Genomic DNA, 56,744 nt, shown 5'->3' on the forward strand with positions numbered 1-56,744 from the left:
GGCCGCATCCTCGCCGAGGACTTCGCAGCGCATCGCGACGAACTCATCGTCTCGACAAAGGCCGGGTACCACATGCACGCGGGACCCTATGGAGAGTGGGGTTCGCGCAAGTACATGCTGTCGTCGCTGGATGCCTCGCTGCAGCGACTCGGACTCGATTACGTCGACATCTACTACTCGCACCGGCCGGGCCCGGACACGCCTATCGAGGAGACCATGGGCGCGCTCGCCACGGCGGTTCGGCAGGGCAAGGCTCTGTACGTCGGCGTGTCGAACTACAGCCCGGAGCAGACCCGCGCGGCCGCGGCGGCGCTGGAGGCCGAGGGTGTTCGGCTACTGATCCACCAGCCCAGCTACTCGATGTTCAACCGCCACGTGGAGCATGGCCTGCTCGAGGCGCTCGACGACCTCGGCGTCGGGTCGATCGTGTTCTCGCCTCTGCAGCAGGGGCTGCTCACGGATCGCTACCTGGGTGGCGAGGTACCGGATGACTCGCGTGCGGCCACCAGCGTGTTCCTACGACCCGAGAACATCACGGACGAATACCTCGGCCGCGCTCGCGCCCTCAACGAGATCGCGGCGGGCCGCGGGCAGTCGCTCGCGCAACTCGCACTGACCTGGGTGCTCAGGCATCCTCAGGTCACGAGCGCGCTGATCGGCGCATCGAGCGTCGCCCAGCTCGAGCAGAACGTGGCCGCAGTGCACGCTGCTCCACTCACCCCAGATGAGCTGGCGGCGATCGAGCCCTTCGCCGTGGACGGTACGGGCAGGCGGTAGCAGCCCCTTTGGGGGGTGAACGGCGCTTTGCGACGACGCCCGGCACGCCTGCGCCGAGATCCGTTCGGCCGCAGGTAGTCTCCGCAGCATGCAGTGGTGGAATGACTTCTGGGAATGGCTCACGTCGCAGGACGCGCAGCCGGTGATCTTCGCCGCGGTCGTGTTGCTCGTGTCCATCATCGTCTCCGGGCTCCTGTCGGCATGGATCGCGCGTGGCGCGGTTCGCGGGCTTCTCTTGCGTGCAGAGCGCGAGCAGAAGGCCGGTGCCGTCGCGGCCCTCGTGGATGCCGCAGTCGAGGCATCCGTCTGGAATTCGCTGACGCCTGGAGAGCAGGTGTTGTCGGATCGCTCGGTCGGCCAGGCCGACATCCTCGTTCGGCTTCTGCCCGTAAAGGGCGCTGCGATCACGGCCGACTGGGCCGCTCACCAGCTCGGTGAGCTCAAGCGAAACTCGGCTACCTACGGCTACAGCCTCGAGCCGGCGATCATCGAGTTCCGCGACCGTCTCGTCGAATGGCAGAACAAGCCCCGCCGTGCGCGCCGGCTGTTCCTCGAAGACCTCGAGCGGTGGCGTTTCGAACGCACCTCGAGCGAGGAGACGGCGAACTCGGATCAGGATGCCTGGGTCGCCCGGCGCCATCACGAGCGTCATACCTCGGCTGCGAGCACCGAATCGGGTGCGTCGACGGTCGCTGACACCGCAAGCCAGGGGCCCGCATCCGAACCGTCCGCTTTGGATGACACGGCGGCGCTCGACGACTACGTCGCGGCGCCCGTGGGAGCCTATGCCGCGCGCAAACCGACGGGACTAGAACAAGACTGATCGCCCGACCGCGATGCGAGAGTGAGGGGGCCGCCACACCACGTGGCGGCCCCCTCACTCTTCGTCATCGGTCGGTGCAGTACTCCGGCTACACACGCTCGCCCGCGCGCTGCCACCACATGTCGAACGGTGTCGCCGGCGTGTGGCGCTTGTGCTCGGTCGCCAGGTACTTCGCCTCGATACCGCTGGCAACGGCATCCTCGACGTCCTGCCCTTGCAGGTAGGCGTCGATGTCGCGATAGCTGATGCCCAGATTGTCTTCGTCGGTCTGCCCTGGCGTGTCGTCGAGAAGGTCGGCGGTCGGCGACTTCTCGTACAGCCGCGCAGGGGACCCCAAGTGCTCGAGCAGCTGTCGCCCCTGGCTCTTCGTCAGACCCGTCAGCGGTGTCAGATCCACTCCCCCGTCGCCATACTTGGTGAAGAAGCCCGTCACCGCCTCGGCGGCATGGTCGGTGCCCACCACGATCAGTCCGCGTTGCCCCGCTATGGCGTATTGGGCGACCATGCGCATCCTCGCCTTGACGTTGCCCTTCGTGAAGTCGAGGATGCGCTCGCTCACCGCGTCGCCGAACTCGTCCGCAACACCGTCGACACCGCGCTGCACGTTGAACGTGAGCACCTCGTCTGGACCGATGAACTCGAGCGCGAGTCGGGCGTCGTCTTCGTCGGCCTGCACCGCGTAGGGAAGCCGCACTGCGACGAATCGGGCATCGGCCCCTGATGCGCTCAGCCGCTCCGCCGCGAGCTGACACAGCTTGCCTGCGAGCGACGAGTCCTGTCCTCCGCTGATGCCAAGAACAAAGCCCCGAGCCTTCGAGGTACGGGCGTAGTCGACGAGGAACGAGACCCGCGCCTCGACCTCCGCGTCCGGATCGATCGACGGTTTCACATTGAGCTCGCGGATGATCTCCGCCTGAAGTTCACGCATACTTTGCACTTTATGCCCGACGTGTTTCGGGCACGCAACGGGTGGACACGGCCATCACCTGTATGCGGAGTCGTCGATCTGAACGGGGTAACCGGCCCTCAAGACGGCGAGCGTCGAAGGAGGCGTGATGACGTCGGCCGTTCCGTCACTAGGACGCGGAACCGCGCCGCCGTATCCTCTCGGTGTCCACGCCACGAGCGAGTCGCCGAGCACCAACCGTTGCCGGCCATCGTAGAGAACGTACCCGCCGTCGGGGAGCTGCCGATAAGGCAGCTCATGCATCCGCCTGCGATGGCTTCGCGGATACAAGCGTTCCGAGTGGAGCTCCGAGTTCACGACGGATGCCGTGGGCCGCCCGCCGCCGGCAGCTTCAGCCCACGCATCCACGTAGGCCAGATAGGCGCCATGGCGGCACTCCGAACACGGCCGGTGACCGGCGGCGAACGCGACCGCCTCGTCGTGGAAGAACAGGAAGGTGTAGTGATTCGGCTGCCAAAGCGGATGCCAGCGCTCGCGGAATCGGAGAGCGCATATGATCCACAGCTTGCCGGAATGGAAGCGGACGATCTCGTGGCCCTCGTGCACCTTGCCCCGGTTGCCCGTCCAGGCGCCACGCAACGGTGCCGCGACGATGTCGCCCATGGGCGTGACCCGGTTGCGCGCGGGCATCCGTACCGCCTCTCCTCGATGGGCAGATACTCACCCATGCCACCGACATATTGGCGGCAGACGCGGATCGCACGATGCGGTCAGGCGTAGAAGCCCTGACGCAGCAACGACCGCCATCGCGCGCGCGGCGGCGAAAGCGAGGCCGAGACCACGAGCCGAGAAGGCTCGGAGCCCTGGCGGTCGACGCCTGTCATGCCGATCCTTCCGAGTGCGCATGAGAATTCGGCACTGTCGCCGGACGGCGCGACGCCTCAGCGACAGCGAGTGCGAGGGCGGCCGCCAAGACGACGATCGCTGCCGGTATCGGCAGCATCATCGGTCCACCGGCGCCGACCAAGCCGGAGGCTGCACCGGCGCCGAGCGCGATGCCCGCGTTGAACAGCACCGGGATGAGTGCTCCGGCGAAGTCGCGATGTTCAGGGCCGGCGACGCGAAGGATCAGGGTCTGTGCCAGAGGCGGGAAGGCACCGGAGCCCAGGCCCCAGACCGCGACGCCGAGAACCGAGAAGGTGGGGACGGATGCCAGGCCGAGAGCCGCCAGGGCCAGTGACGTCACCTGATGTCCCAGGGCGGAGTGCGCTTGTGCGTTGGTGCCCCCGGCAGGAATCGAACCTGCGACCAAGAGATTAGAAGGCTCCTGCTCTATCCGCTGAGCTACGGGGGCTCCGGTCTTGCCTTGAGGCGGCGCGACCGTCTCTCAGGCTACCGCAGGGCGCGGATTAGACCGCCTTGGCCGCCGCCACGAGCACCTGGGCGATGCTCGGAACGCCCTCGGCTCGGAACACCTCGGCGCCCTCGGCGTTCAGCACGATGACTGTGGGCGTGGAACGGATGCCCGCAGCCTGCGCGCGCTCCTCGTGGGCCACGACGTCGAACTCTCTCACCCGCGCATCGGGTATCAGCCGTTCGGCCTCATGGAGCACGCCCCGCGTCTGCAGGCATGGTTCGCAGAACGCCGACGTATACAGGTGCAATTCCACGTCGAAGAGTCTAGGTGGGACGCCGGGAGTCGGAGCGGCAGCTCTCGAAACGAGGGTCGCGGGCCGCCGATAGACTTCACCGCATGCCGACAGCGAACGACGCCCTCGTGTGGATCGACTGCGAAATGACGGGGCTCGACCTCGAGAAGGACGAACTCGTCGAGATCGCGGTGGTGATCACGGACTTCGACCTGGTGCCGCTCGACCCCGGAATCGACATCGTCATCAAGCCCGATCAGAGCGCTCTGGACGGCATGGGCGAGTTCGTGCGCCAGATGCACACGACAAGCGGGCTCATCGAGGAGATCCCGAACGGCAAGAGCCTCGCCGAGGCCGAGTACGAGGTGATGGAGTACATCCTCGGCTTCGTGCCGAACGAGCAGAAGGCGCCGCTGGCCGGCAATTCGATCGGCACCGACCGGATGTTCCTGGCCAAGTTCATGCCCCGGCTCGACGCCCATCTGCACTACCGCAACGTCGACGTGTCGTCCGTCAAGGAGTTAGCCAGACGGTGGTTCCCCCGCGTCTACTACAACGCTCCGGAGAAGAACGGGGGCCACCGTGCGCTTGCCGACATCCGCGAGTCCATCAGGGAGCTCGAATACTACCGGCGTGCGGTCTTCACCCCTGAGCCTGGCCTGTCCTCGGACGAGTGCCAGAAGATCGCGCAGGACGTGGTGAAAATCTGGGCCCCGCGCATGTAATACAATCGTCTGGTTGCCCGCACGCGGGCGGCATGGTGGGTGTAGCTCAGTTGGTAGAGCGCCTGGTTGTGGTCCAGGAGGTCGCGGGTTCAAAACCCGTCACTCACCCCAAAGAGAGCGAGGTCGAGAATGCTTGCATTCTCGGGCCGAGCGAACAAGGGTTGAGGCGCGCAGCGCCGAGCATCCGTAGAGAAGGCCCGAAAACGTTCCGGCGTTTCGGGCCTTCGCCATGCACGGGCGGGTTGCGGTCGCAGATCGAAGGGCGCGCTCAGGCGAGTGCGGGGATCCGTTGCGCTTCGGCGTCCCAGCCCAGCACGAGGGCGGCGAGGCCGACCAGATCGTGCAGCGTGTCCACCTGGTCGCTGCTGATCGAGCGCACGATCGAATCGGCTACGCACAGCGTGCCGACCACGGATCCCTGGGCCGAGCGGATGGGCACGCCCGCGTAGAAGCGCAGCCCCGCCTCTCCTGTCACGAGTTCGTGGTTCCTCAAGCGCTCGTCGGCCGCGGCGTCTTCGACGAGTAGCGGGCCGGCTATGGATGGCTCCGCCGAGCAGACCTGCTCCCACCTGCTCGCGTTCTCCCGGCTCACACCTCGGTGCGAGAGGAATCGCACGGACTCGTCGACTGTCACGCTGAGCACCGACACCCTCGCCCCGAACGTGCGGGCCGCGATGCTCGTGATGCGATCGAAAGCGTGCTCGAGCGACAGTTCGGGAATGGTGTCCACCGGCTTCGCCCTGTGCCTGCTGCTCTCCCCCAGCTGCAGTTGCCTCATCGACTCCACGAGCTCGCGGCCAACCGGCCGCTCCTGTGGCTCACGTGCCGTCATGGCACGGAGGAGCACGCGCCATTCCTCGGGCAGATCGTCAGGAATCGGCGGGTCGGAGGTCAGTCGTGCCAGAGCCGACTGCACGGGCGTGCCGGGGAACGTGAGCGTACGGGTGTGGCACTCCAGCAACACGAGGCCGAGCGCATAGACATCGCTCGCTGCCGTCAGTGTGTCGCCTCGTGCCTGCTCGGGGCTCAGATAGGCGGCGGTGCCCGTCGTGACGCCTTCCATCGTGGCGCGCTCGGCGCCCGTTGCCAACGCGATGCCGAAGTCGGTGAGGCGCGCGCGCAGGTGACCGCTGTCATCCGTCACGACGAGCACGTTGCCCGGCGTGAGGTCGCGGTGGATGACCCCGCGAGCGTGCACGTACTCGAGCGCCTCTGCCAGGTCTGCGCCGATTTCGGCGATGTGCCGCAGGGACGGCTGCGCGGTCTCGAGATGGCGGCGGAGGTCGGTGCCCTCCACGCGTTCCAGCACGAGGTAGCGGTGCGGAACGCCCTGTGGGTCCGGTGCTATCCCTGCGTCGATGAGCGTGACGATCGCATGATGGCTCAGCCCGGCGAGCACGTCGATCTCCGCTTCCTGGCGGGCGGAGTCGTCCCCCGAGATAGCGTGCTTGAAGACCTTCACGGCCACCTCGCGGCCGAGGTGTTCGTCGATCGCCGAGTAGACGACCGACATTCCGCCCTCGCCGAGGGTTCCCATGATCGTGTACCGCGAAGGAGGCCTGCCACGCGTGGCTCCGGGCACCGCGTCGAGGCCACCGTCGGTCGATGGATCCGTGATCGCCGACATTTTGGCCGCGCCGGTGCGGAGATCCCCTGTTCCTCGAGGATCGGCGAAGGTCATCCGGTCCGCCGTGTGGCGTCCGTCGGTGTGTCGCGGCGGGCTGGGCTCTCGCGCAGGCGCACCGGCCGACACCGCAACGCCGGAAGGCGCCGCGGATTGCGGGTCGATCATCAGGTCCTCGAGTCGGGCTGGTCCGAGGGCGAGTCGGACACGGTCAGTCGGAGTCGTTGGGGAAGGGACGGTCGGGGCGGTGCAACCGGTCAGGCAAGCGTACCCCGTTCGGGGCACGAGTTCCTGAGCAGAAGCCGGACGGTTGCCACGGCTGAGTGCGCCATGGTATGCGCCGTGGTTCGCCGCCGAGCACGGATGCGTGGCGTTGCCGTGCGACGCTGGCATCGTGATGAACATGGATGCGGATGCCTTCGAGCGTCTGGTCGTCGACGAACTCGACGCGCTCCCCGACGACATGGTCGACGGTCTCGAGAACGTGGCGTTCGTCGTCGAAGACCGGCCTGCCGACGGGTCGCTCGACCTCCTGGGCGAGTACGACGGCGTCTCGCTCACCGAACGCGACAGGTACGGATTCGGCGAGCTGCCTGACCGCATCGTGGTCTACCGGGAACCGCTCCTGAATATCTGTTCCGACGAAGGCGGCCTACGCGACGAGGTGCACATCACCCTCGTTCACGAGATCGCGCACTACTACGGCATCGACGATGCGCAACTGCACGAACTCGGCTGGGCGTGACCTCCTGCGGCTTAGCCCACCGTCAGACCGGCTCTGCGAGCCCCTCTCACAGAGCGGGGTCGTCCTCCGGGTCGCTCTGGTAGGGGTCGCTGTCGGGCGCATCGAACGCGTAGCGCACGTGTAATTGCCCGTGAACTTCGCGGCTCTCGAGAGCCTTGTATTCGAACTGGGACTCGATTCCGTCGATCGCGGCATACGCGCTCACCGTCTCGTCGTACCGGCCGCCCACGAGGTAGCGGCGGTCCGCGGTACCGGCAAGCGGCCCGTCGACGTACTCGACGATGTACTCAGTAGGCGTATCGCTCATCCCCCAACGTTACCGCGAGCCCGTCCCCGCATCGCAGCCGCCTGCTCTGTCATGCGGTCGTGTCCACGATGATGTCGGCCAGCTCTTCAGGAGTCTCTTGCGCGATGAATCGCTCCCACTGACGTTGCCAGCCATCCCAGTGCGCGTCGAACGTGCCGCCGTCACGAGCGAGGGCTCTGACCTTTCGCACGTCGTCGGATGCCGTGAGCCACACCCGCAGGTCGGCCAGCGGCGCGCTCTGCCGAGTGAGGCATCCGCATCCCTCGATGATGAGCGGATGGCCGCCGACGACCCGATTCCAGCCGGCCGGGCGCGAACTCGTCCAGTCCCAACGCTGCCAACTACCCGATCCAGAGGATCTCAGCGGGGCGAGCAGGTTCTCGTACACGTGGCTGGATGCCCGCAGGAGTCCCTCCCAGCCCGGATACACGTCATCCATTCGCACGATGTTCGGAGCGCCGCCGGGCCACGCTGCGACGAGCCCATCGGCGAACGTGGACTTTCCGGCCCCACTCGGGCCGTCGATGAGCACGACGGGAGACCTCGAGCTCCGCATGGCACGCCTGAGTACCTCCATGACCGATGCCGCGGTGGCCGCGCCGTCAGGCGATGACAAAGCGCCAGCTTCCAGCAGCGATCGACACCCCGACCGCGAGCGCCGCGACCAGCACGCCTAAGGCCAGCACAACCCAGTCGCGCGAGCGGAAACGGGAGGGTCTCGCCCAGGTGCGCGTCGTGGTTCCGCCAAATCCGCGTGCCTCCATGGCAGTGGCCAGCGAACTGGCTCGCCTGATGGAGAGCACGAACAGAGTGAAAGCCTGGCCAAGGGCACGCCGAGCGGCGCCGCGACCGGCTATCCCACGCGCACGCCTGGCATAGCCGAGCGCAGACCAGTCTTCGGCGAAGAGGCCGAGCAACCGGAATGCCGCGAGGGCGCCGAGCACGAACCGGGCGGGCAGTCGGAGCACCTGGGCAAGGCTGTCGGCAAGGTCGGTGGGATCCACGGTGAGGAACAGCAGCACCGCGGGGATGCCTACCGCCAGGATGCGCAGTGCGGTCGCGAGGGCGAGCGACGCCGATCCGTCGCTGACCTCGATCAGCCACCACCGCGCGTACACATGGCCCGACGACTGTCCGTAGAGCAACGTGGTGACGCCTGCCAGTGCCGCCGTGACGAGGATCGGGGAGATGCGCAGCATGGTGGCTCGCGCCGGGAATCGCATGGGCGCCAAGATGGCGCATTCCGCGACCAGTGCCACGGCGGCCGAGACCCAGTCGATGCTCGCCAACAGCGCGACAGCGACGATGAAGGCCGCGCCCAGCTTCGCGGCCGGGTTGACGCCCGACAGGCGGGTTGCGCGAAGTGGTTCGGCGAATGTCATGCTGCGTCCACCAGCTGCGTGGCCAGTTCGTGACGATCGGCAGCGAGCGCCCGGATCAGCTCCGCATCGTGCGTCGCGAACACGAGCGCGCTTCCCCCGTCCCTGACCGCTGCGAGCAGGGCGACGAGTTCGCGCCACGTTGCGGCATCCTGTCCGAACGTCGGCTCGTCGAGCACAAGCACCCGGGGGGCGGTGACGATGGCCGTGGCGACGGAAAGACGCCGCTTCTGCCCACCGGAGAGCGTGAACGGGTTCGCTGCGGCAAGTGCATCCAACCGGAGCCTTTCCATCACGTCATCGATGCTCGCCTCGACCGCCGGCCCACGCATGCCGGCAGCTCTCGGCCCGATGGCGAGTTCTTCACGCACGGTGGGCGCAAGGAACTGGTGCTCCGGATTCTGGAATACCGAGCCGATGCGGGTGACGAGTGCCGACGACCGCCATGCGATAGGTGCCGGGCCCAACCCGGCGCGCAACTCGTCTGAGGCGACGACGCTTCCCGCCGAGGGTGGAACCAGCCCGCCGAGGGTCAGCGCGAGGGTGCTCTTGCCCGATCCGTTCGCCCCGGTGAGCGCAAGCGACGCACCCGCTCTCAGGGCCAACTCGCCGATCGGGATGCCTGCGCCTCGTCGCCGGGCGACCACGAGATCCCGCGCGGTCAGCATCTCAGAACCAGGATCGCCCGGCGTGTGCGCGGCCGCAGGCTGGGCATCCGGCAGCCACACTCCGGCCTCGGCCAGTTGTTCCCGCTTCTGCTCGAACACCTGCGCCGGAACACCGTCGGCGAGGACACCGCCGGCTCCGTCGAGCACAACCACCCGGTCGACGACGTCGATCCACACGTCGACCCGGTGCTCCACCACGAGGAGCGTCGCCCCTGTGCGCTCCAGGACGGCCGCGACCGCGTCACGCACCTCGGTCACGCCCTCCGGATCGAGATTCGCGGTCGGTTCGTCGAGCAGCAGGATCCCGGGCTGCATGGCAAGGAGGCCCGCCAGTGCAAGGCGCTGCTTCTGCCCCCCGCTCAGTGCAGACGTGGGATGACGGATGCCGACATGCAGGCCGACCGCATCAAGCGACTGTTGAACCCTCGGCCAGATGGCTTCCCGCGGCACCGCCAGGTTTTCGCAGGCGAAAGCCACGTCGTCTCCGACTCGCGCGAGCACGGTCTGCGACTCGGGGTCTTGCAGCAAGAGACCCGCACGTCCCCTGTTCGAGGCGGGCTCGGCTCCGTCGATGAAGAGCCGCCCTTCGCTCTCGCCGTCGTCGTCACCGCCGAGCACGCCTGCGATGCCCGCCAGCAACGTGCTCTTGCCCGAGCCGGAAGCGCCGAGCAGCAGGATGCGCTCCCCCGCGTTCACGTGCAGGTCCAGGCCGCGTACGGCCCAGGCGTTGCGACCCGCGTGCCGCCAACCCCACTGATCGGCGCGCACCGCGGCCGGCCCGCCGGCCGGACCGCGAGGACGCGACGACTTCATACCCTTCCCGTCGCCTCACGGCCGGCGCCGAACCTGCTCAGAGCACCCGTGCGGGCCAGGCCCTTGACGATCGCCCACGAGCCGAGCCCACCGATGACGGCGCCGGAGATCACGGTGGTCACCGCATACAGCACGGCGAACGATGTCTTCGCTCCCGGGTACCACACGAGTAGGTCGAGTACCGACTCGCCCACGCCGGCGCCCGCGCCCGCCAGCAGCGCCACCAGCCAATTCCATCTGGCGTACAGCACGATCAGGAACACCAGTTCGGCGCCGGCGCCCTGCACCACCCCGGAGAGCAGGGTGAGCGGCCCCCACTGCGTTCCGATCAGCGCTGAGACGCTCGCAGCGACGATCTCGGTGAACAGCGCAGCCCCCGGCTTGCGCACGACGAGGCCGCCGAGCACGCCAGCGAACAGCCACGGACCGTTGATGATGCCCTGAAGTCCGGGGAGAGCCGCGGTGATCGGCGCTCCGACCGGGTTGGATGCCTGGTCCCATACCCAGAAGACGAGTCCCGCTACGACGGCGATGACTGCTGCGACGACGATGTCGACGACCCGCCAGCGGGCGACGCGGCGAGCGGTGCCGGTTGCTGTGATGGTTGCGTGCACGATTCGTGCCCTTTCGTTCCATGAAACGTGGGCACGGGTGGAGCTCCGCACGGTGCGGAGCCTCCCAGAGACGGCCTCCCTGCGCTGGCATGATCCAGATCAGGTTCGACGGTCGAAGGTTTGAGAACCTTCCTCTCAGCCCGGCTCACCGGACTCCCGTGTTCGACGACGATTATAGCCAGCGGCGTGCACTCCATCGATGAAAGGTGCGCAGCAGGATGAAGCCGCATCCGCGTAGTCTGGCCTTCTGCCTGCAGGGAGCTTCTCCGTCGGGCCGGCGCAGCGAGGAGGCGACTGATGGTCATCATGTGGGTTCTGCTCGTCGTCGCCCTGGCATTCGTCGTGATGCTGCGACTGCTCGTGATGCGTCAACGCAAGTTCGAGCGCATCCTCGCCGAACGCAGGGCGGAGGCGGCCAAGCTGACCGCGGCCCGCGCGGCGCGCGAGTCGGCCGCCCGCAGAGCACGCGAACTCGACGCTGCCGACGACATCGAAGCCGGCTGAGCCGGCTTCAGAGCCAGCGGCGGCGCCTGCGCAGGGACTTGAAGATCAGCCCGAGTCCACGCGTCGTCACCCACACGAACGGGATGGCCACCGCGAGCAGCGCTATCGGATTCGGTTCGAACCGCACTCCGCTCTCGTCCCTGATGTGAACGCCGATGGGGATGCTCGCGCCTCCGCCTCCCCCACCCCCGCCGAGCCGGGTGTCGTCCGGCGCCTCGCCGGCGCCGAACCCGAACCACGCGAGCGCGACGGGAATCACCGTGACTCCGTCTAGCGTCACGGGCTCGCCATATGCAGTGCGAACGCCGGCGGTCGATTTCACGGATTCGGCGAGTTTCAGTACGAGGTCAGCCATGGCCCAACGCTAGCGGCGGGGATGCCCGCCCGAGAAGGTGTCGAGACAACTCACACGTTGCGCCTCCCACGTCAGGCCATAATCGACGGGTGCCGAATCCCCGACGCCGTTCCCGAGGCGGCGGTCTGGCGGTCGGAGTGCTCGGTGTGCTGACAACCGCCGTTCTGATCTGGCACTCGGCCATTCCGGACGTCGGAGGCTACGTCTCTCTACTCGAGACCTTCCTCCCCTGGCTGTGGGTTGCGATCGCAATGCTCGTCCTCGCGGCTCTGATCGTGCGCCGATCCGCCTTCGCGTGGCTCGGTGCCATCGCCGCGGCGGCGGCATGGCTCGTGATCTTCGTTCCCGCGTTGCTGCCTCACCCAAGCACGGGACAGACCTCGCTGCGTGTCGTGAGCGAGAACATCGACGCCGACAATCGCAGCCCCGCAACCACGATCGAAACCCTCATGCAGCGCGGCGCCGACCTGGTCGCACTTCAGGAGCTCGACGCCGACTCTCGACCGATCGCGGAACGGGTGCTCGCAAGCGAATACCCGCACAGCTACGTGGTCGGCACGATCGGGTTGTGGAGCAAGACGCCGCTCAGCGCGGCAAAGCCCTTGGATCTCGGCCTCGGCTGGAACCGTGCTCTGAGCATCCAGGTGTCCACGCAGCAGGGACCTGTGCGCGTTTTCGAAGTGCACATGGCATCCGTGCGTCCCGGCGAGTACGAGCAACGGGACGGCATGCTCACGTCATTGGCCACCCAGCTGAAGCAGGCGACCGATCAGCGGGTGATCGTGGTGGGAGACTTCAACTCGGCGTCCTCCGACAGGGAGTTCCGTCAGCTGGAGAGCACCGTGGAGGAATCCCCTACCTCGACCTTCGGTTTCGGGTACACATGGCCGGCGTCGTTTCCGTTCGCGCGCGTCGACCACGTGCTCACGAGAGGATTCTCGACGGTGTCCAGCACGGTGTTGCCGGCCAACGGCAGCGACCACCTCGCGCTCGACATTGGCCTGCGCTGAGACTCAGCCTTCCTGGTCGTCGCGTTCTCGCAGCACGCGTGCGTTCCCCGTGTCTCCGACGCGCCGCGGTTGAGTGCCGACGAGCGCCGCAGAGGTGACAGCGCCTGCACCGAATCTGGCTGCGACCCGATCGATCGCGCTCTCGGCGTCGCGCCACTCCTCGTCCGGATCCCAGAGCACCGTCGGAGCGCTGCCGTCGGCGATGAGCTGTTCGCAGCGCACGCCCAGCAGACGGATGGCGTCGCCAGGACGCAGCGTCGCATCCAAGAGTGCTACCGCCTCCTCGAACACGCGGCGCCCGACATTCGACGGATCGCCGAGGGTTCGCGAGCGGGAGACGGTACGGAAGTCGGCGTACCTCAGCTTCAGGGAGACGGTGCGTGCCGCGAGCGCGTGCGAACGCAGCCTTGCCGCTACCTGGGTGGAGAGCCTGAGCAGTTCCCGGCGCAGCACCTCGGCGTCGGTGACGTCGTGTTCGAACGTCTGCTCGTGGCCGATGCTCTTCTCGTACGACTCCGGCTCGACGGCACGAACATCGATGCCGTTCGCCAGCTGATGCAGCTTTGTCCCCGCCGCGTCTCCCACCCACCCCCGCAGCACGTCGATGGGCGTCGCAGCGACATCGCCCACGGTTCGCAAGCCGTAGCGGTGCAGCGTCTCCTGCGTCGACGGCCCGACCCCCCACAGGGCCCCGATCGGCAGCGGATGCAGGAACGCAATCGTCTCTGCGACCGGGACCACGAGCATTCCGTCCGGCTTCGCACGCGTTGAAGCGAGCTTCGCCATGAACTTCGTTCCCGCCACACCGACCGAGCAGGTCAGCCCGGTCTCCTGGTAGACGCGTCTGCGGATGTTTGCGCCGATGGTCGAGGGAGCACCGAGCAGTCGCACCGCACCCGCCACGTCAAGGAAGGCCTCGTCGATGCTCACCTGCTCGACCAGGGGCGTGACGTCGCCGAAGATGCGCAGAACCTGCTGCGAGTAGTGCGTGTACTTCTCGAAATGCGGCTCGAGGACGACCGCGTCCGGACACAGGCGAAGCGCCTGACTCACCGGCATGGCACTGCGCACACCCATGCGACGAGCCTCGTACGTGGCGCTGGAGACCACGGAACGACCGGATGCGTGACCCACGATGGCGGGACGGCCGCGCAGCTCGGGACGATCGAGCAGCTCGACCGAGGCGTAGAAGGCATCCATGTCGACGTGCAGCTTCGTGGCGCCTACGTCGTCGACGGGTCCGACGGTGACCTGCCGTTCCCTTCCGTCGCCACGTCCCACGCAGCAAGTGTCGCACCGGGGACCGACAACGGGAGCGGCCGTGCCGGACGCCCCGACGATCTCGTGACACTGCCGATAACGTGGATGCCATGCATTTCAGGTACCTGGGCAACAGCGGACTCAAGATCTCCGAGATCATCTACGGCAACTGGCTCACCCACGGCTCGCAGGTGGAGAACGAGACGGCGACGGCATCCGTTCGCGCCGCGCTCGATGCTGGGATCACCACGTTCGACACGGCGGATGCCTACGCGAACACGGCTGCGGAGACCGTGCTCGGCGAAGCGTTGAAGGATCAGCGCCGCCAGTCGCTGGAGATCTTCACGAAGGTGTACTGGCCGACCGGACCTGGTGGTCACAACGACACCGGGCTCAGCCGCAAGCACATCATGGAGTCGATCGAAGGCTCGCTCACCCGTCTGGGCACGGACTATGTCGACCTGTACCAGGCGCACCGCTACGACTACGAGACGCCGCTTGAAGAGACCATGCAGGCGTTCGCCGATCTCGTTCGTGCCGGCAAGGTGCTGTACGTGGGCGTCAGCGAGTGGACGGCCGACCAGTTGCGCGCTGGGCATGCACTCGCGAAGGAGCTCGGTTTCCAGCTCATCTCCAACCAGCCGCAGTATTCGATGCTGTGGCGAGTGATCGAGGCCGAGGTCGTTCCCGCCTCGCAAGACCTCGGTATCTCCCAGATCGTCTGGTCCCCCGTCGCCCAGGGTGTGCTGACCGGAAAGTACAAGCCGGGCGCCGAGCTTCCGCCGGGAAGCCGGGCCACCGACGACAAGGGTGGGGCGAGCGCCATCAAGCGCTTCCTGAACGACGACGTGCTCACCGCCGTGCAGCGCCTGCAGCCCATCGCCGACGAGGCCGGACTCACTCTCGCCCAGCTCGCCGTCGCCTGGGTGCTCCAGAACCCCAACGTGGCGGGGGCGATCGTCGGCGCCTCGCGCCCCGAGCAGGTGGAGTCGAACGCGCAAGCGGCGGGCGTGAAGCTCGACTCCGAGGTGCTCGCGCGCATCGACGAGGTCATCCTGCCCGTCGCAGAGACGGACCCTTCGCACACCAAGTCGCCCGAAACGCGCGTCGTCTAGGAGACGCGCGGCAGTCAGACGACGGCTGCGGCAATCACACGAGTGCCGCGACCAACGGCTGGAACCAGCGGCGAAAGGCCGCGTGATCCTCGCGCAGACTCCAGCTGATCACTACCGTGTCGGGTGCGACGACCCAGGCGCCCTTCTCAGCGAGCGGCAGCGCCTCGATGTCGAGCCGGAACGATCCGGCCTGCCTGCGGAGTTCGTGCTCGCGTCCCCGCACGATGTCGACGATGTCGGCCGCGTGCGCTGCACGATGCACCCGATCGTCGGCCACGTACTCCGCGCGGCGTTCCAGTGCCCAGGCGGCGGCATCCTCGAAGCGCTCGATCACCAGGTCTTGCAGCGCCAATTCACGATCGAAGGCGGCGAAATGCGGCGGGACGAAAGCTGTACGCCAGGATGCCATCGCGTTGGCTCGCACCACGGCACGCCGCCACCACTGCTCCCACTCCTCCGCCAGTTGCGCGGACGACTCTCCCCGCGACGCATCCCATGCCGCTGACGCCGTCGACGGGGCGCTCGCGAGGATCCGGCCCGACACCGGCTGCCGCTGTACTGCAGGGACAACACTCGGCAGCACCGGATCGCCTACATGTTGCAGCCCTGCAATATCTCTCAAGCACAGACCGATCAGCAGGTCGAACGGGCAGTCTTCCGTGACCCGCCATCGAAGTGTGCCCTCGACGAGCATGCTGCAAGCCTAATTTCAGCTCCCCGATCCGGCGCACGAATTCCGGGCGATCACGCTTCGGGTTCGCCTGCGGCGTCTGGGAGGCTCGAGCGGTCGACATACAGCCACGCCGTCTCGCCGCTGGACAGCGCGACGGCCACGCGCGCGTAGTCATCCACTTCGTACTCGTCGGCCGCGGTGAGATCGTCGTCGCTCAGCTCCAGCACCACGCCCTCCACCACGTCGGCTGGGTCTCCGGTCGCGCGCGCGAAGGGGTGCTCGGCGCTTCCACTCACCTGGACGACGTGCTCGTCGGCGATCGCGACCGTGTCGAGCACGTAACCGGGAAGCGTTGCCGCTCGCATGGGCATCCGTCTACCGAACGTCGCCTCCTGCACGGCCGGCAACTGCAGAGTTCCGTAGGAGAACAAGAGGTGCACGCGTCGTCAGCCTTCCTGGTCGTCCCGGCCACCAGAGTCCGGCCGAGCAGCCGGATCGCTGTCGTCGCTCTGATCGCCCGCCTCCTCGGCAGCCGGTGCCGTGATCAGCAGGTATTCGGGGATGTTGGCGTGCGAGACCGGCCCGGTCCCGTCCGCCCGGTACTGGGGCTCGTCGAACGCAACGGTCCACATGCGGCCGGAGAGCGCCTCCACCTCGAACGCGCCGTGCGCCAGCGTCGACGCGCTCGCGACGATGACGCCCGTCGGGTCGCCGACCCAGCCCTTCGAGCCCTGCCGCTCATCGTCGACGACGTGCACCTGCACGCCGACGCCGAAGGATTCCTCGGTCCGTGCCGGCTCGCTCTTCTGACGTCGCCACCACACGAAGGCCATTGTCCCATCACTACGCGTCCACGCCCGGCCGCCAGGGCGAGCATGATGGAACACATGACACGCGTGGCGATCATCGGTGCACATGGCAAGGTCGCACAGCAGCTCATGCGGGTGCTGTACGACGACGGGGACGATTTCATCGGAATCGTGCGGAACGAGGATCATGCCGACGACATCTATCGCTTCGGCGGCGAAGGCGTTCTGCTCGACATCGAAAGGTCCGACTCGGATGCCATCGCGCACGCCATCGAAGGAGCGGACGCTGTGGTCTTCGCCGCCGGCGCTGGGCCTGGGTCGGGCGCCGAGCGGAAGAGGACCGTGGACTTCGAGGGCTCGGTGAAGTCGCAGCGCGCGGCCCAGACGGCAGGCATCCGGAGGTTCGTGCAGGTCTCCGCGATCGGAGTCGATGATCCGGTCGAGACTGGAGACGACACCTGGCGTGCCTACGTCGCAGCCAAGCGGGACGCGGATGCCGAGCTGCGGAGCAGCTCGCTCGACTGGACCATCGTGCGCCCGGGCGGCCTCACTCTCGACGACGGCACGGGGCTGGTGGAGATAGCCCATCGGGTGCAGCGGGGGCCGGTCCCGCGTGAAGACGTTGCTCGGGTGATCGCCGAAGCGCTGCGCAACCCTGGCACGATCCACACCCAGTTCGAAGTCGTCGCAGGCTCCACACCGGTGCCCGAGGCCGTCGCGAGCATCGCCTCGACGAGGAACGGCTGAACACGATGTCGGACGCAGGAATGAACGAACGCGACCCCAGGTTCTGGAATACACACGACGATGCCGACACGGGCAAGAAGGGTCACCACCACATGTCATTTGCCGACTGGCTCAACGTGCAGCAGCAGGCGCACCTCTCGTTCGGGGAGCGGCTCTCGCTTGTGACGGACTGGCACGCGCCCACCCCAGACGTCGAGTGGGATGTCACGGCGCTTGTGATGCACGTGATCGAGGAGCAGCAGTGGGTGCCGCTCCTCTTGGCCGGTCGCACCGTCGGGGAGGCCCGGTCGCGTCTGGAACCCATCGGAGACGACCTCGTCTCGGAGTGGCAGCGATACTCGCGGGCGGCGACGAATGCGTGGGCGTCCGTCGACCCGGATGCGATGGTGAACCTCTCGTACGACACGGTGCGGGCCAGCGCATATCTGCGGGAACAGGCATCCGACGTCATCGTGCACACGTGGGATCTGGCAAGGGCGGTTGGTGCCGACGAGGAACTCGGCGAGGCGCTCGTCGAGGCCGCCTGGACGGTCTTCGAGCCGCAGAAGGACACGCTGGAGGCAAGTGGCCTGTTCGCCTCTCCCGTGCCGATCGACGAGAACGCGTCGCTTCAGTCCCGGCTGCTCGCGCTCACCGGGAGAGACGACAGAATCGCCGCCTGACGCACCCGCCGACACGGCGGCGGTCGTCAATAGGCTGCAATCATGACTGATCCACGCGAGCGACCCTGGCTGTCGAGCTACGCGGAGGGGGTTCCCGCAGAGATCGATCCGGTCGAGGGATCGCTGCCGCATCTCATCGAGGACTCGGTCGCGGCCTACGCCGACCACGTCGCCCTGGAGTTCTTCGGCGTCACGACCACGTACCGACATCTCGGTGAGGCGATCGATCGCGTGGCAGGCGGTCTCGCCCTGCTCGGAGTCGCGGCCGGGGACCGTGTGGCGCTCGTGCTGCCGAACTGCCCGCAGCACGTCGTCGCCTTCTACGCCGTGTTACGCCTCGGGGCCGTCGTCGTCGAGCACAACCCGCTGTACACGCCTCGCGAGATGCGTCACCAGTTCGAGGATCACGGCGCAACCGTGGCGATCGCGTGGACCAACGTCGTCGGCACCCTGCAAGGCATGCCGGACGACATCGGGCTGAAGCACATCGTGGCCGTCGACATCGTCGAGGCCATGCCTGCCAGGATGCGCTTGGCGCTTCGCCTGCCCGTCAAGAAGGCCAGGGAGTCGCGCGAGCGGCTCACGACCAGGGTCACGGGCGTGACCAGTTGGAGGTCGCTATCGAAGGCCGATCCGGTATCGGCAACGGTTCCGCGTCCGCAGGTCGACGATCTCGCCATCATCCAGTACACGAGCGGCACGACCGGCACACCTAAGGGCGTCATGCTCACCCACGGCAACCTGGTGGCCAACGCCGCGCAGGCTCGCGCGTGGGTCCCCGGCGTGCCGCGCGGAACATCCGTCGTCTACGCGGTGCTGCCGCTGTTCCACGCCTACGGGCTAACGCTGTGCCTGACGTTCGCGATGAGCATGGGCGCACGGCTGGTGCTGTTCCCCTCGTTCGATCCCGACATGGTGTTGCAGGTCGTGCGCAAGAGGCCCCCGACGTTCTTGCCGGCCGTGCCACCCATCTACGAGCGACTCGTCGCCGCTGCGAAGACGCGAGGTGTGTCGCTGGCCGGAATCGACATCGCCATCTCGGGCGCGATGAGCCTGCCGTGGAGCATCGTCGAGCTGTGGGAGAAGGAGACCGGCGGCTACCTGGTCGAGGGCTACGGCCTGACCGAGGCGTCCCCCGTGCTCATGGCGAATCCGGTGGGAACGACCCGCAAGGCCGGAACGGTCGGGCTGCCACTGCCGAGCACCGACCTCAGGGTCGTGGACCCCGACGATCCAGCGCGGGTGCTCCCGATCGGCGAAGCCGGCGAACTCGAAGCCCGCGGGCCACAGGTGTTCGCCGGCTACTGGCGCAAGCCGGAGGAGACGGCCGCCGTGCTGGATGCCGACGGCTGGCTTCGCACCGGAGATGTCGTGACCATGGACGAGCAGGGATTCGTGCGCATCATCGACCGCATCAAAGAGCTCATCATCACCGGCGGCTTCAACGTCTCCCCCACCGAGGTGGAGGACGAGTTGCGGGCATGCGAGGGCGTGGCGGATGTCTCTGTCGTCGGTCTGCCGCACTCGCGCGGTGGGGAAGACGTGATCGCCGCCGTGATCATGAATCCGGGAGCCACGTTCGACGAGGAAGCCATCCGCGCCTTCGCACGTTCTGCGATGACGCCGTACAAGGTTCCGCGGCGGGTGTTCCAGGTGGACGAGCTGCCGAGGTCGATCGTGGGCAAGGTGCTGCGCAGGCAGGTCGTCGAAGAGTTGACGAAGCGGTCGGCGGAAGACTGAGCGTCGCAACGGTGACTGCTCGTCGTCTGGGCGCGATCCCGCTCTGTGGTGCCGCGGCGGGCTGGCGCGGCCTACGGCGAGTCCGGCGAGCACGGGCATCCGTGCGTGTCAGCATCGAGCCGTGAAGATCGCATTGACTCCCGACGGTCGCAACCGCTCGCGACTGCGGCTCATCGCGATGCTCGTCATCGGGGTTCTCGTGGGGGTTGCGATCGGCATCACGGGATCGTGGTGGTACGCGGCGGTCGGCGGGTGGGCGGCTGCCTGCGCCGTCTACATCGCCTGGGTGTGGTTCGTGGTCGGCCGGTTCGACGGCGCGAGCACCCGTCTGCACGCCACGAGGGAGGACCCCGGACGCACGACCATCGAGGTGCTCATCGTGTTCATCACGGTGGCGAGCCTCGGTGCCGTGGCCATCCTGCTGCTGCACACAAGTCATGCCCACGGGGCAGCACAGGGCGTCGGCGCCGCCACGGCCCTGCTCAGCGTCGCGCTGTCGTGGACCCTTTTGCACACCCTGTACACACTCCGCTACGCCCGCATCTACTACCAAGAACCCGTGGGCGGGATCGACTTCAACGACGACGAGGATCCGCGTTACGTCGACTTCGCGTACCTGGCCTTCGACCTCGGCATGACGTTCCAGGTCTCCGACACGAATGTGCGCACGTCGCAGCTGCGAGCGGTCATCCTCAGACACACCCTGTTGTCGTACGTCTTCAGCACGGTGATCCTCGCAACGACGGTCAACCTCGTTGCGGGGCTGGCCTGAGGCAGGACCCGACCAACCCTGCCGTCGCACGTGCACGCATCCTGAATCCTGCGTTCAAGGCGCCCTGACGATGGCCGCAACCGTCGAGGGGACCCAGGTTGTGGCGTCCGCCTCGCTCAGCCGGCCGTTGCGCAGTTCGTCCGCTGCGCCGTGCACCACGAAGAGGTAGCACGAGGTGAGCCAGCTCGCCGACTGATCGGTGCGGAAGACGCCGGATGCCTGCCCGCGCTCGATGACGCCGCGCACGCGGCCGAGAGGGTGCTCCATGTGCTCGCGCACGGCATCCTCACCCAGCTCGTCTCGAGCAGTGCCGAGCAGCGAATGGAGCCCGGCGACTACGCGCCAGGAAGACCGCGTGAGGTGGTCGAGCACCTCGGCAGGGTCACCGTCGAGCGGCAGCGAGCCGAGAGATTCGTGAGAGGCCTGCACGGCGCGTTCGAACAGCGCCTCGACCAGGGCACGACGCGTGTCGAAGTGCGCGTACAGCGTCACCCGCCCGACGCCCGCCGCCTCGGCGATCGTCGCCATCGACGCCCCCTGGTCGGCAGCGAGGCACTCCCACGCGGCCTGCAGGATGCGCTCCCGATTCCGTGCCGAGTCAGACCGCACTGCGCGCTGCCGTGTCACGCCATCGCCGTTTCTCGTTGCACGTCACTCCTTTAATGCTTGTTTTTCCCGTACAGCAGTGTTTAGTTTAACTGATCTACATCGAACACCATTGTACAAGCTAGGAGAAGCCATGTCCCATCATTCCTCAGCCGGGCCGCTGTCCGACCGTGCGTTGCCCGATCCCGGCACGTCCTCGTCGGGTCGCGCCCGCTGGTGGCTGCTCGCCCTTGTCTGCGTGGCGCAACTGATGCTCATCCTCGACGTCACAGTGGTCAACGTGGCGTTGCCAACGATCGACCGCGACCTCGGGCGCGGCGGGGCACTCGGCTGGGTCATCGCCGCGTACTCCGTGACGTTCGGCCTGCTTCTGATCGCCGGAGGCATCCTCGGGGACAGGATCGGGCTGCGCCTCGCCTTCCTGATCGGACTGCTTGTCTTCACCGCGGCATCGCTCGGTGCTTCTGCGGCCACCACCCCGGCATCACTCATCGTCTTCCGCGTCGCCCAGGGCATCGGAGCGGCCGTGCTCTCCCCTGCTGCGCTCGGTCTGGTGCTTGCGACGTTCACGGGCCGAGATCGCACGAAGGCGCTTGCCGTGTGGGCGGGAATAGGAGGTGCCGGCTCCGCGATCGGTGCCGTGCTGGGCGGCGTGCTCACTCAGGCCGGTGGTTGGCGCATGGTGTTCCTCGTCAACGTTCCCGTTGGCGTCATCGTCGGGGTCCTCATGATGATCACCGCATACCGAGCGGTTCCCTCCATGGCGCGGAACGCGGCGCGGGTGACGGTCAGGCGGCCGGCGGCAACGGCGCGCGCACTGAGCACGCGCACCGTGAGCAGCGGCGCGATCACCTTGGTGCTGGCCAGCCTGCTGCTGGTGGGTTCATTCTTCGCCCTGACGATCTCGTTGCAGGACGCCGCAGGACTCGACCCGCTCGCCGCGGGACTCGCGTTCCTTCCGGCAGCGATCGCGGTCGTGATCGGCGCCCAGCTCGGCGCCCATCTTCTCGGCAGGATGCCCGCGCGAACAGTAGGCGGCGCGGCTTTCGTCATCGTCGTGGCCGGCTTCGGCACAGCGTGGCTCGTGCCGCACAGCGTGCCGGCCATGATCGCCGGTGTCGCCGTGGCCGCATTCGGCCTCGGGCCGGCCTTGGTGACGGCCACGGCTACCGCCACCTCGGAGGTGTCGCCTGGCGACTCGGGTGCGGCATCGGGTTTGGTGAACACGGTGCACGAAGTCGGCGGCGGTCTGGGCGTGCTCCTTGCCTCGGTTCCGGCGTTCATGTCCCTGACGGCTTCCGGATCCACGCTGATCTTCGGAGCGGCGGCCGGATGCGCCGTCGTCGCCGGAGCGATCGCCGCGCTGGTGCTGCCGCGCCGGCCCCTGGCCGCATCCGGCGGATTTCACCACTGATCATGAGGCGACCGCACCGCGGGAGCAGTCACGCTCCGAGGGTCTGCAGACGCGCCCTTGCCGCCTTCTCTCCCGCGGTCTGCGGGCCGAGGAGCGCACCGGCGCCGCGGAGCATCACGCCGGTCGTGGACCGCACGGGGAGGGGAACCGGGCCGAGGTGCGGCATCTCGAGGCCGAGCATCCGGCGGAACCGAGGCTCGAGCGATGCCACGGCTCCACCGAACAGCACGGCGTACGACGGCCGCAGCAGTCGACGCACCGGCGCCCGGCGCACGAACCGCACCACCTCGCTCGTGCGGTCGTCGCAGCGCAGCTCGCCGGCATCCGCGTAGGCGTTCAGCGACGACTTCAGCTCCGCCCGTGAACGCGGCGGCCGAGGAACGCCCATCAGTTCGCCGGCGATCGCCCACTGCGCGACGTAGGCGTCCGCGCCGCCGGGTATGGGGCCGCCCCAGTACTCGTGCGCGGTCAGGAATGCGTCGGTGAAGGCGAGATGCACCCAACTTGCGAGTTCCGGGTCGTTGGCGGCGTACCTGCGCGCCCGTCCGTGACCGTCCACGTAGTCGCCGACCACGCGCTCGTGCAGGCGCTTGACCCACTCCGATCCGCCGACGGCTTGTGCCGTGTCGCCGTAGCTCACCGTGAAGATCCACCTGATCGTGCCATTCAGCCTGCCAAGGGGATCGTCGCGGAACCGCGACCAGTCGTAGACACCGGCCAACGCCCCCGGATGCAGTGCCTGCATGAGCAGGGCGCGGATGCCTGCGACGAGCGTGGGCATGCCGCCGTGCACCGCCCATACCGCGGACTCCGGGCCGAAGAAGCCGCCGTCGGTTCCCGACTCGAACTCTCTCACCCAGGCCGGCACGCCCGTCGGCTGGCCGCTCAGCGTCTCCTGCAAGCGGGCGCGAAAGGGTTCAGACAAGCGGGACACGGGTCTATGAGACAAGACGTGCTCAGCGGGACGACAGCTGACGATCGTCGACGTCGCTTGCGCCTCGTGCACCGCGGCGTCGCGCACGAATGGATGCCGCACCACGAGCGATTGCACGCCATCCGATCAGGAAGACCGCGAGGACGACGGCCGCGACGATCACGAACGAGACGGCCACTCCCTGCGAGCTCACCACGCGCAAGAGCATGCCGACCACCAGGGTGGCCGCCCACACAATCACGCCGGTTGGCCAGACGGCCGAGGGACGGCGCCAGGCCAGCGATGCCAGCCAGCCGACGACAAGGCCCACCAGGAACGGCCAGAACGTGACGACTGCTCCGGCGACCACGTTCTCGCCGTGGCTGCCACGTCCGATCAGCACGAAGCCGAGCACGAGCACGACATCGAGCACCGCCGCCAGCCAGATGGGCACGCCTGCCTGCTGTTGGCGATGGTCTGTGGAGGCGGAAGCGCGTGAAGAAGGCACGATTCCGAGTGTAGGCGCGGGTTTACAAGCGCAGGCCGCGCTCAGTCCACGCCGAGGGGTTCGAGCACACCCACAAAGACCAGTTCGCGCACGCGCGGCAGCAGGTCCGCGGCAAGCGCAACAGCATCCACGTCGAGCAGGTCGGCAAGCGCGCCGACGATCACGCCGACCGGTAGGTCGCCATCGCAGGCGCCGACGAACGCCGCAAGCGCGGTGTCCATGGCGATGCGCCTGCCGAAGCCGCCGCCTTGTGCCAGGGCGAGCATGGTGGGGTCGTCGTCACCCGGCCAGAAATGCCGCTCCTCTGTGACATCGGGAGAGGTGGTCAGGGTCGCGAGCCTCAGCTGCTCGTCATCGACGGACTTCAACCACTGCGCGATGCGCAGCCCACGAGCCAGGTGCGGGCCGAGACCACCCTCCGCGCCGCCCATCGATTCGATGCACTCCAGTCGGCGCAGAGTGACTTCGCCCAGTCGGTGCCGACGCAACGTGACGTAGCCGAAGCCCACATAGCGCACGTCGCGGGCGGCGAAGTCGTCGAGCCAGGCATCCGTGAGCCGTTCGAACTCGTCTGTGCCGGCTCGGGTGCCGCCGTCGCGGATCCAGGTCTCGGCGTACTGCGGCGCATCCTGTACTTCGCGTTCGACTATCCACGCATCGAGCGCTTCCTGTTCGTTCGTGTCGCCGAGCCAGGCACGCACCCGGTCGAAGGCTTCGCCTTCACCGTGGTACTCCCAGTTGCCCAGGAACTGCGCGATGCCACCGGGGTTGAGGTGCTCGCGCACCCCTCGGAACACCGCTTCGACGATGGCGTCGCCCGCAAGGCCACCATCGCGGTACTCGTACTCCGGAACGCCTGCGACGCGGGGCGTGATGACGAACGGAGGGTTGGAGACGATCTGATCGAAGCGCTCCCCCGCCACAGGCTCGAACATGCTGCCGAGGCGGAACTCGATGTTTTGCACCTCGTTGAGCACGGCGTTGAACTCGGCGAACAGCAGTGCTCGGCGGGAGATGTCCGTCGCGATCACGCGGTCGGCGTGACGGGACGCGTGCAACGCCTGGATGCCGCATCCGGTTCCCAGGTCGAGCGCTGTGCCCACGTGGTCCCGGATCATGATGGCGCTGAGCGTGTTGGATGCTCCACCGACGCCGAGCACGTGATCCTCCCGCAGCGCGCGCCCGAGCGCGAGTTCGCCGAGGTCGGAGCAGATCCACCATGAACCCGAGGCTTCGCCGTCCGAGAACGAGTACGGCCGCAGATCGACGAGCGGCCGCGCTGCCGAGCGGGTTTCGGATCGCCCTTCGACCGTGATCAGGCCCAGACACTCAGCTCCGGTGACGCCGAGCGACGGGAGCGCCGCGGCCATGGCGTCCTCGGCCACCGGCAGGCCCAATACGAACGCCGTCGCCAGTACGGCAAGCGGCTCGTGTTTCGCGACACCGGGTGCAGCGGCCCGCCTGGCCGCGACGCGTTGCCCTCGAAACAGAGCCGCCGACGCCTCATCGCCCCACAGCTCGTCAAGCGCTCGCACTCCGAAGCCTGCGGCTGACAGGTCGTCGCGGAGTCGCGAGATGAGTCCGGCATCGATGCATACCGGCTGCGAAGAGTCGACGGCGACCGTGACGGAGAGGCTGGCAGCTTCTTCCGGCATCCCGCCATTCAATCACGCGCGCGCCGCGCGAAGGAGCGGAGACGGTTTCATCGCCTCCGCTCCTTCGCGCGCCACGCGCGGCGGCACGCCTACTCGGTATAGAACTGCCGCACCTCGACCAGGCCACCACGGGCCATCGGATGCCTCGCCGCGATCTCGAGCGCACGGTCGAGCGACTCCGCCTCGATCAGGTCGAATCCGGCGATCTGCTCCTTCGACTCGGCGAACGGGCCATCGGTGATCAGCACGCGATCACCGCGACGGCGCACGACCTTCGCCGTCTCCGCGGGAAGCCGCTCCCCCATGATGCGTTCGCCCGAGCCGTCGGTCTCTGCCACCCAGTCGTCGATGGGCAGGTCGCCTGGCGCTTCGGGCTCGGCGGTCGGGTCGGTGCAGATCAACAGCATGTATCGCATGAGCGTTCCTTTCGTCGTTCACTCATACACACGTCGCACGCCCATGGGGCAATCCGACATTTCGCGCGTGGACGTTTTTCGACGCCTACTGCGCGGCGCGCTCCAGCACGAGTTCACGCACGCGTGCCGCATCCGCCTGGCCCTTCATCGCCTTCATGACGGCGCCGATAACGGCTCCTGCTGCCTGCACCTTGCCGTCGCGGATCTTCTGCAGCACGTCGGGCTGCGCAGCGAGCGCGTCGTCGATGGCCGCGATGAGCGGGCCGTCGTCGGAGACGACCTTGAGGCCGCGCGCCTCGACCACGTCGGTGGGCGAGCCTTCACCGTCGATGACGCCTTCGAGTACCTGGCGAGCGAGACGGTCTGTCAGATCACCGTTCTCGACGAGCGCGACGAGCTCGGACACGTGCAACGGAGACACCAGGGTCGGTGCCGACGCTCCTCGTGCGTTCGCGATGCGGCTGATCTCGCCGGTCCACCACTTGCGGGCGGCAGCGGGCGCCGCTCCCTCCGTCACGGTCGCTTCGACGACGTCGAGCAGGTCGCCATTGACGACGTCTTGGAACTCGAGCGCGGTGAAGCCCCATGCCTCCCGCAGCCTTGCGCGGCGCTCCGACGGCGGCTCAGGCAGGGTGGTACGCAACTCCTCCACCCATGCCCTGCTGGGCGCGACGGGAACCAGGTCGGGCTCCGGGAAGTACCGGTAGTCGTCGGCGTCGCTCTTCGGACGGCCCGCCGACGTCGTGCCGGTGTCTTCGTGCCAGTGCCGCGTCTCCTGCGTGATGGTGCCGCCGGCATCCAGGATGGCGGCCTGCCGCTGGATCTCGTACCGAACCGCCCGCTCGACCGAACGCAGCGAGTTGACGTTCTTGGTCTCGGTGCGCGTGCCGAGCCGGCTCGAGCCGCGGGGGCGCAGCGACACGTTGGCGTCGCAGCGCACGTTGCCCTCCTCCATGCGCGCGTTCGAGACGCCGAGCGCCTTCACGAGCTCACGGATGTGCGCGACGTACGCCCGCCCGACCTCCGGCGCATCGGCGTCGACGCCCTCGATGATCTTCGTGACGATCTCGACGAGCGGGACTCCGCCGCGGTTGTAGTCGACGAGCGAGTACTCCGCGCCCTGGATGCGCCCCGAGATACCGGCATGCGTGAGCTTGCCTGCATCCTCTTCCATGTGCGCTCGCTCGATGAGCACGGTCACCTGACGACCGCTCTCCAGCTCGATCGTCACCTGCCCGTCGTGCGCGATGGGCTCGTCGTACTGAGACGTCTGGAAGTTCTTCGAGGTATCTGGGTAGAAGTAGTTCTTGCGCGCGAACCTCGAGCTTTCCGCGATGTCGCAGCCCAGCGCGAGGCCCAGCCGGATGCTCGATTCGACCGCCTTGTGGTTCACCTGCGGCAGTCCTCCCGGGAGTCCGAGGCAGGTCGGGCAGGTGTTTGCGTTGGGGCCCGAGCCGAACTCGTTGGCGCATCCGCAGAACATCTTCGTCTTCGTGTTCAACTCGACGTGCACCTCGAAGCCGAGCACGGGTTCGAACAGTTCGAGAGCCTTCTCGTAGTCCATCAGAGCGTCTTTCGCCATCAGACAGCTCCCTCCTCGCTCGCGAACATCTCGGTCTCGGCAAGTTGCGGGGCCTGAGCGAGCAACGGATGCCCCCAACCGGCCTCGAGCAGCTGCTCGAGTGCGGCGCCCACCGTGTACAGCCTGGCGTCCTGCCGTGCGGGTGCCATGATCTGCAGGCCGACGGGCAACCCGTCTTCAGGGGCGAGCCCGACCGGAAGAGACAGGCCGGGAACGCCTGCGAGGTTCGCCGGGATCGTCGTGATGTCGTTGAGGTACATCGCCAGCGGATCGTCGATCTTCTCCCCGAGCTTGAACGCGGTGGTCGGAGCGGCGGGACTGATCAGCACGTCCGCCTTCTGGAAGGCCGAGGAGAAGTCGCGCTGGATGAGCGTGCGCACCTTCTGAGCGCTGCCGTAGTACGCGTCGTAGTAGCCGGCGCTCAGTGCGTAGGTTCCGAGGATGATGCGGCGCTTCACCTCCGCGCCGAAACCAGCGTCGCGCGTGGCCGACATCACGCGTTCGGTCGTCACCGGCGCGCCATCTGGCGTCACCCGGAGGCCGAAGCGCACCGAGTCGAAGCGCGCCAGGTTGCTGGATGCCTCGGCGGGCAGGATCAGGTAGTACGCGGCCACCGCGTACTCGAAACTCGGCGCCGAAACCTCGACGACCTCGGCGCCCGCAGCGGTCAGGAGCTGCACCGTCTCGTCGAAGCGCTGCTTGACACCTGGCTGGAAGCCCTCGCCGCTGCCGGCGATCTGCTTGACGACGCCGACGCGCAGGCCCTTGAGCGCGTTGCCGCGCAGCCCGGCCCGCGCCGCCTCCGCCATCGAGGGCCACTCCTCCTCGAGCGAGGTGGAGTCCAGCGGGTCGTGGCCGGCGATCACGTCGTGCAGCAGGGCTGCATCCAGCACGCTTCGCGACACCGGACCCACCTGATCGAGCGAACTGGCGAGCGCGATGGCGCCGTAACGACTCACCCCGCCGTACGTGGGCTTCACCCCGACGGAACCCGTCACGGCAGCCGGCTGGCGGATCGAGCCGCCGGTGTCGCTCCCCAACGCGAGTGGCGCCTCGAAAGCAGCGACCGCCGCGGCGGAACCGCCGCCCGAGCCTCCCGGGATCCGCTCCAGGTCCCAGGGGTTGCGGGTCGGGCCGAACGCGGAGTGCTCGGTCGATGAGCCCATCGCGAACTCGTCCATATTGGTCTTGCCGAGCGGCACGAGGTCCGCCTCGCGCAGCTTGCGCACCACGGTGGCGTCGTACGGCGGAACCCAGCCCTCAAGAATCTTCGAACCAGACGTCGAAGGCATGTCGTATGTGCACAGCACGTCTTTGATCGCGATCGGCACGCCCGCGAGCGGGCCGAGCCTCTCACCTGCCGCGCGCCGGGCATCCACCGCATCGGCCGTCGCGAGAGCCCGCTCGGACGCCACGTGCAAGAACGCATGCACGTCGGGGTCGACAGCCTCGATGCGCTCGAGGTGCGCACGCGTGGCCTCGACACTTGAGATCTCGGATGCCTGCAGCTTGCTCGCGAGTTCGGCCGCACTGAGCCTGGTCAGGTCGCTCATCAGGCCTCCTCGTCCAGGATCGGCGGCACGCGGAAGTAGTCGCCCTCGCGGTCCGGCGCGCCGGACAATGCCTGCTCGACGCTCAGCCCAGGCCGCACCTCGTCTTCGCGGAACACATTCGTCATCGGGATGGGATGGCTCGTGGCCGGCACATCGGGCGTCGCCACCTCGCTCACCTTCGCCACGGATTCGACGATGTGGCCGAGCTCGGCCGTGAGGCTCCTCAACTCGGCTTCGCTCAGGTCGATGCGGGCCAGTTCGGCCAGATGCCTGACCTGGTCGGCAGTGATCTGAACAGCACTGATGTCGGGCATGCGTCTCCGTCGCTTGATTTCGGTTCGAGGGATGGCATCCAGTCTATTCGGCACGCATGCCCGCCTCGGCGTGCGGGAAGGTCACCCTTGCGTCGGCCGGGGTCCGGTTGGCGCGGCACTGGGTGACGACGGCGTGGACCGGGCGTCCGTTCCGAACAGCCCCTTCCCTGAGACGCCGATGAGCTCGTAGGCCTCCCGGTAGGTACGCGGAACTTTGGTCTCGTCGCCTCCGTAGTGCGCGATGAGCATGCCGAGCAGCCCGACGCCAGGGGGCCCGAGCGGGCGGTCGCCGTCCGGTCCCTCCACCGGTGGGCCGGCCTCCGGGTTGGGTGGAATCCACTGCGGATGGGTCTGGGGCCAGGTGCCGGGTTGACGCGGCGTGCCGAGCGTGACGGCGTTGTCGATGGTCGGCGCACCCGCATCGCGCCTGGTCATCGCCTTGAGGTCGTACTTCTTCTCCAGGGTCGCCGCAACACTGGAGTGGTGCATGGTCTCGCCTATGACGTGGCCCTTAGCTGTCCAGGCCGAGATCGCCAAAGCGGGCACTCGCACGCCGAGCCGATCGAAGCCGAAGCCCATCTCGGTCTCGCCAATGCGCGCCGAGGGAGGCGTGGCCGCCGGCGGTGGCACGTGGTCGTAGAGGCCGCCGTGCTCGTCGAAGGTGACGAACAGCATTGTGTTCATGGCGTTCGAGCCCTTCACCGAAGCGCTCTCTCTGATTGACGAGTAGACGTGGTGCAGAAGTGCCTCCCCGGCGCGCACGTCGGAGATGGCGCCGCTCTCGATCAGGTGGCCGTCGACATCCGTCGCCGTCAGGGGCCCGACGGGCGGATGCATGTCATTGTGGTCGTACGTCATGCGCGGCTCCACGAATGAATACGCAGGCAGCATGCCGTGCTTCACGTCGTCGTAGAACCGGGTCATGGTGCGGAAGTGCTCGGTCTTCCAGAAGGGCTGCAGAGCTGGCGCGTGGATGAAGCCGGTCAACGACAGGAACTGGTTGTCGTCGAAGTACACCGCCCAGTCGACGCCCGCGTCCTCAAGCCGATTGAAGATGGTGGGTGCGTCGCGCGGCACCTCGAACCATTTGCGGAAGCCTCCGCTGCCGTTGTTGGTCACGAACCCGTGCGAGGTAGCAGCGTGGAAGAACGAGCGGTTGCAGAACGTCTGCGACGGTACGGCGCAGTGCCAGTGGTCGTAGACGGCGAACTCGCGTGCCAGCGTGGAGAACACGGGAAGCATCGTCGGATCGAACGCGCCCATGATGTGCCGGTATTCGTCGATCGTCGGCGTCGCCCCGCCCCGATCGATGCGCAGATGGTTGATGTAGTCGGCGAGGAAGCCGCTCATGTCGGCGCGCCGGCCGTCCGGCGGTGCATTGAACGGCGGCTTCATCTCCCAGAAGAACTTGCCCTCGTTGTCGGGTGGGTCGACGGTGCCGAAGAGCTGCTGGTTGACGAAGGGATATTCCTCACCCGGGTCGGGGTGCGGCTGACTCATGACGAAGTCAGTGGTGCCGTTGTACACATGCACCGGGATGTCCTGCCCTGTGAGGGGATCGCGGTTGCTGTCCCGTCGCACATCGAGGCCCTCGAAGCGCTGGCCTCGTGCCGGGCGTTCGTCTGCGTACAGGAACCCCAGAATGTTGTCGAACGACCGGTTCTCGAACATGATCACGACCAGATGGTCGAACCCCGCCTTGGACGGAACGGGAAGCGCAGCGAGTTCCGGCCCCACCTCCGAGCGCACGCTGGCACGCCCAACGGATGCTCCGACGACGCCGCCCACCACCCCGCCTACGATGCCTCCCGCTGCCGCCCCGGCAGCCGCAATGCCGGCGCCACGCAGGAACGAGCGACGAGAAGTAGCTGATGCGTCTTCCGAGCGCTCCGGTTCCCCCTCCGATTCGTTCGGCGCGTTCACGGGCCCATCTGAGCGTTCCGCAACACCCTCGGGCTCCTCAGTTGCGCCCCGCGACCGGGCTTCGTCGCCCGTCAACTATTCGCGGCCTCATCCGCGGAGCCTGTACGCGTCGTGCCGGCAAGCGCGGCAGGACCCCCTTCGAGCAGCAGCCTGAACTGCTCGGCGTCGATGATCGGGATCCCCAGCTCTTCCGCCTTCGCCAGCTTCGAGCCGGCACCCGGCCCCGCGGCAACGTAGTCGGTCTTCTTGGAGACGCTCGAGGCCGCCTTGCCGCCAGCGGCGATGATCGCCTCGGTGGCACCCTCCCTGCTGAAGCCCTCGAGTGAACCGGTCGCCACCACGGTCAGGCCGGCGAGCGGGCCGGATGCCTCGCCTGCTCTGCCCGGCCCTGGATGCCCAGGCACTGCGAACGGCACGCCCGATGCCGTCCATTGCTCGACGATCTCCCGGTGCCAGTCGGCCTCGAACCAGTCCAGCACGGCATCCGCGATGATGCCCCCTACGCCGTCGACGGCTGCCAGCTCGTCCCTGCTCGCCGAGCGGATGGCGTCGAGGGACCCGAACCACGACGCGAGGGCACGCGCCGCGACCGGTCCGACGTGCCGGATGTTGAGTGCGACCAGAAAGCGCCACAGCTCGCGCTGCTTCGCCGCCTCGATGTTCGCCAGCATCTCGTGGGCGAGCTTTGACGGCACGTATCGCTCGTCGCCCCTGAACCCCATTGAGCTCGGATCGAAGGGACCGTCGGCATCCCTTCCCGTCGCCCGGCGCTGCCGCCTGAACGGCGTGTCAGTGCGCACCCTGATGGTGACTCCGTCGGCCGTCACCAGCTCGCGACCCGGCTCGTCGTCGTCGACCTGCCGCGGCAGCCCGGTCTCCGGGTCGCGCACGATCACCTCGATGGGGAAGATGCGCTCGAGCGTGAGGTCGAAGAGACCGGCCTCGGTCGGCAGCGGCGGAATCGGCGGATGCAGCGGCTGAGTCAGCGCGGCAGCCGCAACCTCGCCCAACGCCTCGATGTCGAGAGCTCCCCTGCCCCCGATGTGCTCGACCCGTCCTCGCACCTGCGCAGGACAGGCGCGCGCGTTCGGGCACCGCAGGTCGATGTCGCCCTCTTTCGCGGGCCTGAGCTCGGTTCCGCACTCCGGGCAGTTGCGGGGCATCGCGAACTCGCGCTCGGAGCCGTCGCGCCGTTCCAGAACCGGACCGAGCACCTCAGGGATGACGTCGCCCGCCTTGCGCAGAACCACGGTGTCCCCGATGAGCACGCCCTTGGCCTTCACGACCTGTTGATTGTGCAGCGTTGCCTGCCGAACCGTGCTGCCTGCCACCTTGACCGGCTCCATGACCGCATACGGCGTGGCCCGGCCCGTTCGGCCGATGCCCACAAGGATGTCCACCAGTTTCGTGAAGACCTCCTCCGGCGGGTACTTGTACGCGATCGCCCACCTCGGCGCCCGGCTTGTTGCGCCCAACTCATCGTGCGTGGCCAGGTCGTCGACCTTGATCACGACACCGTCGATCTCGTGCTCGAGCGAGTGCCGCTTCTCCCCCATCTCGCCGATATAGGCGGCGACCTCGTCGACATCGTCGAGAACCCGGTTGTGCGGCGACACGGGCAATCCCCATGCGCGCAGCAGGTCGTAGATCTCCGACTGCGTCGTCACCGGAGGGTTGTCCCATGCCCCGATGCCGTGCAGATAGAGCGACAGGCGGCCCTGGCGTTCCTGCATGAGCGCGATCTCCTGCTGCGACTTGTTCTCCCGTCGCTGCCTGAGGCTTCCGGCCGCCGTGTTGCGCGCATTCGCGAACTCCGGGTAGCGGGTCTTGATCTCCTCGTCCGACCTGCCCTTGGCCCGCTGCTCGGCGGCGTACTGCTCCTGCAACTGATGCTGACGTTCGTTCAGGTACTCGAAGTCAGCGGTCTTCAGGAAGACCTCTCCACGCACCTCGAAGAAGGCCGGCCATCCACTGCCCTGCAGCCGCGGCGGGATGACAGGTATCCAGTCCACGTTCTCGGTGATGTCCTCGCCCACCGTGCCGTCGCCACGCGTGGTCGCGGTTTCGAGCACCCCGTCCCGGTACGCAAGGCTTATCGCGAGACCGTCGATCTTCACCTCGGTGAGCCAGCGGACCGGGTGACCCGCGGCATCCTGCGTCTTCGTCGCCCAGTCCCGCAACTCGTCGACGCTGAAGACGTTGTCGAGGCTGAGCATGCGCTCGGCGTGCTGGTGCGGGGGGAAACCGGCCGATGCGATGTCGGCCCCCACCGTCTGGGTCGGGCTGTCTTGCCCAGCAAGCTCGGGATATTCGCGCTCGACGGCCTCGAGCCGATGGATGTCGGCGTCGTACTCGGCGTCGCTGACCAGGCTCCCACCCTCGTAGTACGCAACCCTGTTGCGCTCGATGCGTTCGCGGAGCGTCTCGGATTCGGCGCGGGCGGAGTCGAAGTCTGCGGGGATGTCCGTCACGTCGCCATACTAGGAGCCGCCGCCGACGCTGCCGAGTAATCCGGCAGAATGCGTTATGGCCGGTCTGCCTGTGAGGAGAGTGTCATGCGCATCGTGATCGTGCCGGGCATCGACGACTCTCCGCATGATCACTGGCAGTCCATCTGGCAGCACTCTCTGGGCAGTACCGCGGTGCGGATCGCCCCCGCCTCGTTCACCGAGCCGGGGAGCGAAGACTGGATGGCGGCGATCGAACGCATCACGCGTCACGACGACGTGCTCGTCGCTCACAGCCTCGGATGCCTCGCGGTCGCGTCGTGGATCGTCGGCGGCGGGCGCGCAGCCGGTGCGTTCCTCGTGGCCCCTCCCGACGAGGAGGCGCCCGCGTTCCCGTCGGCAGCCACAGGTTTCAGCGCCCCACGAACGAGGCTCGGTGTGCCCTCCGTCATCGTCGCGTCGGAGGACGACCCGTACTCCTCGCTCGAACACCTCGCTCAGCTGAGCTCGTGGTGGGGGTCACCCGTCGTGAACGTGGGTCCGCACGGGCATCTCAACAGAGCAAGCCGCCTTGGCGAGTGGGACGAGGGACGCAGGCTGCTGACGGCCTTCGTCGCGGGAATGGGCTCAGCCCTGCCGATCTGAGCGAGAACGTACCCATCACGTCGCGCGATGCTCGATGCGAGGACGAGCACGACGGACGATCGGTTCTGGACGGCTACGCGTTCACCGGAACCGCACTGACGGTGCGGTCGATGGTGCACTGCCCGAGCACACGGGTTCCGACGTACACCACGGCGCTCTGGCCCGTCGCCACGCCGTTGATCGGGGTCTGCGGTCTGATGACGAGCTCACCGTCGCGCAGGAAGGCGGTGGCGGGAACCGGGTCGGCGTGGGCGCGGATCTGCACCTCGCACGCGAACGGAGTGCCGGCATCCTCGGGAGCGAGCCCGGCCCACGTGATGCGGGCGCCGGCGAGTTCGGCGATGTCGAGAGCTTCCTTCGGTCCGACGACCACCGTGTTCTCCTTCGGCCGGACCTCGAGCACGAACCGGGGACGCCCGTCCGGCGCTGGAACGGTGATGCCGAGGCCCCGCCGCTGACCGACGGTGTACGCGGTCGCCCCTTCGTGATTGCCGACGACCGCGCCCTCGCGATCGACGATGTTCCCCGGCGCCGCTCCCACGTGCTCCGCGAGCCAGCCCCTGGTGTCGCCGTCCGGGATGAAGCAGATGTCGTGCGAATCCGGCTTCGAGGCGACCGTGAAGCCGCGCTCGGCGGCCTCTGCGCGAACAAGATCCTTCGAGGGCGTCGCGCCGAGCGGGAACATGGCGTGCGCCAGCTGGTCGGCCGTCAGGACGCCGAGAACGTACGACTGGTCCTTCGCCCACGCTGCCGCACGGTGCAGCTCGCGGTTTCCGTGGGCATCCGTCACGACACTGGCGTAGTGGCCCGTGCACACGGCGTCGAAGCCGAGCGCGAGCGCCTTTTCGAGCAGCGCGGCGAACTTGATCTTCTCGTTGCAGCGCAAGCACGGGTTGGGAGTTCGCCCCGCGGAGTACTCGGCGATGAAGTCGTCGACCACGTCGAGCTTGAACCGCTCGGAGAAATCCCACACGTAGTAGGGGATGCCGATCAGGTTCGCCACCCGCTGCGCGTCCATCGAATCCTCGATGGTGCAGCATCCACGGCTACCGGTGCGCAGAGTGCCAGGCATTCGGCTCAGCGCCAGGTGCACCCCGACCACGTCATGTCCGGCGTCCACAGCACGGGCAGCCGCCACCGCGGAGTCGACTCCCCCGCTCATCGCCGCAAGAACACGCATGCGCCTCAGTCTACGAAACCGCGCCTGAGTGCCGAGTGGCGCCCGTCAACGCGCTCCGAAGGACGATTCCCTGGCTGCCAGGCCGGCGAGGGATGCCTGCGCGTACGCCCCAGGGAGTGCCGCGAGCAGTGCGTCCACGTCGGCATCGGTCGAGGTGCGTCCGAGGGTGATGCGCAGAGCCCCTCGGGCCTCGTCCTCGCTTCGCCCCATGGCACGCAGCACGTGCGACGGCTCCGGGATGCCCGCCTGGCACGCCGAACCTGTGGACACTTCGACGCCCGCTGCATCGAGCAGGAACAGCAGGGAGTCTCCCTCGCAACCCGGGAACGTGAAGTGCGCGTTGGACACGAGCCGGGCATCCGAGCCCCCCTCGTGGGCGGAGAGCGGATCCGGACCGCTGAGCACAGCACCAGGAACAAGGGTGCGCACGCCGCGGATGAGCCTGTCGCGAAGCGCCGCCAGACGCCGCGTCTCCGCCGGCCGGTTCTCCTCTGCGGCCGCTGCTGCAACGGCGAAGGCCGCGGCAGCAGCCACGTCCTGTGTACCGCTGCGCACCTGCCTCTGCTGCCCGCCCCCGTGGATGAGCGGGACGATGCTGGCGTCCCTCGAGAGCACGAGCGCCCCAGCACCCACGGGGCCACCGACCTTGTGCGCCGACACGCTGAGGGCCACGAGCCCGGCGTTGCCCTTGGAACCCGTGCGGGAACGCATCGTGGCGAAATCGATGGGGAGATGGCCGAACGCCGACACGGCATCCACATGCACCGGAACACCTGCGGATGCCGCTGCTGCGATCAACTGCTCGGCCGGCTGCACGGTGCCGACTTCGTTGTTCGCCCAGAGGAAGGTGAGCAGCGCGATGGTCTCCGGGTCGCGCGCGAGGGCATCCTCGAGCGCGTCCAGACGAACGAAGCCCTGTTCGTCGAGCGGGATCCACTCAACCTCGGCGCCCTCGTAAGCGTGAAGCCACTCCACGGTGTCTAGGGTGGCGTGATGCTCGCCCTCCGGCACCAGGATGCGCATGGCACGGCGCGCCTCTCCCGCCCAGTACAGCCCCTTCACAGCGGAGTTGATCGCCTCCGTGCCGCCTGAGGTGAACACCACCTCGATGCTCTCGGATCCGAGGGCGTGGGCGACGCGCTCACGGGCATCCTCGAGCGTGCGTTTGGCCGTCTGACCGGCCGTGTGGATGCTCGACGGGTTGCCGACCTCCTTCAGCGCGCGTGTGTACGCCTCGATCGCCTCTGGCAGAACGGGGGTGGTGGCGGCGTGGTCAAGGTAGACCGGCATACGAATTACTGTAGGACGCATGCCCAGCGACGATCCCCTGTCAGAGCTCGGTGTGCGCGCCACCGGGGAAGGCGGGCGCATCGGGGTGTACTCGAAGAACGCGACGGCGATCGAACTGCTCATCTTCGATGACTCGGATCAGCATTGGATGGTCGAGAGCGTGCCGTTCGAACGGGGCAACGGTGACGTGTGGACCACCCAGTCCCCGCATCTGAAGCCGGGTACGCGGTACAACATCAGATGTTCCGGCCCCCGCGGGCCCGAGCACCACTTCAATGAACGCAAGGTGCTCATCGACCCGTACTCACGCGGTCTGCTGCGTTCTGGGACCAAGGAGTGGCGCTCGGTCGTCGTCGACGGAACGTTCGACTGGGCAGGAACGTCGAAGCCTCGCGTCCCTCGTGACCACACCGTGGTCTACGAGGCGCACGTCAAGGGCCTCACCGCCCTGAATGAAGCAGTGCCTGTCGAGCTGCGCGGCACGTATGCAGGCCTCGCGCACCCGTCGACCATCGAGCACCTGACGCGTCTGGGTGTGACGAGCGTTGAGCTCCTGCCGGTTCACGCATTCGTGACGGAGCAGCGGTTGGCGCGACTGGGTCTCACCAACTACTGGGGCTACAACACTCTTGGCTTCTTCGCGCCGCACGCGCCCTACGCGACGAGGCAGGCGCAGGCATCCGGTGCCGAGGCCGTGCTGCGCGAGTTCAAGGGCATGGTCCGGCTGCTGCACGAGGCGGGCCTCGAGGTCATTCTCGACGTCGTCTACAACCACACCGCAGAAGAGGGCCTGGGCGGGCCCACCACGAGCCTGCGCGGCATCGACAACGCCACGTACTACCGGCAGAACGCCGACGGCTCCTACATCGACACGACCGGTGTCGGCAACACCATCGACTACGGCAACACCATCGCGCGGCGACTCGTGCTCGACTCGCTGCGGTACTGGGCCGACGACGTGCAGATCGACGGGTTCCGATTCGATCTCGCCGCCACGCTAGGACGTGACGAGACCGGTGAGTTCGACAACGACCATTCACTCCTCAACGCGATCGTCGACGACCCCTACCTCGAGGGCGTCAAGCTCATCGCGGAGCCGTGGGATGTCGGTCCAGGCGGCTGGCAGACCGGCGGGTTCCCGAACGGCTGGCACGAGTGGAACGATCGCTATCGGAACCGGGTGCGCTCGTTCTGGCTGCCCGACATCGCCGATGCACGAGCCCAGGGTGCGGCACCGACGGGTATCGGTTCGTTCGCCACCCGTCTCGCCGGCTCGTCCAACCTGTTCAGTCCCGAACGGGGTCCGCTGGCGTCGGTGAACTTCGTCACCGCCCACGACGGATTCACGCTCGCCGACCTCGTCTCCTACGACGAGAAGCACAACCTCGGCAACGGGGAGAACAACAGGGACGGCACCGACGACAACCGTTCGTTCAACCACGGGGTGGAGGGGCCGACCGACGACGAGACAATCCTCTCGGTGCGGCGCAAGGCGGCTCGCAATCTGATGGGAACGCTGCTGCTGTCGGCAGGCATCCCGATGCTCACGGCCGGCGACGAGTACGGCAGGACGCAGTCGGGGAACAACAACGCGTACTGCCACGACGACGAGCTCACCTGGTTCCGATGGGACTGGGACGAGCGCCAGCGTGATTTCGCGGCGATCACGGCCGAGTTGATCCGGCTCCGCCGTGAGAACCCCGCACTCCGGCCCGTGCGATTCGGCAAATTCGGCGAGACCGTGCCGAGCGCGAGCCAGCTGGACTGGTACGACGCGGCGGGAAGCACCATGGCCCAAGAGGACTGGGACTCGCCGGAGAACCGCACTCTGCAGTACCTCGCGGCCTCGACGCCGGAGTTCGAAGAGTTCAACCGCATTCTCCTGGTCGTGCACGGCCTTGAGACGGAGACGACGGTCACGCTTCCCGCGCACGAAGGCGTCGCCTGCTACACGCTGTTGTGGGACAGCGCCGAAGAGACGGTGTCGGATATGGGGGCCGAGTTCGCCCCGGGCCAGACGGTGCGGCTGGAACCGACCTCGATGAAGCTGTTCCGGGCTCACGACTGATCGCGCTGTGGCGAGACGGTCGGCCGGGTCGAAGCAGTCGGCGGGAACTCCCGCGACCGTCGCTCTGACGCGCGCAGGCATCCCCTTCGCCTCGCACACGTACGAGCACGATCCGCTGGTCACGTCGTTCGGCGTCGAAGCCGCCCGCGAGCTGGGTGTGGAAGCCGACCGCGTCTTCAAGACCCTTCTGGCGGATGCCGATTCTCGCCTGGTCGTGGGAATCCTGCCGGTCACCCGGCAGCTCGACCTGAAGGCCCTCGCATCGGCGGTCGGCGCCAAGCGAGCCTCGCTCGCCGACCCGGCGCTGGCCGAACGCAAGACCGGCTATGTCGTGGGCGGCATCTCTCCGATCGGAGCGAAGACACGGCTCACAACGGTGCTCGACGCCTCGGCCACCGCCTTCGAGACGATCTACGTCTCGGGCGGTCGCCGCGGTTTCGACGTCGAGTTGACGCCGGCCGACCTGCTCCTCGTCACGCAGGGTCGGTCGGCAGCCATCGCGCGGTGAGCCATGCCCTCGGCGTCACTCCGCCGTCGCGATCAAACCCAATTCGGCGGGATTCGCCATCGCCGGGTGGTTCGGCACGACCCGGACCGTATACCCGAAAGAGCCTGAGCGGTCCAGCGGCACGACACCAACGAACGCAACAGTCGATCCGGAGCCGCCGTCGTTCGGCTCCAGTCGCTCCCGTCGTGCATCCGCGAGCTGCTCGTCCTCGCCTGTTCGGCCATAGACGACCTCGACAGTGACGTCGGAAGGCGTCAGAGTCCCAAGCTCCACATGGGCGCGCAGGCGCAGCAGATCACCCACCTGCGGCACGGCGTCGACTCCGCCCGACTCCACGTGCACGACAGCGACGCCGGGCCACGCCTTGACCACCCGTTCCTTCCAGGAGGCGAAGTCGCGGGCGCCCTGGTACCGATCGGCCACGAGCGCGGTCGCCTCCCTGAACGCCGGAACGTACAGCTCGTCGACGTACTGACCCACCATGCGGTCGGCGCTGAGCTCGGGAGACAGCGTCTTCAGTGTGTGCCGCACCTGCTGCATCCAGGTGATGGGCACCCCCTCGTCGTTGCGGTCGTAGAAGCGCGGCGCGATCTGATTCTCGATCAGGTCGTAGAGCGCATTCGCCTCGAGGGCGTCGCGCTCCGCAGCATCGCCCGCCGCGTCTGCGGAGGGTATGGCCCAGCCGTTCTCACCGTCGAAGTACTCCGCCCACCATCCGTCGAGGATGGAGAGGTTGAGCGTGCCGTTGAGCGCTGCCTTCATGCCGCTGGTGCCGCACGCCTCGAGCGGACGCAACGGGTTGTTGAGCCAGATGTCGCAACCGGGGTAGAGCGTCTGCGCCATGTTGATGTCGTAGTCGGGCAGGAAGACGAGGCGCTTGCGCACCTCGGGTGCCGACGCAAACTCGACGAGCTCCTGGATGAGGCGCTTGCCTCCGTCGTCCGCCGGATGCGCCTTGCCCGCGATGACGAGCTGCACCGGATGGTCCGGGTCGTTCAGCAGGCGTGTGAGGCGCGCCTTGTCGTGCAGCATGAGCGTCAGACGCTTGTAGGTGGCCACGCGTCTCGCGAAGCCGATGGTGAGCACGCTCGGGTCGAGCACCTGCGAAACCCAGGCTGGTGCCATCGCGCTGCGGCTCGCGCGGCGCCACTCGGAGTCGAGCCGCGCACGGGCATCCTTCACGAGGTTCTCGCGCATCCTGCCCCGCACGCTCCACAGCTCGTGGTCGCTCAACCCGGGCGAGAGCCAGTCAGCATGCGTGGTGTCGGATGTACCCAGCCTGTTCTGCGCCAGTTCCAGCAGGAGGGGGTCGGTCCAGGTGGGCGCGTGCACTCCGTTCGTCACCGAACCGATGGGCACATCGTCGTAGTCGAAACCCGGCCAGAGGCCCGAGAACATGTGCCTCGAGACGTTGCCGTGCAGCTTCGACACGCCGTTCGCACGCTGTCCCAGGCGCAGTCCCATGACCGCCATGTTGAAGACGTCCGTCGAGCCGCCGGCGTAGTCCTCCTTGCCCAACCGCAGCACGTCGTCAACGCCGACGCCGGGCAGCAACTCGTGCGCCTCGAAATACCGACGCACGAGGGATGCCTCGAACCTGTCGATTCCCGCTGCCACAGGCGTGTGCGTGGTGAACACCGTGCTGGCGCGAACGGCCTCGAGCGCTTGGTCGAACGTGAGGCCGTCGCCGATGAGTTCAGCGATGCGCTCGAGTCCCTGGAAGCCCGCGTGGCCCTCGTTGGTGTGGAAGACGGCGGGAGCCGGTCCGCCGAGCAGGCCGGCGGCAACGCGAAGGGCTCGCACCCCTCCTATGCCGAGCAACAGCTCCTGCAGGAGGCGGTGCTCGCCCCCGCCGCCGTACAGCCTGTCTGTGACGGTACGCAGGTCGTCGTCGTTGTCGGGGATGTTCGTGTCGAGCAGCAGCAGTCGCACGCGTCCGACGAGCGTGGTCCAGATGCGCGCGCTCAGCGTGCGTCCGTCGGGCATCGCCAGCGCGACGATGGCCGGTGTGCGGTCGGCGTGGCGCAGAACGGACAGGGGCATGCCGTCCGGGTCGAGCACCGGATAGCTCTCCTGCTGCCATCCGTCGGTCGTCAGCGACTGCTCGAAATAGCCGTGCGCGTAGAACAGGCCAACCCCGATGAGCGGAACCCCAAGGTCGGACGCGCTTTTCAGGTGGTCGCCCGCGAGGATGCCGAGGCCGCCCGAGTACTGCGGCAGCGCTGCTGCGATGCCGAACTCGGGCGAGAAGTAGGCGATCGCCGGCGGGGCATCCTGTAGCGATTGGTACCAACGCGGCTCGCCGATGTACCTGCGCAGCTCGTCACGAAGGCCGTTCGCCCACCCCACGAACCCCTCATCTGCCGCAAGCTCGGCTAGGCGCTCAGGACTCACGGCCCCCAGCAGCGCTATCGGGTCGTGCTTGGTCGTTCGCCACAGGTCGTCTGAAATGTGCCGGAAAAGATCCCTGGTCGGCTCGTGCCACGACCAACGCAAATTGGAAGCGAGTTCGTCGAGTGCTTGCAGGGAGTCCGGGATGACAGCGCGGACAGTGAATCGTCGGATGGCCTTCACTCGCGCCACCCTACCCATCGCTCATGTCCGTAGTGTGAACTCGCACTCAGCCGGCGCCCTTATGCGCCACTCGCCGCCGAAAGCAAGGAGGCGATTTCACCGATCGGGCACGCTACGGTCGGAGCATGCCGGCCACGTCGTCACGCCCGTCCCGTTCCCGCAGCAGGACAGCGACCCCAGTACGGAGCGAGTACCGACCGGTGCTCGGCCGCCTGCCCATCCTCGATGTCACTCCCGTCGTCGAGAACGACGCATGGCCGGCGAAGGCTTACGTCGGCGAGGTGGTGCCGTTCTCGGCGGTCGCGTTCAGGGAGGGGCATGACCTCATCGGGGTGGAGCTCGTGCTGGTCGCGCCATCCGGAGTGACGGTGAAGCGCAGGATGCACGAGCTCACGCCTGGCATGGATCGCTGGGGAACCACGGCCCTCCTGAACGAGCAGGGTCTGTGGCGCTTCCGCATCGAGGCATGGGCGGACGACGTCGCCACGTGGTGGCACGCGGCGGGCATCAAGGTGCCGGCCGGCATCGACGTGGATCTGATGCTCACCATGGGAGCCGAGCTCGTGAATCGCGCAGCGGTCGACCCGGAAAACACAACGGATCCTGCCCCCGACGGCGAAGGCGACGTGCGCTCGTGGCTCGCCCGGGAGGTCGCGGCCCTCGTCGACGACAGCACGCCCGCGATCGAGCGACTGGACGCTCTCGCCGAGCACGGAGTCATCGACTACCTCACGCGGAATCCGGTGCGGAGCCTCGTGACGGCATCCCGCGAGCACGAACTCCTCGTCGAACGGGAAGCAGCGGGCGTCGGCGCGTGGTACGAGTACTTCCCACGCTCGGTCGGAGCGGTGCGCAACGCCGACGGCTCATGGCGCTCCGGCACCTTCCGCACGGCCGAGTCTCGTCTACCCGACATCGCGGCGATGGGCTTCGATGTGGTCTACCTGCCGCCGATCCATCCGATCGGGCGGTACTTCAGGAAGGGCCCCAACAACACCCTGCACGCCGGTGACCACGATCCCGGCTCGCCATGGGCCATCGGCGGCGCCGAAGGGGGCCACGACGCCATCCACCCCGACCTCGGCACCGAGGCCGACTTCAAACGCTTCCTGACCAAGGCGAGGAAGGCAGGGCTCGAGGTCGCGCTCGACCTCGCACTGCAGGCCTCACCCGACCATCCGTGGGTGCGTGAGCATCCGGAATGGTTCACCACGCTGCCCGACGGCTCGATCGCCTACGCGGAGAACCCGCCGAAGAAGTACCAGGACATCTACCCGGTCAACTTCGACAACGATCCGGAGGGCATTCGCGCCGAAGTGCTGCGCATCGTGCGGCACTGGATGCGCCTCGGCATCCGCATCTTCCGGGTGGACAATCCGCACACGAAACCCGTGGTGTTCTGGGAATGGCTGATCCACACGATCAACGCAGAGGAGCCGGATGCCGTGTTCCTCGCCGAGGCCTTCACCCGCCCGGCGATGATGCGAACGCTCGCCAAGGCGGGGTTCCAGCAGTCGTACTCGTACTACACGTGGCGCAACACGAAGGAGGAGCTCGAGGAGTTCCTCGCCTCCATCTCCCATGAGACGAGCGACTACCTGCGGCCGAACCTGTTCGTGAACACGCCGGACATCCTCACCGAGTATCTGCAGTTCGGGGGAAGGCCTGCGTTCAAGGTGCGCGCGGCGATCGCTGCGACGGGTGCGCCGCTGTGGGGGGTCTACTCCGGTTACGAGCTCTTCGAGTCGGTGGCCAGGAGCGGCGCCGAGGAGTACATCGACAACGAGAAGTACGAGTATCGGCCGCGCGACTTCGCGGGCGCGGAGGCGAGAGGCGACTCGCTCGCGCCGTACCTGACCATGCTGAACAACGCCAGGCGGAAGCATCCTGCGCTGCGTCAACTCCGCAACCTCACCGTGCACGCCAGCGAAGACGACGCGGTTCTCGTGTACAGCAAGCACCTGCCCGCGGAATTCACGGGAACGGGTGCCGCGGACACGGTCATCGTGGTCGCCAACGTCGACCCGCACTCGGTGCGGGAGACGACCGTGCATCTCGACCTCCAGGCGCTCGACCTGCCTCCGGACGGGGAGTTCGAGGTCACGGATGCCGTCACCGGGCAGACGTGGACCTGGGGCGCGGCGAACTACGTGCGGCTGGATGCCTTCTACGAGCCCGTGCACATCCTCACCGTGAAGAACCCAGCGTGAAGGCGGTCTGATGTCTGACAACGAGAACCCCACCGCTCCCGCAACCGGGCTGGAACCGGAAGCGCGGGCGGATGCCGCTCCTCAGCCACGCGGAGTGGAACCGGTGCCACCGGCGAAACCGGAATCGGCGGCGGCTGCCACCGCGGGCAAGGGCGGGGAGAATCAGCATGCCGACGGCTCGTCAGCCATCCAGGCCCCAGCGCTCGACGATGCGCTGCTCGCAGCCCTTGCGGAAGGTCGCCACCACGCACCCCACGAGGTCCTCGGGCAGCACCTCGTGGCCGCGCCGGGTGTCGCGGACAGAGTGACGGTGATCCGCGCGTTGCGTCCCCTGGCCGATGCGGTCACGGCTGTGCTCTCGACCGGTGCAAAGGTCTCGTTGGCCCACGTCGGCTACGGCATCTGGCAGGGCGTGAGCGTGCTCGGCCCTCAGCCCTACCTGGTCGAGGCCCGCTACGACGACGGCTCCGTCTGGACAGCCGACGATCCGTATCGGTTCACCCCGACCATCGGAGAGCTCGACCTGCATCTGATCGGCGAAGGCCGGCACGAAAGATTGTGGGACGCGCTCGGCGCTCACTACGGGGAGCACGAGGGTGCCAGCGGCACGGCGTTCCGGGTGTGGGCGCCGAATGCCACAGCTGTTCGCGTCGTCGGCGACTTCAACGGCTGGAACGGCGTCGGCCACGCGATGCGCTCGATGGGCGGCAGCGGGGTATGGGAGCTGTTCGCGCCAGGCGTGTCCCCTGGCACGGTATACAAGTTCGAGCTGCGCGACAGGCACGGCCACTGGAACATGAAGGCCGACCCGGTTGCCCGGTTCACGGAGGTGCCGCCCGCCACCGGTTCGGTTGTCGGCGTCAGCGGCTACGAGTGGACCGACGGCGAATGGATGCGCGAGCGTGCCTCACGCAACCCGCACACGGGTCCTATGAGCGTGTACGAACTGCACCTCGGCTCGTGGCGGCCCGGCCTCGGCTATCGAGACGCAGCGGATGCTCTGATCGACTACCTGCTCCCCCTCGGCTACACGCACGTCGAGTTCCTGCCGTTGTCCGAGCATCCGTTCGGTGGATCGTGGGGCTACCAGGTGACGGGGTACTACGCGCCGACGAGCCGGTTCGGGCATCCGGACGACCTGCGGTACCTCATCGACCGTCTGCACCAAGTCGGCATCGGCGTGCTCATGGACTGGGTGCCAGGGCACTTCCCGAAGGATGCCTGGGCGCTCGCCCGCTTCGACGGGGAGGCGCTGTACGAGCATCCGGATCCGCGGCGGGGCGAACAGATGGACTGGGGCACGTACGTGTTCGACTTCGGCAGGCCCGAGGTGCGCAACTTCCTGGTCGCCAATGCGCTGTACTGGCTCGAGGAGTTCCACGTCGACGGTCTGCGGGTCGACGCCGTGGCATCCATGCTGTACCTCGACTACTCGCGGGCAGAGGGCGAGTGGATGCCGAACATCCACGGTGGCAGGGAGAACCTCGAAGCGATCGCGTTTCTGCAGGAGGCGACGGCCACGGCGTACAAGCGCAACCCGGGCATCGTGATGATCGCGGAGGAGTCGACGGCATATCCAGGGGTCACGGCCCCGACGAGCGCCGGCGGGCTCGGGTTCGGCCTGAAGTGGAACATGGGCTGGATGCACGACTCGCTGCAGTACATGCACGAGGATCCGATGTATCGCTCGTACCACCACGGCGAGATCACGTTCTCGTTCGTGTACGCGTTCAGCGAGCACTTCCTGCTTCCGATCAGTCACGACGAGGTCGTGCACGGCAAGGGATCGTTGCTTTCGAAAATGCCCGGCGACCACTGGCAGCAGCTGGCGAATGTGCGCGCGTACCTGGCGTTTATGTGGGCGCACCCCGGCAAGCAGTTGCTGTTCATGGGGCAGGAGTTCGGGCAGCCGTCCGAATGGAGCGAGGAGCGCGGACTCGACTGGTGGATCCTCGACCAGCCGGCGCATCGCGGCCTGTGGGACCTCGTCTCCCGGCTCAACGCCATTTACCGGGCTGAGCCTGCGCTATGGCTCTACGACCATGACCCGCGTGGCTTCCAATGGCTGGACGGCGGCGACGCCCAGGGCAACGTCGTGGCGTTCGCCAGGCGCGGCGACGGCGATCCCCTGGTCTGCGTGATGAACTTCGCAGGAGTGCCGCACCCCGGCTACCGGCTGCCCATGCCGCTCGCGGGTGAGTGGGAGGAACTGCTCAACACCGACGCTCTCGAGTACGGGGGCTCGGGCGTCGGCAACATGGGCGTCGTTCAGGCGACGGATGCCCCGTGGGGCGGCCTGCAGGCATCCGCGGTGCTCGACCTGCCCCCGCTCGGCGCGCTCTGGCTGCGGCCGAAGCACTAAGGGGTCGTCGGGGTCAGTAGAGGAGCGAGGCGAGCCGTCCACGAGCGCGGATGACACGCGGGTCGGTGACGCCGACGATCTCGAAGTAGTCGACCAGGCGGGCGCGGATGAGGTCTCGAGTGTCCGCGTCGGCGGTGGCGAAGAGGTCGAGGAGCCGACCGAACGCGTCGTCCACGTGTCCGCCAGACAGGTCGAGATCGGCGACCGCGAGCGCGGCCTCCGGGTTCTTCGGATCGGATGCGGCTTCAGCCCTCGCCTGCACCGCATCGGCACCGGCCAGTCGCTTCAGCAGGCTCACCTGGGCGAGGCCGGCGACCGCGAGATCGTCGGCGGGATTCTGAGCGATCGCGAGGCGGTATTCGGCGATTGCGGTGTCGTAGTCGCCGCGCTCGATTGCGTCGTACGCCTCCTGGTGATGCGGCGGCAGCGGCTCCTGCTGCGGCTCGGATTCCTCCGCGTCTTCCGCGGCTTCCCCGGCCTCATCGACGTTCACACGACCCGTTACGCCGTTCTGCTCGGCGATCTGAAGCACCTGCTCGAAGACCTCGCGCACCTGCGCCTCTGGAAGCGCGCCGACGAACAGCGGGGCCGGGCGGCCACCGATGATGGCAACGACCGTGGGGATGGACTGCGCCTGGAACGCCTGAGCGAGTTGCGGGTTCGCGTCGACGTCGACCTTCACAAGCACGAAGCGGCCCGCGTAGTCGTTCACCACGCGCTCAAGGGCGGGCGAGAGCTGCTTGCACGGCCCACACCACTCGGCCCAGAGGTCCACGATGACCGGCACGGTGTTGGACAGCTCGATGAACTGGGTGAAGTTCTGATCCGTGCCGTCGTAGATCAGGCCGGGCAGAGCCTGCTCGGGAGCCTCATCCGTTCCGGCGTGCTGCTGAGCAGGCCGGTTGGCCAGGGTGGACAGGTCGACAGCGCCGCGGAACGACGCGGCGTCAGGAGTGTTGGTCATCCGAGTTCCTTCGCACCGAGCAGCGCCTGCGTGAAGCCGAGCATTTCGATCTTGTGCTTCGACTCCGCCGGCGGCACGTAAAACAGTAACTGGTAGCCGTAGGTGGTTTCGAGACCCTTCGTGCTGTCGGTGACGCCCGTGAGCGCCTGCACGTTGGGATTGCTGGTCGACACCGTGGCACCGGCCTCGACGGGTTTCAGGGTCGACACCTCGTTCAGGCTCACGGCGACGATGGCGCCTGAGTCGTTCGTCGCCATCGCGATCGGGCCGTCTGAGCCAGGTTGGCTCGCGAAGGTGAGCGATGCGGTCTTCGGCAGATTCGAGATCTGCGAAGCCTTGTACGCGGCGCCCACCTGCGGCGCCAGCTTGTCGACCTTCGCATCGAACAGGGAGTAGAACTTGCTCTTCTCACCGTTCTGCAGCACGTCGCCGTAGTACTCGGCGAGCTTGTTCGGCGGGACGGACAGAAGCTTCGAGTCGGGCGGGACGATCGAGGTTCCGATGTTCGCAGGCGGGAGGCCAGGCACATCCGCGTTCGCTTCGAGCGCGATCGCGTACTGCACCGTGTAGTTCTCCCGCGGCGAGTTCTGCACCAGAACAAGATCCAGTGGCGCAGCCTTTGAGTCCTTCTGGTCGTGCACCACGGCGCTGACCACCCGCGGCCAGCTGTCGGTGGCTTCGGGCAATGCGAGTGAGACCGAGTTGCTCGGGATCGCCTGCTCGGCCTGCGCATCAGACTTCTTCGACCGGAGGGCGTAGTCACCCTCCCGCGCCGCCAGTGCCGGTCCGCTGAACCGCGTCGCGATCAGTGTCTTGTCGAGGGACGCGTCGGCTTTGGCCGCGGTCTTCGCGATCGAGTTCAGGATGTTGTCGAGCTGCGGGCCCGTCACCGCGGGGGGCGGCGTGTCCTTGCCCTGCCCTGGAAGGTCCGTTGCGATGGGCGTCGAGCTGGAGGTGGGGGCCGCCGTCTGGCCGCCGAACTGCGGCCAGTAGTCCGACGAGCATCCGGCAAGCACGAGCGTTCCCGCAAGCATCACGGGAACGGCCACGAACGCCCGGCCGATCGACCTTCTCGGCCTCTGCCGCGACTCCAACTCCGGCTGGCCCTCGTCTCCGAGCTGCGCCTTCTTCGAGCCCCTCGGCAGCTTCGGCGGCTTGCCTCCGCCCCGGCGAGGTCCGCGCGACCGGCGCAGGTGACGGATGGCGAGCACGTACATCACGATGCCGAAGAGCGCGAAAACCATGCCGCCGACGATCAGCGGCCCCGCGAACGGTGTGCGTGAATCGAGCGGCCAATTGATCCCGACCGTGTTGGGCGCCGGCTTCGTTCCGTCGCTCGCGATGATGACGCTGACCGTGTCAGGCACGTTCATCTTGGTGATCGAGGCATCGGCTCCGGTGAACTCCTCGAGCCAGAGATCCGAGCCAGCGGGATTCGGCCCCTTGGCGGCGCTCGATCCGGACGTCGAACCAGAGGAGCTCTGGTCGGCTGGACCCGCGCTCGCTGCGGGTGTGGGGGTCGGCGTGGGCGTCGCCGTCTGGGTCGAAGGGGTCGATGTCTTGGCCGGCTTGGGTGTCACCACGCGCGAGGCGAGCTTGTTCGTCGCCGCGTTGTACGTGACCTTCGCATACTTGTGGTTGCCGAGCCAGGCGAGCACGTCAGCCGTGCGGCCGTACGCGACGAACGGAGAGCTGGAGCCCGAGACTGTGAGGGTCTGCTGCCCTGGGCGGGCGCGCAGCACGGATCCGTCGATGACCGTGTACGGCTCTCCGCCTTTCACCACGGTGGCGGTGACGACGTTGGCCGGGGGGATCCAGACGGTGCGCTGGGCTATCCCCAGGCCGATCAGCACGGCCGCGGCGATGAACGCCAGAATGGCGATCAGGAATCGCACGAACTCTCCTTCGTTGTCGCACTCTGCACGTTGGATGCATGGTGCGCGACGGACGCAACCGGCGCCCATCTCGGCCGGCGCCCGCAACTCATTTCGGGTAACCACCGCCGCGCGCGGCGCCCGGCAGCCCTCCCACGATACCGAAACCGCCCTGAGAAGCGGCTCCCAGCGGACTGTACGGCGGGTCGGCCCGCCCTGTCCTGATCAGGTGAGACATGCCATCGGATGCCTGGCCCGGCTACACTCGAAACGCCCGGCGCGTCGTCGCCCGGGCTTCGCGCCGCCTGCCGGCTCCCCCGCACGACAGCGCCGCGCGACCATTCACTCGCACACCACCCCGGAGAGAAGAAGCCCGTGGCCCCCGAAGAGACCGAGTTCACTCAAGTCTTCCGCGGTTATGACAAAGACGAAGTCGACAAGGCGATTCAGGAACTGCGACGCGAGCTGATCCAGGCCAACGCGCAGAACACCGACTCCGTCAAGGAGATCAAGCGCCTGTCGGCTCGCATCGACGAGCTGAACGCAGAGATAGAAGAGGTCGGCAGCCCGACCTTCTCCGGCCTCGGCACCAAGCTGGAGAACACCCTGCGCGTGGCGGAGGAGCAGTCCACCCGCATGATCGCGCAGGCGGACATCGACGCCGAGAAACTGCGCGCTGCCGTCGCTGCCGAGGTGGAGAAGACCAGGCACACGGCGGAGGAGCAGGCGCAGCGCATCCTCGCTGAAGCGCACGCCCTTGCCGACACCACGCTGCAGGACGCCACCATCGAAGCCAACGAACTGGTCAACGACGCCAGGGTCAAGGCGGAAACGCTCAGCGCCGAGTCGCAGCGCGAAGCGGCGGCCATGCGCACTTCGATCGCTACCGAGGTCGCGGAGTTGCGTGCCACCGCGAAGCGCGAAGCGGCAGCCGTGCGCGCCGAGGCCGAGCATGAGGCCGCCGAGCTCAAGGCTGCGGCCGCTCGCGACGTCGCTGCGGCACGGGCGGAGTCCGAAGGCCTCACACGCGAGGTCGACGAGACCCGGGCCGCGCTGGCACGTGAGGTCGAGGCGCGTCGCGCCGAGGTCGAAGCGGAGCTCGCGGACCGCAGGGCCGTCGTCGATGAGGAGATCGCCCAGGCGCGACGGGATCTCGCCGCCGACACGCAGCAAGCCCGCATCGACCTTGCCAATGAGATCGAGCAGGGCAGGGCTGCGCTGAACAGGGAGCTGGAGCAGCGCAGGGCGGAGGCGGATGCCGAGGCCGACAAGGAGCGCAAGGCGTTCGAGCGCGCAGCCGAGCGGGCGCGCAACGAGCTCGACGAGGAGCTCGCGGGCATCCGTTCCGAGATCGCCGCGGAGACCGAGCGGCTCGGTCACGAGGCCGAGAATGCGCGCCTCGAGCTTGAAGTGGAGCTCAAGGCTCGCCGAGACGACTCCGAGAAGGAGCACCTCGCGCGTCATCAGGAGGCCGTCGCTCAGACGCAGAAGTACCTGGACGACGCCAACGCCGAACTCGCCGAGGTCACCCGTCGCACCAACGAGGTGCGCTCGGAGGGTGAGGCCATCGAGAAGGAAATGCGGTCGGAGGTGAAGACGGCTCGCAAGGAGGCAGAGAACTCTGCTCGCGAGATCGTGCGCACCGCGGAGGACCGCGCCGCCGCCATCATCGAAGACGCCGAGGAACGCACCCGCCGGCTTGTCGCCGACGCGGAGGAGCGACTGTCGCAGATTAGGATCGAGCGTGAAGCCGTCGCGGGGTATTTCGAGAGCCTGCGCAGCGTGCTCACGCAGGTGGAGCAGGTGACGGCCGACACGGAGTGACGATCACACCGAGGGGGCATGGGTGAAGATCCAGAACGCGTTCAGAGCCGGGCTCGTCGGAACACTGGGCGTTGGACTGGGTTTCCTCATCCTCACCTCGATCGTCTCGCTGTCGACGATCCTCACCTACATAGGAGCCGCGCTCTTCCTTGCGCTGGGCATCGAGCCCATCGTCGCGTTCCTTGAACGCAGGAGGGTTCCGCGCTGGGCGGCGATCCTGATCGTGCTGATCGTGCTGCTCGTTCTGTTCGCACTGTTGATCTGGGCGATCGTGCCGATCATCGTGAGCCAGGGCACGAGTCTCGTGAAGCAGATCTCCACCTTCGTGGAGAAGGGTACGTACCAGGACTGGTACGAGGCTCTGAAGCACCAGTTCCCTGCCATCAATTTCGATCAATCGCTGCAGCAGGTCTGGGCTTACATCCAGAAGTCGGCTGGCAGCATCGGCGCGGGCTTGCTGTCGGTGGGAATCGGCATCATCTCCGGATTCTTCGGAACACTCATCGTCATCATCCTGACCATCTACTTCACGGCTTCACTGCCCAATATCAAGCGATCGGCGTACGAACTCGTGCCGGCAAGCAAGCGGGGCCGATTCGCCGACATCGCCGAGCAGATCACCGATTCCGTCGGGAAGTACGTGATGGGACAGGTCGGACTGGCGCTCGTCAACGGCATTCTGAGTGCCATCTTCCTCAGCATCATCGGCGCCCCTTTCCCGATGCTGCTCGCCGTCATCGCCTTCCTCTTCTCGTTGATCCCTTTGATCGGAACCCTCTCCGGGTCGGTGATCATCGTGCTGCTGTCGCTACTGCTGGCATCCCCGCTCACGGCGCTCGTCGCAGCCATCTACTACGTCGTCTACATGCAGGTAGAGGCATACGTGCTGAGCCCGCGCATCATGAACCGAGCCGTCTCGGTGCCTGGGGCCGTCGTCGTCATCGCGGCGCTGGCGGGCGGCTCGCTGCTCGGCATTCTCGGCGCCCTGATCGCGATCCCGGTAGCGGCGTCGATCCTGCTCGTCATCAAGCAGGTAGTCATCCCCCGCCAGAATGAATTGTGATTACCGACGCAGTGCGTCGGCCATCACAATTCAGATCGAGTAGCCGTGCGCTAACGCGCGGCGTATCGGTTCGTGACACCGCATCTCCGTGGGTCAGGCGATGCGCCAGCATCCGCTGTGCCAGTGTCGTCGGCTGTCGAGATCTGCCGCGTCGCCGAGCACGCCGTCCGCTCGCCACACGACCAGGTGTGCGACACCCGGCGTGATGAGGCCGCCGCAGCCAGGACACGTGTAGCTCTTCGTAGCGGATGCCTCCCCCACCGGCTGAACGTTCCAGTCGCGACCCCTGCGTGTCTCGGTGCGGCGCCACCCGGTCGTGAGCCTGCTCAGGTCGTCGTGTTCCGCGTTGTCCGTTCGATGGTGGGCGAGGCCGCGCCGGCGGGATCGATTGTTGCGCGGCATCCTCTGATTCTACGATTCGCGAAGCGGGAAGAACCGGTCTCGGCCGACGCGGCGCAGGACTTGGAGGCCGTCATGACCCGTCCAGGCGGCGCTCCAGGCGGGCCTCCTCCTGGTCGAGGAGCATCTGCGCCCGGCGCAGTACGCGGGAAGGATACGAGCCCTTGGACCGGGCGGCGAGCAGTGCCTGACGTTCGGCCTCGATGGCGACACGCAGAAGCATGCCGTATTGCGCATGCGGTCCTACCGGGCTCGCGCCCTCGTGCAAGGCGGCGCGTTCCCAGGCCGACTCCGCGAGCAGGCTGATGTCGTCTCGGAGCCTCTGCACCACCTGCGGGTCCACTTCCTGTCCATCAGGCAGATCGACGTCTGGTTCCTCCAGCGCCTGATCTGCTGCGTCGGCTATCTCGTCGAGGAGCGAAGCCAGCTCGCGCGTGTCGGTGGCGGCATCCGTTCCGCGGATGCCCGTCATGCGGATGATCCACGGCAGCGTGCCGCCTTGTGCAACGAGCGAGACGATTGCCACGACGAAGGCGATCAGCACCAGTTGGGCTCGGTATGGCGTTCCGCCGGGAAGCGACTGAGCTGCAGCGAGGGTGACGACTCCGCGCATCCCCGCCCAGGTGAGCACGATTCCGTCGCGCCAGCCGACCCGGTTCTTCTGCAGATCGACCGCATCGGCCTCGCGCTGATCGATGCGTTGCTCTGCGCGCTCCGCCCTTTGCTGCACCCTGCGGTCGTCGAAGCGTTCCCGCCACACCTTCATGCGTTCTCGCATGCTCGACAGGCGTTCCCTGTCGTCGTCGGCCTTTCCTGCTGCCCTGCGAATGCGCCACAGCACAGGGGCGACGAACGCGGCGCGCACCGCAAGCAGCACAACGACGACGAGCAGGCCGAGCGCGATGGTGTCGACCAGCCCGATTTCTGGATGCCGGACCGACTCGAGCACGAAGCGCGTGAGCTGGCCTCCCATGACGAGGAAGACACCGTTCTCGATGACGAAGGCGATCAGGCGCCAGTTCAGCTGCTCGCTGAGCCGCGACTGCGCGGTGAACTTACTCGCCGCCTGGTGACCGGAGTAGAGCCCTGCGACGACGACCGAAAGGGCCCCGGATGCCCCGAGCAACTCTGACGGGATGAACGCGACGAACGGCACCACGAACGACACTGCTGTGTCGAGCACTGGCTCCGAGAACTTGGATCGAATCGACACCGTCACGAACCCGACGACGACCCCGACGAGCACGGCGACCAGAACCGACCTGGCGAAGTCGCCGGCGACGCCGACGACGCTCACGGACGCCCCTGTGGCGGCGATTGCGGCCTTCAAGAGAACGAGCGCGGTCGCATCGTTGACCAGGCTTTCGCCTTCGAGCAGGGTGACGTCTCTGGCAGGCAGTCCCAGCCGTTTGGCCACGGCGGTCGCCGCGACCGCATCGGTCGGGCTCACGACGGCTCCCAGCGCCATCGCCGAGGCCAAATTCAGTTGGGGCAGCAGCGCATACAAGATGAAGCCGATGACCGCCGTGGAGGCCACAACGAGCACGACGGAGAGCATGGTGATGCCGCTGAGGTTGCGCCGGAAGTCGACGATCGGCACCTGCACTGCCGCCGCGTAGAGCAGCAGGGGCAACAGCAGGTCGAGCACGAGCTCGGGGTTGAGGGTCAGATGGGGCGCACCTGGGATGAAGGAGTACCCGATGCCGATGAGCACCAACAGGATCGGCGTCGCGATACCGAGTCGCTTCGAGAACGCCGCGGCCGCCACCAGCACCAGGATGCCGGCGATGACGAGAAGCGCGTACTCCACGGGGCAAGCCTATTGAGCCCGTGAGCCAGGCGGCGGCGAGATGGGCGGTTGAACCGGCTCTGCCGCTCGGCTCAGCCGCGAACGAGAGCCGACCGGATCAGTACCAGCCGGTCGATTCGGAGTGATCCCACGCTCCGCACGGAGTGCTGTATCGGCCCTCGATGTAGCCGAGGCCCCAGTTCACCTGGGTTGCGAAGCTGGTCGCCCAATCGGACCCGGCCGAGGCCATCTTGCTGCCGGGCAGCGCCTGCGGGATGCCGTAAGCGCCGGTGCTCGAGTTGTAGGCGTAGACGTTCCAGTGCGATTCACGGTTCCACAGCGCGACGAGGCAGTTGAACTGGTCGTCTCCCATGCCCTGCGACGCGAGCACGCCCTGCGCGTACGCCTGGGCACTGCCCGGGTCGGGCGTGCCGGCGGCCGGGGCACTCGACCCGCCGCCTGACGACGAGGAAGACGATGAAGTCACCTTCGTGACAACGGGCACCGGCTTGGGCGCTTCTTTCGAGCTGAACGTGTCGACGCTCACCGTGGCGGCATCAGCCTTGCCTGAGACGGCCAGTTTCTGAACGGGCTGGTCAAGGAAGCGCGAATGCGCCGAGGCGAACTCGGGAGAGGCTGTTGCGCCGGAGTAAGGGTCGACGATGTTCACGAGAAAGAAGCCGATGGCCGCGAGGAAGGCGACACCGACGACGACGGGTCGGGCGCCCCGGCGCATCCGCTCCCTCGACCCGGCCTGGGGTCGACGAACAGACGCCTCCACCGCGTTTCGGGTCGGTGCCGGAGACTCTGCTAGGTGTCGTACTCGCCTGCCCACGATCACACAACGATAACGAAGATCGGTCGAAGCGCCAAAGCTTCGAGTATGCGATTCAGCGAAAAGCCAGGCTGAACCGTCATCGCACGGCGAGCATGACGTCGACGACGGCGTCGAGAAGCAGGTCCACCTGAGCCTCGCGATACCCGTGCCTCTGCTGTCGGAACACCACGGTTCGCACCTCTTCCACCGACATCGGCATGCCGTCGCGGAAGTACCTGATGAGTCGTTTCGCGAATCTGTCGACTTCGCGTCGGTTGTACCCGATCGTGAAGACGCTGGAGCGGTCGAAGCGTCTGCCGTCCGGCCGTCCGAGCCGGTTCAGGACCACCTGCGCGGTCTCTCGCGCCTGTTCGAGCCAGCGGGCCTCGCCGAGCTCCCGCCGTGCCTCGGATCGCTCGCGCGCGGCGAAGGCATCCTCGAGGCGCTCGAGAGCGCCGTCCACGACGTCGGGCTCGTAACCGCCGCGCTGCAGGGCGAATCCGGTGCGACGGATGTCCTCGGCCGTGATGGCGACGTCTGGATCGCCTTCGTATGAGCGGCGAGCGAGTCGTAGGAAGCGGTCGACCTCTTCGGGGTCGTACCCGCGTTTGCTGCGCTTGACGGTCGGAAACGTGGCCACTGGGTCATTCTCTCAAACGAGGTGGGGTGCGCCGCACAGCACCTCCGGACACGGCGAGTCAGGCATCCACTGGGCGGCCGAGCTCGCCCTGCTCACCTGAAGAGCGGATCGAAGATCACGTAGAGCACATAGGCCAGCGCCACCGACGGCAGTATGGAGTCGAGACGGTCGAGGAATCCGCCGTGCCCTGGCAGCCATGAACTCATGTCTTTGATGCCGATGTCGCGCTTGATCAGCGATTCCGTCAGGTCTCCCACCGTGGCTGTGACCAGCAACAGGGCCCCGAAGACGAGGCCGAACCACCACGGCACGTGCAGCATGAAGACCGCGAGCAGCACACCTGCAACGAGCGCCGTGACGGCTGCGCCCGCGAACCCTTCCCAGGTCTTCTTCGGGCTGATCGTCGGAGCCATCGGATGCTTGCCGAACGACAGCCCGACCGCGTACGCCCCGGTGTCGACCACGACCACGAGGATGAGCGCGGCCAGCGTCCACCACTGGCCGTCGGGCTGCGCGACCAGCAGCACG

54 protein-coding genes, 2 tRNA genes and 1 riboswitch (2 of these 57 only partly in view) are annotated in these 56,744 nt (G+C 67.4%); of the genes, 20 read left to right on the forward strand and 36 right to left on the reverse strand.

Features of this window, described 5'->3' with window-relative positions; translation table 11 throughout:
• Positions 1 to 777, forward strand: the 3' portion of a protein-coding gene (locus tag ACO2Q7_RS02715) for an aldo/keto reductase (protein ID WP_423354097.1). 231 nt of this gene lie to the left of the window's left edge; only the last 777 of its 1,008 coding nucleotides appear in the window; its start codon lies off the left edge, out of view; it ends in the stop codon at positions 775 to 777.
• Between the two features lie 88 nt (positions 778 to 865).
• Positions 866 to 1,600, forward strand: a complete 735-nt coding sequence (locus ACO2Q7_RS02720) for a hypothetical protein (protein ID WP_423354098.1) — start codon at positions 866 to 868, stop codon at positions 1,598 to 1,600.
• Positions 1,601 to 1,688: 88 nt separating this feature from the next.
• Here ACO2Q7_RS02720 and nadE read toward each other — a convergent pair whose 3' ends face one another.
• The 5 genes from nadE to ACO2Q7_RS02745 all read right to left on the reverse strand — a co-directional run bounded on the left by nadE (position 1,689) and on the right by ACO2Q7_RS02745 (position 4,177).
• Complete coding sequence (nadE, locus tag ACO2Q7_RS02725; RefSeq protein ID WP_423354099.1) at positions 1,689 to 2,528, reverse strand: ammonia-dependent NAD(+) synthetase; 840 nt, start codon at positions 2,526 to 2,528, stop codon at positions 1,689 to 1,691.
• A 54-nt stretch (positions 2,529 to 2,582) separates the two neighbouring features.
• Positions 2,583 to 3,197 (reverse strand): hypothetical protein, encoded by a 615-nt coding sequence (locus ACO2Q7_RS02730; protein ID WP_423354100.1) that lies wholly within the window; start codon positions 3,195 to 3,197, stop codon positions 2,583 to 2,585.
• A gap of 190 nt (positions 3,198 to 3,387) precedes the next feature.
• A complete protein-coding gene (locus ACO2Q7_RS02735) occupies positions 3,388 to 3,753 on the reverse strand; it encodes an MFS transporter (protein WP_423354101.1) in 366 nt (121 codons plus the stop codon).
• 32 nt (positions 3,754 to 3,785) lie between these two features.
• Positions 3,786 to 3,861 (reverse strand) — tRNA-Arg (locus ACO2Q7_RS02740).
• A gap of 55 nt (positions 3,862 to 3,916) precedes the next feature.
• A complete protein-coding gene (locus tag ACO2Q7_RS02745) occupies positions 3,917 to 4,177 on the reverse strand; it encodes a thioredoxin family protein (RefSeq protein WP_423354102.1) in 261 nt (86 codons plus the stop codon).
• 83 nt (positions 4,178 to 4,260) lie between these two features.
• Between ACO2Q7_RS02745 and orn the strand changes: the two genes are divergently transcribed.
• Together orn and ACO2Q7_RS02755 are read left to right on the forward strand one after the other, a co-directional pair.
• Complete coding sequence (gene orn / locus ACO2Q7_RS02750) at positions 4,261 to 4,881, forward strand: oligoribonuclease (protein WP_423354103.1); 621 nt, start codon at positions 4,261 to 4,263, stop codon at positions 4,879 to 4,881.
• Between the two features lie 35 nt (positions 4,882 to 4,916).
• Positions 4,917 to 4,992 (forward strand) — tRNA-His (locus ACO2Q7_RS02755).
• Between the two features lie 157 nt (positions 4,993 to 5,149).
• Here the strand turns inward: ACO2Q7_RS02755 and ACO2Q7_RS02760 are convergent.
• Entirely contained in the window at positions 5,150 to 6,562 is a 1,413-nt protein-coding gene (locus tag ACO2Q7_RS02760; RefSeq protein ID WP_423354104.1) for a protein kinase domain-containing protein, read from the reverse strand.
• A 340-nt stretch (positions 6,563 to 6,902) separates the two neighbouring features.
• Here ACO2Q7_RS02760 and ACO2Q7_RS02765 point away from each other — a divergent pair, with 340 nt between their 5' ends.
• Complete coding sequence (locus tag ACO2Q7_RS02765; protein ID WP_423355944.1) at positions 6,903 to 7,250, forward strand: metallopeptidase family protein; 348 nt, start codon at positions 6,903 to 6,905, stop codon at positions 7,248 to 7,250.
• A 46-nt stretch (positions 7,251 to 7,296) separates the two neighbouring features.
• Here the strand turns inward: ACO2Q7_RS02765 and ACO2Q7_RS02770 are convergent, their stop codons facing one another.
• Genes ACO2Q7_RS02770 through ACO2Q7_RS02790 form a run of 5 tightly spaced genes read right to left on the reverse strand, consistent with a single transcriptional unit; the run spans position 7,297 to position 11,031 of the window.
• On the reverse strand, positions 7,297 to 7,557 hold the full coding sequence (locus tag ACO2Q7_RS02770) for a hypothetical protein (RefSeq protein WP_423354105.1): 261 nt from the start codon (positions 7,555 to 7,557) through the stop codon (positions 7,297 to 7,299).
• A gap of 49 nt (positions 7,558 to 7,606) precedes the next feature.
• Entirely contained in the window at positions 7,607 to 8,134 is a 528-nt protein-coding gene (locus ACO2Q7_RS02775; protein ID WP_423355945.1) for an ATP-binding protein, read from the reverse strand.
• A gap of 25 nt (positions 8,135 to 8,159) precedes the next feature.
• Positions 8,160 to 8,939: an energy-coupling factor transporter transmembrane component T family protein gene (locus tag ACO2Q7_RS02780; RefSeq protein WP_423354106.1), complete on the reverse strand. Its 780-nt coding sequence runs from the start codon at positions 8,937 to 8,939 to the stop codon at positions 8,160 to 8,162.
• Positions 8,936 to 10,417 (reverse strand): ABC transporter ATP-binding protein, encoded by a 1,482-nt coding sequence (locus ACO2Q7_RS02785; protein WP_423354107.1) that lies wholly within the window; start codon positions 10,415 to 10,417, stop codon positions 8,936 to 8,938. The genes ACO2Q7_RS02780 and ACO2Q7_RS02785 overlap by 4 nt, the downstream gene beginning before the upstream one ends.
• Entirely contained in the window at positions 10,414 to 11,031 is a 618-nt protein-coding gene (locus ACO2Q7_RS02790; protein WP_423354108.1) for an ECF transporter S component, read from the reverse strand. The genes ACO2Q7_RS02785 and ACO2Q7_RS02790 overlap by 4 nt, the downstream gene beginning before the upstream one ends.
• 59 nt (positions 11,032 to 11,090) lie before the next feature.
• Positions 11,091 to 11,201: riboswitch (TPP riboswitch) on the reverse strand.
• 127 nt (positions 11,202 to 11,328) lie between these two features.
• Between ACO2Q7_RS02790 and ACO2Q7_RS02795 the strand changes: the two genes are divergently transcribed.
• A complete protein-coding gene (locus ACO2Q7_RS02795) occupies positions 11,329 to 11,535 on the forward strand; it encodes a hypothetical protein (RefSeq protein ID WP_423354109.1) in 207 nt (68 codons plus the stop codon).
• A gap of 7 nt (positions 11,536 to 11,542) precedes the next feature.
• On the opposite strand, the gene ACO2Q7_RS02800 is transcribed toward ACO2Q7_RS02795, so the two are convergent.
• On the reverse strand, positions 11,543 to 11,890 hold the full coding sequence (locus tag ACO2Q7_RS02800; RefSeq protein ID WP_423354110.1) for a GerW family sporulation protein: 348 nt from the start codon (positions 11,888 to 11,890) through the stop codon (positions 11,543 to 11,545).
• An 89-nt stretch (positions 11,891 to 11,979) separates the two neighbouring features.
• On the opposite strand from ACO2Q7_RS02800, the gene ACO2Q7_RS02805 reads away from it, so the two are divergent.
• Complete coding sequence (locus ACO2Q7_RS02805; RefSeq protein WP_423354111.1) at positions 11,980 to 12,900, forward strand: endonuclease/exonuclease/phosphatase family protein; 921 nt, start codon at positions 11,980 to 11,982, stop codon at positions 12,898 to 12,900.
• A gap of 3 nt (positions 12,901 to 12,903) precedes the next feature.
• Here the strand turns inward: ACO2Q7_RS02805 and ACO2Q7_RS02810 are convergent, their stop codons facing one another.
• Complete coding sequence (locus ACO2Q7_RS02810) at positions 12,904 to 14,181, reverse strand: DNA polymerase IV (RefSeq protein WP_423354112.1); 1,278 nt, start codon at positions 14,179 to 14,181, stop codon at positions 12,904 to 12,906.
• Positions 14,182 to 14,270: 89 nt separating this feature from the next.
• On the opposite strand from ACO2Q7_RS02810, the gene ACO2Q7_RS02815 reads away from it, so the two are divergent.
• Complete coding sequence (locus ACO2Q7_RS02815) at positions 14,271 to 15,275, forward strand: aldo/keto reductase family protein (protein ID WP_423355946.1); 1,005 nt, start codon at positions 14,271 to 14,273, stop codon at positions 15,273 to 15,275.
• 34 nt (positions 15,276 to 15,309) lie between these two features.
• Here ACO2Q7_RS02815 and ACO2Q7_RS02820 read toward each other — a convergent pair whose 3' ends face one another.
• The 3 genes from ACO2Q7_RS02820 to ACO2Q7_RS02830 are packed head-to-tail and all read right to left on the reverse strand — an operon-like array spanning position 15,310 to position 16,772.
• Positions 15,310 to 15,969: a hypothetical protein gene (locus tag ACO2Q7_RS02820; RefSeq protein WP_423354113.1), complete on the reverse strand. Its 660-nt coding sequence runs from the start codon at positions 15,967 to 15,969 to the stop codon at positions 15,310 to 15,312.
• Positions 15,970 to 16,019: 50 nt separating this feature from the next.
• The gene (locus tag ACO2Q7_RS02825) at positions 16,020 to 16,388 is read right to left on the reverse strand and encodes a gamma-glutamylcyclotransferase family protein (protein WP_423354114.1); all 369 of its coding nucleotides are present in this window, start codon (positions 16,386 to 16,388) and stop codon (positions 16,020 to 16,022) included.
• Positions 16,389 to 16,394: 6 nt separating this feature from the next.
• A complete protein-coding gene (locus tag ACO2Q7_RS02830; protein WP_423354115.1) occupies positions 16,395 to 16,772 on the reverse strand; it encodes a hypothetical protein in 378 nt (125 codons plus the stop codon).
• A gap of 63 nt (positions 16,773 to 16,835) precedes the next feature.
• On the opposite strand from ACO2Q7_RS02830, the gene ACO2Q7_RS02835 reads away from it, so the two are divergent.
• The 4 genes from ACO2Q7_RS02835 (at position 16,836) to ACO2Q7_RS02850 (ending at position 20,678) form a co-directional block, all read left to right on the forward strand.
• Positions 16,836 to 17,504, forward strand: a complete 669-nt coding sequence (locus tag ACO2Q7_RS02835; protein WP_423354116.1) for an SDR family oxidoreductase — start codon at positions 16,836 to 16,838, stop codon at positions 17,502 to 17,504.
• 5 nt (positions 17,505 to 17,509) lie between these two features.
• Positions 17,510 to 18,166: a TIGR03086 family metal-binding protein gene (locus ACO2Q7_RS02840; protein ID WP_423354117.1), complete on the forward strand. Its 657-nt coding sequence runs from the start codon at positions 17,510 to 17,512 to the stop codon at positions 18,164 to 18,166.
• A gap of 42 nt (positions 18,167 to 18,208) precedes the next feature.
• Positions 18,209 to 19,906 (forward strand): long-chain-fatty-acid--CoA ligase, encoded by a 1,698-nt coding sequence (locus ACO2Q7_RS02845; RefSeq protein ID WP_423354118.1) that lies wholly within the window; start codon positions 18,209 to 18,211, stop codon positions 19,904 to 19,906.
• Positions 19,907 to 20,027: 121 nt separating this feature from the next.
• Entirely contained in the window at positions 20,028 to 20,678 is a 651-nt protein-coding gene (locus tag ACO2Q7_RS02850; RefSeq protein ID WP_423354119.1) for a DUF1345 domain-containing protein, read from the forward strand.
• Between the two features lie 54 nt (positions 20,679 to 20,732).
• On the opposite strand, the gene ACO2Q7_RS02855 is transcribed toward ACO2Q7_RS02850, so the two are convergent.
• A complete protein-coding gene (locus tag ACO2Q7_RS02855; RefSeq protein ID WP_423354120.1) occupies positions 20,733 to 21,305 on the reverse strand; it encodes a TetR/AcrR family transcriptional regulator in 573 nt (190 codons plus the stop codon).
• A gap of 112 nt (positions 21,306 to 21,417) precedes the next feature.
• Between ACO2Q7_RS02855 and ACO2Q7_RS02860 the strand changes: the two genes are divergently transcribed.
• Positions 21,418 to 22,698, forward strand: coding sequence for an MFS transporter (locus ACO2Q7_RS02860; protein ID WP_423354121.1), 1,281 nt, complete (start codon positions 21,418 to 21,420; stop codon positions 22,696 to 22,698).
• 28 nt (positions 22,699 to 22,726) lie between these two features.
• Here ACO2Q7_RS02860 and ACO2Q7_RS02865 read toward each other — a convergent pair whose 3' ends face one another.
• The 9 genes from ACO2Q7_RS02865 to ligA form a co-directional block, all read right to left on the reverse strand.
• Positions 22,727 to 23,632: an oxygenase MpaB family protein gene (locus tag ACO2Q7_RS02865; protein WP_423354122.1), complete on the reverse strand. Its 906-nt coding sequence runs from the start codon at positions 23,630 to 23,632 to the stop codon at positions 22,727 to 22,729.
• A 22-nt stretch (positions 23,633 to 23,654) separates the two neighbouring features.
• Positions 23,655 to 24,119 (reverse strand): DUF3054 domain-containing protein, encoded by a 465-nt coding sequence (locus ACO2Q7_RS02870; RefSeq protein ID WP_423354123.1) that lies wholly within the window; start codon positions 24,117 to 24,119, stop codon positions 23,655 to 23,657.
• 41 nt (positions 24,120 to 24,160) lie between these two features.
• The gene (locus ACO2Q7_RS02875) at positions 24,161 to 25,774 is read right to left on the reverse strand and encodes a DUF7059 domain-containing protein (protein WP_423354124.1); all 1,614 of its coding nucleotides are present in this window, start codon (positions 25,772 to 25,774) and stop codon (positions 24,161 to 24,163) included.
• Positions 25,775 to 25,863: 89 nt separating this feature from the next.
• Positions 25,864 to 26,190: a YciI family protein gene (locus tag ACO2Q7_RS02880; protein ID WP_423354125.1), complete on the reverse strand. Its 327-nt coding sequence runs from the start codon at positions 26,188 to 26,190 to the stop codon at positions 25,864 to 25,866.
• Positions 26,191 to 26,275: 85 nt separating this feature from the next.
• Positions 26,276 to 27,772, reverse strand: coding sequence for an Asp-tRNA(Asn)/Glu-tRNA(Gln) amidotransferase subunit GatB (gatB, locus tag ACO2Q7_RS02885; RefSeq protein ID WP_423354126.1), 1,497 nt, complete (start codon positions 27,770 to 27,772; stop codon positions 26,276 to 26,278).
• Positions 27,772 to 29,325, reverse strand: a complete 1,554-nt coding sequence (gene gatA, locus ACO2Q7_RS02890; protein WP_423354127.1) for an Asp-tRNA(Asn)/Glu-tRNA(Gln) amidotransferase subunit GatA — start codon at positions 29,323 to 29,325, stop codon at positions 27,772 to 27,774. The genes gatB and gatA overlap by 1 nt, the downstream gene beginning before the upstream one ends.
• Entirely contained in the window at positions 29,325 to 29,639 is a 315-nt protein-coding gene (gene gatC, locus ACO2Q7_RS02895; RefSeq protein WP_423354128.1) for an Asp-tRNA(Asn)/Glu-tRNA(Gln) amidotransferase subunit GatC, read from the reverse strand. The genes gatA and gatC overlap by 1 nt, the downstream gene beginning before the upstream one ends.
• 81 nt (positions 29,640 to 29,720) lie before the next feature.
• A complete protein-coding gene (locus ACO2Q7_RS02900) occupies positions 29,721 to 31,562 on the reverse strand; it encodes an alkaline phosphatase family protein (RefSeq protein WP_423354129.1) in 1,842 nt (613 codons plus the stop codon).
• A gap of 71 nt (positions 31,563 to 31,633) precedes the next feature.
• Complete coding sequence (gene ligA, locus ACO2Q7_RS02905; protein WP_423354130.1) at positions 31,634 to 34,033, reverse strand: NAD-dependent DNA ligase LigA; 2,400 nt, start codon at positions 34,031 to 34,033, stop codon at positions 31,634 to 31,636.
• Positions 34,034 to 34,117: 84 nt separating this feature from the next.
• Between ligA and ACO2Q7_RS02910 the strand changes: the two genes are divergently transcribed.
• Positions 34,118 to 34,654, forward strand: coding sequence for an RBBP9/YdeN family alpha/beta hydrolase (locus ACO2Q7_RS02910; protein WP_423354131.1), 537 nt, complete (start codon positions 34,118 to 34,120; stop codon positions 34,652 to 34,654).
• A 73-nt stretch (positions 34,655 to 34,727) separates the two neighbouring features.
• On the opposite strand, the gene mnmA is transcribed toward ACO2Q7_RS02910, so the two are convergent.
• Both mnmA and ACO2Q7_RS02920 read right to left on the reverse strand, forming a co-directional pair.
• The gene (gene mnmA, locus ACO2Q7_RS02915) at positions 34,728 to 35,834 is read right to left on the reverse strand and encodes a tRNA 2-thiouridine(34) synthase MnmA (protein ID WP_423354132.1); all 1,107 of its coding nucleotides are present in this window, start codon (positions 35,832 to 35,834) and stop codon (positions 34,728 to 34,730) included.
• A gap of 45 nt (positions 35,835 to 35,879) precedes the next feature.
• Positions 35,880 to 37,124, reverse strand: a complete 1,245-nt coding sequence (locus ACO2Q7_RS02920; protein ID WP_423354133.1) for a cysteine desulfurase family protein — start codon at positions 37,122 to 37,124, stop codon at positions 35,880 to 35,882.
• A gap of 19 nt (positions 37,125 to 37,143) precedes the next feature.
• Here ACO2Q7_RS02920 and glgX point away from each other — a divergent pair, with 19 nt between their 5' ends.
• The gene (gene glgX, locus ACO2Q7_RS02925; RefSeq protein WP_423354134.1) at positions 37,144 to 39,192 is read left to right on the forward strand and encodes a glycogen debranching protein GlgX; all 2,049 of its coding nucleotides are present in this window, start codon (positions 37,144 to 37,146) and stop codon (positions 39,190 to 39,192) included.
• A 7-nt stretch (positions 39,193 to 39,199) separates the two neighbouring features.
• Complete coding sequence (gene ybaK, locus ACO2Q7_RS02930; protein WP_423354135.1) at positions 39,200 to 39,700, forward strand: Cys-tRNA(Pro) deacylase; 501 nt, start codon at positions 39,200 to 39,202, stop codon at positions 39,698 to 39,700.
• 15 nt (positions 39,701 to 39,715) lie between these two features.
• On the opposite strand, the gene glgP is transcribed toward ybaK, so the two are convergent.
• Positions 39,716 to 42,274, reverse strand: coding sequence for an alpha-glucan family phosphorylase (gene glgP / locus ACO2Q7_RS02935; RefSeq protein WP_423354136.1), 2,559 nt, complete (start codon positions 42,272 to 42,274; stop codon positions 39,716 to 39,718).
• A gap of 125 nt (positions 42,275 to 42,399) precedes the next feature.
• Between glgP and ACO2Q7_RS02940 the strand changes: the two genes are divergently transcribed.
• Both ACO2Q7_RS02940 and glgB read left to right on the forward strand, forming a co-directional pair.
• Positions 42,400 to 44,484 (forward strand): alpha-1,4-glucan--maltose-1-phosphate maltosyltransferase, encoded by a 2,085-nt coding sequence (locus ACO2Q7_RS02940; RefSeq protein WP_423354137.1) that lies wholly within the window; start codon positions 42,400 to 42,402, stop codon positions 44,482 to 44,484.
• 10 nt (positions 44,485 to 44,494) lie between these two features.
• A complete protein-coding gene (gene glgB / locus ACO2Q7_RS02945) occupies positions 44,495 to 46,846 on the forward strand; it encodes a 1,4-alpha-glucan branching protein GlgB (protein WP_423354138.1) in 2,352 nt (783 codons plus the stop codon).
• 13 nt (positions 46,847 to 46,859) lie between these two features.
• Here glgB and ACO2Q7_RS02950 read toward each other — a convergent pair whose 3' ends face one another.
• Both ACO2Q7_RS02950 and ACO2Q7_RS02955 read right to left on the reverse strand, forming a co-directional pair.
• A complete protein-coding gene (locus ACO2Q7_RS02950; protein ID WP_423354139.1) occupies positions 46,860 to 47,810 on the reverse strand; it encodes a tetratricopeptide repeat protein in 951 nt (316 codons plus the stop codon).
• Positions 47,807 to 49,705, reverse strand: a complete 1,899-nt coding sequence (locus ACO2Q7_RS02955; protein WP_423354140.1) for a hypothetical protein — start codon at positions 49,703 to 49,705, stop codon at positions 47,807 to 47,809. The genes ACO2Q7_RS02950 and ACO2Q7_RS02955 overlap by 4 nt, the downstream gene beginning before the upstream one ends.
• A 354-nt stretch (positions 49,706 to 50,059) precedes the next feature.
• Here ACO2Q7_RS02955 and ACO2Q7_RS02960 point away from each other — a divergent pair, with 354 nt between their 5' ends.
• Together ACO2Q7_RS02960 and ACO2Q7_RS02965 are read left to right on the forward strand one after the other, a co-directional pair.
• Positions 50,060 to 51,508 carry a DivIVA domain-containing protein gene (locus ACO2Q7_RS02960; protein ID WP_423354141.1) on the forward strand — a complete coding sequence of 483 codons (1,449 nt, stop codon included), beginning with the start codon at positions 50,060 to 50,062 and terminating at the stop codon, positions 51,506 to 51,508.
• A gap of 22 nt (positions 51,509 to 51,530) precedes the next feature.
• Positions 51,531 to 52,571 (forward strand): AI-2E family transporter, encoded by a 1,041-nt coding sequence (locus ACO2Q7_RS02965; RefSeq protein ID WP_423354142.1) that lies wholly within the window; start codon positions 51,531 to 51,533, stop codon positions 52,569 to 52,571.
• Between the two features lie 93 nt (positions 52,572 to 52,664).
• Here the strand turns inward: ACO2Q7_RS02965 and ACO2Q7_RS02970 are convergent, their stop codons facing one another.
• The 5 genes from ACO2Q7_RS02970 to ACO2Q7_RS02990 all read right to left on the reverse strand — a co-directional run.
• A complete protein-coding gene (locus ACO2Q7_RS02970; RefSeq protein ID WP_423354143.1) occupies positions 52,665 to 52,973 on the reverse strand; it encodes a hypothetical protein in 309 nt (102 codons plus the stop codon).
• Positions 52,974 to 53,043: 70 nt separating this feature from the next.
• Entirely contained in the window at positions 53,044 to 54,780 is a 1,737-nt protein-coding gene (locus tag ACO2Q7_RS02975) for a cation:proton antiporter (protein ID WP_423354144.1), read from the reverse strand.
• A gap of 97 nt (positions 54,781 to 54,877) precedes the next feature.
• Positions 54,878 to 55,495, reverse strand: coding sequence for a lytic transglycosylase domain-containing protein (locus tag ACO2Q7_RS02980; protein WP_423354145.1), 618 nt, complete (start codon positions 55,493 to 55,495; stop codon positions 54,878 to 54,880).
• 178 nt (positions 55,496 to 55,673) lie between these two features.
• The gene (locus tag ACO2Q7_RS02985; RefSeq protein WP_423354146.1) at positions 55,674 to 56,216 is read right to left on the reverse strand and encodes a DivIVA domain-containing protein; all 543 of its coding nucleotides are present in this window, start codon (positions 56,214 to 56,216) and stop codon (positions 55,674 to 55,676) included.
• 92 nt (positions 56,217 to 56,308) lie between these two features.
• Positions 56,309 to 56,744, reverse strand: the 3' portion of a protein-coding gene (locus ACO2Q7_RS02990; RefSeq protein ID WP_423354147.1) for a phosphatidate cytidylyltransferase. It continues 572 nt past the right edge of the window; 436 of the gene's 1,008 nt are visible here — the last part of the coding sequence; its start codon lies beyond the right edge, outside the window; it ends in the stop codon at positions 56,309 to 56,311.

The sequence above is a fragment of the Rathayibacter sp. KR2-224 genome (assembly GCF_049446075.1).
Taxonomy (GTDB): Bacteria; Actinomycetota; Actinomycetes; order Actinomycetales; family Microbacteriaceae; genus Humibacter.

Coding starts and splice junctions, on each gene's coding strand:
- ACO2Q7_RS02950 (WP_423354139.1), bottom strand. CDS start 47,810: ATGACCAACACTCCTGACGCCGCGTCGTTCCGCGGCGCTGTCGACCTG.
- ACO2Q7_RS02780 (WP_423354106.1), bottom strand. CDS start 8,939: ATGACATTCGCCGAACCACTTCGCGCAACCCGCCTGTCGGGCGTCAAC.
- ACO2Q7_RS02845 (WP_423354118.1), top strand. CDS start 18,209: ATGACTGATCCACGCGAGCGACCCTGGCTGTCGAGCTACGCGGAGGGG.
- ACO2Q7_RS02860 (WP_423354121.1), top strand. CDS start 21,418: ATGTCCCATCATTCCTCAGCCGGGCCGCTGTCCGACCGTGCGTTGCCC.
- ACO2Q7_RS02840 (WP_423354117.1), top strand. CDS start 17,510: ATGTCGGACGCAGGAATGAACGAACGCGACCCCAGGTTCTGGAATACA.
- ACO2Q7_RS02920 (WP_423354133.1), bottom strand. CDS start 37,124: ATGCCGGTCTACCTTGACCACGCCGCCACCACCCCCGTTCTGCCAGAG.
- ACO2Q7_RS02910 (WP_423354131.1), top strand. CDS start 34,118: ATGCGCATCGTGATCGTGCCGGGCATCGACGACTCTCCGCATGATCAC.
- ACO2Q7_RS02795 (WP_423354109.1), top strand. CDS start 11,329: ATGGTCATCATGTGGGTTCTGCTCGTCGTCGCCCTGGCATTCGTCGTG.
- glgX (WP_423354134.1), top strand. CDS start 37,144: ATGCCCAGCGACGATCCCCTGTCAGAGCTCGGTGTGCGCGCCACCGGG.
- ACO2Q7_RS02815 (WP_423355946.1), top strand. CDS start 14,271: ATGCATTTCAGGTACCTGGGCAACAGCGGACTCAAGATCTCCGAGATC.
- ACO2Q7_RS02875 (WP_423354124.1), bottom strand. CDS start 25,774: ATGCCGGAAGAAGCTGCCAGCCTCTCCGTCACGGTCGCCGTCGACTCT.
- gatA (WP_423354127.1), bottom strand. CDS start 29,325: ATGAGCGACCTGACCAGGCTCAGTGCGGCCGAACTCGCGAGCAAGCTG.
- ACO2Q7_RS02720 (WP_423354098.1), top strand. CDS start 866: ATGCAGTGGTGGAATGACTTCTGGGAATGGCTCACGTCGCAGGACGCG.
- ACO2Q7_RS02730 (WP_423354100.1), bottom strand. CDS start 3,197: ATGCCCGCGCGCAACCGGGTCACGCCCATGGGCGACATCGTCGCGGCA.
- ACO2Q7_RS02835 (WP_423354116.1), top strand. CDS start 16,836: ATGACACGCGTGGCGATCATCGGTGCACATGGCAAGGTCGCACAGCAG.
- ACO2Q7_RS02770 (WP_423354105.1), bottom strand. CDS start 7,557: ATGAGCGATACGCCTACTGAGTACATCGTCGAGTACGTCGACGGGCCG.
- mnmA (WP_423354132.1), bottom strand. CDS start 35,834: ATGCGTGTTCTTGCGGCGATGAGCGGGGGAGTCGACTCCGCGGTGGCG.
- gatB (WP_423354126.1), bottom strand. CDS start 27,772: ATGGCGAAAGACGCTCTGATGGACTACGAGAAGGCTCTCGAACTGTTC.
- ACO2Q7_RS02820 (WP_423354113.1), bottom strand. CDS start 15,969: ATGCTCGTCGAGGGCACACTTCGATGGCGGGTCACGGAAGACTGCCCG.
- ACO2Q7_RS02940 (WP_423354137.1), top strand. CDS start 42,400: ATGCCGGCCACGTCGTCACGCCCGTCCCGTTCCCGCAGCAGGACAGCG.
- ACO2Q7_RS02970 (WP_423354143.1), bottom strand. CDS start 52,973: ATGCCGCGCAACAATCGATCCCGCCGGCGCGGCCTCGCCCACCATCGA.
- ACO2Q7_RS02765 (WP_423355944.1), top strand. CDS start 6,903: ATGAACATGGATGCGGATGCCTTCGAGCGTCTGGTCGTCGACGAACTC.
- ACO2Q7_RS02775 (WP_423355945.1), bottom strand. CDS start 8,134: ATGGAGGTACTCAGGCGTGCCATGCGGAGCTCGAGGTCTCCCGTCGTG.
- ACO2Q7_RS02785 (WP_423354107.1), bottom strand. CDS start 10,417: ATGAAGTCGTCGCGTCCTCGCGGTCCGGCCGGCGGGCCGGCCGCGGTG.
- ACO2Q7_RS02880 (WP_423354125.1), bottom strand. CDS start 26,190: ATGCGATACATGCTGTTGATCTGCACCGACCCGACCGCCGAGCCCGAA.
- ACO2Q7_RS02980 (WP_423354145.1), bottom strand. CDS start 55,495: ATGCGCCGGGGCGCCCGACCCGTCGTCGTCGGTGTCGCCTTCCTCGCG.
- ACO2Q7_RS02800 (WP_423354110.1), bottom strand. CDS start 11,890: ATGGCTGACCTCGTACTGAAACTCGCCGAATCCGTGAAATCGACCGCC.
- gatC (WP_423354128.1), bottom strand. CDS start 29,639: ATGCCCGACATCAGTGCTGTTCAGATCACTGCCGACCAGGTCAGGCAT.
- nadE (WP_423354099.1), bottom strand. CDS start 2,528: ATGCGTGAACTTCAGGCGGAGATCATCCGCGAGCTCAATGTGAAACCG.
- ACO2Q7_RS02760 (WP_423354104.1), bottom strand. CDS start 6,562: ATGACCTTCGCCGATCCTCGAGGAACAGGGGATCTCCGCACCGGCGCG.
- orn (WP_423354103.1), top strand. CDS start 4,261: ATGCCGACAGCGAACGACGCCCTCGTGTGGATCGACTGCGAAATGACG.
- glgB (WP_423354138.1), top strand. CDS start 44,495: ATGTCTGACAACGAGAACCCCACCGCTCCCGCAACCGGGCTGGAACCG.